Raw genomic sequence first — 57,671 nt, 5'->3', positions numbered from 1 at the left:
CGACCTCCAGCACGTGGGGTACTGGTGTTTTATCTTTCCGAGCTTTACAGATGCCCCAGCCTCCTTCATTGCCTGAACCACCTTGGGGTCAGCGTCGCGGACGAACATATTCTTGAAGGCCTCGCCGGCCTTTTCTGTAAACATGACCCTGTCGTCTATCGGCACAAAGATTGGGGCGCCCCTCTTTGTCGCAATCTCAAAGTCCTCTTCGCCGTTCGCCGGCGACAGGTGCACGAGACCACTTCCCGTCGCCGTATCCACAAACTCTTCCGCGACAACAAAGTGCACCGACCCCTTTTCCGCGAGCTCGGCCAAGCCGGGGATCATGTTCAAAAGCGGGTGAACGTAGTGCCTGCCGTCCAGCTCGCCCCCCTTGATTGTCCTTATGGCCTGATAGTCTTCCACTCGCAGCTCCTTCATCAGTTCCTGCAGCCGGTCAGAGCCTACAATCCATGTCTCCCCCAAACCCGGAATCCTCACGTAGCTGTACTCCGCCTCCGGGTTGACTCCCACCATCTCGTCCGTCACTATGGTAAATGGCATGGTGGTCCAGACAACGAGGTATGCGTCCTCGTCTGACAGCCTGACCTTGTAATAAAATGACGGATCCTCGACGGTCTCGTAGCCCTGGTTTACCTCGGCATTGCTGAGCGATGTCTGGCATGACGGGCAATACGCCACGACCCTGAACCACTCCTTGAGCACGCCGTTTTCCCATGCGCTTTTCAGGTACTTCCACTCTCGCTCGATGTAGCTGTCGCGAAAGGTCCAGTATGCCTTTTCGTAGTTAAATGACATCCCAAGAAGCCTGTCCATGCTGACCCACTTCTCGTTATTTGCCTGGATAAGGCGCTTGCATGTTTCGACGATTTTTTCTTCCCCGACCCTCGAAATATTCTCCGACTTGCTGCCGGCCAATCCAAGCTCCTTCTCTGCAGCCAGCTCGACGGGCAGGCCCTGGGTATCCCAGCCGGCCCTGAATACCACCCGGGCCTTTTGCAGCGTCCTGAATCTGTACCAGAGATCCTTGATAATCCGGCCGCGGAGGTGACCGGCGTGGGGCTCGCCGTTCATTGTAGGCGGCCCCTCGATAAACCCGACCGGCTTGCTTGATGCAAGCTCGTTTTCAAGAAGTGCCCTCAGTTCAAGTCCGCCAAGGTACGACCTTACCTCGGTCTCCATTGCCTTGGCATCAAACTTGGGGCTGAATTTAATCAACGCGGCTGAGACGATTTTTCCTGCGTTTATGTTTTTGGCTTGGAAATGCCGACCATTGGGGTGATGGATTTTTGATGTTTTGTGGCGAAGAGCAGGAGATTGTTTAATAAAATGTTCTAGAATATTCAGCTCCAATGATGGATTCGTCGCAGCTCGGGAGCGGGGCGGCCCACATTTGCGGGGGCAAATCTTGAGCGTCGCTGTTACCCACCTGCGCCACGAATCGTGCAGGGTCTGCGGCTCGGACGAGATTATCTTCAACATACGGATAGTCCAAGAAAAGGAGGTCAGGGTCAGGTTTTGCAATGCGTGCGGATCATACGACAGGCTATAGCGCTGCCCTGGCGAGACGCCCAATAGGCTTATATTTTAACCAGCGAGCAAATGCCGTAATATTTGACCTCGCTAGTACGCTCCCTCAAACCAGGCAAGAACCCGCCCGATGAGATTAATGTGGTAATAGAGATCCCAAAGGGCAGCAACATAAAGTACGAGATAGACGACTCGACAGGGGCACTTTTCGTTGACCGCAAACTATTCACCGCAATGTTTTACCCTTGCAACTATGGCTTTGTTCCCCAGACAAGGGAAAAGGACGGAGATCCGGTCGACGTCCTTGTGCTTGGCGAGGATCCCGTAGTCCCTTCAGCAGTTATTAGGGCAAATCCCGTGGGCGTTCTTCTTACGGCAGACGAGGAGGGAGAGGATGCCAAAGTGGTTGCAGTTCCGGTTTCAAAGGTGGATCCAGCTTTTTCCGGCGTCAAGGATATCGGCGACGTCCCGCAGCACATCCAGGACCGGATAAAGCACTTTTTTGAACACTACAAGGAACTTGAAAAGGACAAGTGGGTCAAGGTGACAGGCTGGTCTGGAAGCGCGACTGCCAAGAAGAAGATTAGCGAGGCAATAGAGCGCTATCGCAACGAAGAAGAATCAGGCAAGTAGATTTCTGACCGGCCCTAGAATCGCCTGATAGACCAAAGATCGACGAGGCTTAAAAGTCTCTCATGTGTTATGACTGGTGCCCAGAACGACCGACCACATCAACCCGTAACCTCTAACCGCCCTGCCAACCAACGTCTATCGCCAGAATCAGATTCCGCTTCTGGCAGGGCGATTTCACTAATCAGGCCTCGCGAGTCGGGATAAGAAATTTGGGCTCAGAGGGCCTTGAACTGGTCACTCCAGCGCATGTAACTCCGAAGCATTTCCACGCCGACGCTTGGCTTTCTCACCTTCATCGTTTCCTTAAAGTCAATCATGGTGATAGGCCGCGGGTTGGTACCGTTCTCCATCGCCTTGCCGCTCTCGAAAAGCTCGTTTACCACTCGGAGTTGCACAGACTGGCAGATGTCCTTGATGTCGCTTGCGCTGTAGCTCTCGCTAATCTTTGCAAGTTCCTCTACCTTGAGGGCCCCTTCGATATTGAGAGGTCGGGTATACTGGTTGAAGAGGTTGGTTCGCGATGCGCTGTCTGGAAGCGTGACATAGATGCGCTTCTGGAACCGGCGCAGAAAGCCTGCTTCAAGGCTCCATGGTTTGTTGGTCGCGCCGATCACGTACAGCTGCGATTCCTTTGACTTGCCGTTTATTCCGTCCATCTCGGTAAGGAACTGGTTCTTTACCCTCACCTCGCCTCCGACCTCGCTGTTTCTTGTCCCAAGAAGCGAATCAATCTCGTCGATAAACAAGAGCACCGGCGCGCTCTCGTTTTCGTTTAGTTTGCGCGCCATGCCAAACAGCTTTGAAATGTTCTTCTCTGCTTCGCCGAGCCACTTGCTCATCATTGATGCGGCGTCGACGTTGATAAAGTAGCCGTCAATTTCCGCCGCAGCCGCCGCTGCTAGCAGTGTCTTGCCGCATCCCGGCGGGCCGTAAAGGAGAATTCCGCGCGGCCATCCCAGCGGAAAGAGGTCCGCCCTCTTCATCGGGTATACGATAGACTCTCTTATTGCACGCTTGGCGTCTTCAAGGCCGATTACCTCGTCCCACGAAACCTTGGGCTTCTCCTTCATGACAAGCTCGTCAAAGTCGTTCTTCAGGGTTTCGACGCCTCCTGATTTTGCCTGGCCTGCCGCGGAGCCTGCAACCTTGCCGTTGCCGTTTGCGGGCTCGTGTCTCGCAGAGTCGATGGAGTTTATGGTTGGCCTTTCGTCCTCAATGCCGTGCGAAAGCTGCAGCGCCTTGATTCTTTCCTTGTAGGCGCTTGCTCGCTCCATGTAGACCTTGTTGAGTTTATAGTCAGGGTAAATCTGCACGAGTTTTACCAAGGCGTCGATTGCGCGCTGATAAGACTGTATTGCGTTTCCTCGAGAACCTTGTGAATCCAGCCGGATTGCCTCGGCTGCATACTTGCTAGCGCTATTTTCTAGTTCCTGCGGTGCGAGACTCATAATCAGAGACCATGCGTCAAGTCCGATTGACGTTTGAATTACCCGGGTGTAAACCTAACTTGCGTAACGGGCAAAATTAGTTGAACCATTTCTATGCCGGCAGCGGCTCCTCTTCCCTTCCGGCGTCCGGAGTCGGGTCATCGCGGGTTTCAGCCAAGCCTGCTTGGCCTTGTTTCTCCAGACTGGCAACCTGCTCGAGGCTATCAGAAGCACCCGCCGTCGCGGCCTCTTGCATTATGTTCTGCCGCTCTTTCTCCTGCTCAGCAGAATGAGGCTCGCCTATAGTGGTCTTGATAATTGCGTCGTGCATTTCCTGCAGAGCCTTTTCAGCCGTTGGCACCATCTTTTCCATGTCTACGGTGATTTCGCTGACCGACGCTGCGGCGGCGTCAAGGATTACCATAAACTCCTCAAGGACCCGCGCGGATTCTACCTTTGCAGCCATTTCATTGAGCAAGAGCTCGCCGCTTTTCACAAGCTCGAGCATCTTTGCCAGCTCGGGCGAGTCCGGACTTGCGCGGGTGCTTGAGGCCGCGTGGCTCAGCTTTGACTCCAGCCGGCCCCGAAGTACGCTCATGGCATAGCTGTTCCGCTGAAGGTTTGCAAGGGCCGTGTTAGCCCTTTCGCTAAAGGTGGCGTTCCTTCTGACGCCTGAACTGCTATTGCCGTGGCTACCAAAAAGCAAATCTAGTCTCTGACTTACAATGCAGTTTCGGGATAAAGCGACAAAAAGGTGAGCGGCTAAAAGTTGTTGGGTAGTTGGACTAGGCCGGCTAGCTTGGGTCCAACTGCTTTCAGGTCAGGCAAGCCCGGAGACAGAAGGCAGCCCGAGCCCCGGCACGTCAGGTATGCCCGAAAACTCCTCCTTCATTTGCTGGTCTACGATATGGGAAGCCTCGTCTATGAGCCTGACTCCCTCCTCGTTTGCACTTTCAAAATTGATTGTAAACCCGCCTACCTGTCCCGCGTCGACCAGTATGCCGCTCAGAAGTTCTGCGATTGCCCCAAAGTCCTGCTCCATTTCAGGCAAGTGTGAAATTAGCGACGAGCGGAGGTTCTTGACGACTGACATCGCAGGGCTGATTACCACGACCAGATCGCCAAAGTCGGAGACAGTCCCAAGCCGAGCCGCGAGCTTTTCAAGTGAAATTTTCGAAAGAGCGATCACCCTGCTTGCCTGCCGGCCTTTGGCCAGATCCGTCGAAAGGACGGCTGAACTTTGGACGTTATTTTCCTTGATTGACGACACGAGCCTCCTCACTGATTCGTCGTCCCGGGCCTTCATTCCCTTGTGAAGCTCGTCGAGGCGCTGGACCTGAAGCTCTATCTTGCGCTGGACGGCATCGAGCCGCGGCTTGAGCGGCCCGCCGGCCTTGCCTGCGGCCGGAATATCTATCCCATTTCCATCCGTTCTGCCACTGAGATTATCTTCACCGGTAAGCACATCGTCTGACTTGACCCACTTTGATGTTGTCATTTGCGTTTAATCCTCCTGCCAGACCTGCAAAAGTGCAGGATAATATCCGCGGCGTGCTTGGAATGCGGGTAACCGCGGTAACAGGGGGGCGCGGTGACAGCTTGATATTTTTTCAAACTTTGACGCAATCAATTTGACACACCGTTTTACCTTTGCTCCTCCGCGTGTCATAGGCTGTAGTAGTAAAATCATGCTCGCGCCAGTGCTAACAATGTCCCAGGAGGAAGGGAACGATTGACTAACAAGCCGATTAACACCGCAAGGGATGACCGGACGGTATCTCGCCGAGACGACTCGGGAGACCTGACAGGAAGCCTTGAGGAGTTTGGCCTCTCAAAATACGAGGCCAGGGCATACCTTACCATGATAGGCAAGGGCTCGCTTGCCGCAAGCGAGATAGCATACTATGCCAACCTTCCGCGCACCAAGATTTACCAGACTCTCAAAAAGCTCGAGAAAAAGAGGCTCGCTGTGGTTTCAAAGCAAAAGCCCCTCATTTGCAGTGCCATACCTCCCGAGGAGGCTTTTGGTGAGATTGTCGGACTGCACGAGCGCAGGCTAAAGAACATGCGCCAGCTGGTTGAGCAGCTTCAAAAGATAAACGACGAGGGCCAGAGGCCAAAGGGCTCCGAAGAGCGCAGGTACTTTATCCTCGACGCCCAGTCGGCGCTTGCCAAGATTGCGGAGCTGATTTCAGCTGCAAGGGATTCTGTTTCGGCAGCCCTTGACGACTGGGGGATCAGGCTGGTCTCCCAGTGCAGGCCTGCGCTAGTGCGGGCGCTTACGAATGGCGTGCACGTCAGGTTCATGCTCTCCTCGCAGTGCGTAGGCAGCGAGTACATATTCTCGCTCCCGGACAACATCGAGCTTCGCGGCGGCAACTTTAGCTCAAACCTGATTGCGATTGATTCGGTCCAGATGGTTTCCGTTGACAGCAGCAACGGCAAGGCCGCGTTGTTTTCCTCGACGGATTCGTACGGGCTTGGCCAGCTTAGAGGCTTTGAAGAGTCCTGGAATGCCGCGGCTGAGGTTGGGTTCTTGCTGGACACGCAGCCCGCGACGGCTGCCAGGGCGGTGGCGCTTGCACGGGCAGTGGAAAACGGCCTGTCGGCAACGATGCTCGAATATGCGATAGCCGGCAAGGAGATGCCCGACGAACTTGCCGACATTATGGAGCGCAAGTACGAGCTGAGGCTGTCTGAGATAAATCCGGCTGAAATGATCTCTGCGGTGGATTCCGCGCTAAAACTGACCTGCACCGGATGGCTCAAGCAGGACAAGACAAACAACACCCTGAGCCTTCAGCCGCGTGAGGACAGGAAGCACATGCTGCCGTGGGCACTCTTGCTTTCGGCGTATTTCAAGCGGCTCGGCTGCGAGCCGCGGCTCATGCAGCTGGCGGGCTCCCATGCCTCAGCATCCCAGGCAATCCACCTGAAGCTGGCAAAGGCGCCTCCTCTGGCTCCTCCAGCGCAGGTCTGAACGCTAAAATAGCAATTGCGCCCAAGGCATCTCCAGTAATTGCGTTCTACCACCATTGTGATCATTGCAGTTGCAGCCGCCTCTACGATAGCAGTGGTCTTTGCATCTATCTTCGCATTTGTTCCCGGCGAGCGGCACCTGCCTCCGATAGGTGCCAGCGCGATTTCAAAGACGGCCGGAAATGCCTCGGCGCCGGCAGACCCCACGGCAAACTACACCAAGGCCAACGTGACTGTCAACAACTTTACTCTAGTTGCGGCGATAGCAGAGACAGAATCGCAGAAGGAGACTGGGCTTGATGTCAGGAGCTCCATGGCTGAAAACCAGGGGATGCTCTTCCCGTTCCCCGAAGAGGGCGACCATGCATTCTGGATGAAGGGTATGAAGTTTCCAATCGATATAATCTGGCTTGACGCCAACAAGACGGTTATCCATATCGAGCACAGCCTGCCCCCCTGCACTGGAAGCGACCTTATGTGCCCTACCCACGACGCATCTCAAAAGTCAATGTACGTGCTAGAGACTACTGCTGGCTTTTCCGACAGGCACTCGGTAAGGGAGGGAACGCGTATCGCGTTCAACCTGACCCGCAGCTAGGATTGCAATGCAGCGCGTGGCACTGTAGACCTACAGGCTATATAGTAATCCGGCATGCCTTTGAAACGAATCTGATTTGGGCAGGCTAAACGGCGAGACAGTTGCAGGCGCGGCGTTTCTGTTTTTTTCATTTCTGTTCCTTGTGGCCGGTGCCGTAAACCCCATATTCGCTTCGATATATCCGGTCTCCCTGATGTTTACGGCCTTTGGAGTGGGACTTGTTGCCCTTGGATACAGGACTTATCGCTCAGAAAGCAGAGCGGAGAGCCACGTTGAGCACGAACGCGCTGAACAAAAGTCGTATTTCAGATAAAAAGCACTGCGCCCAAAAGGAAATGACGCACTGATTTCGTAAAAGCTGGCGGCTTTGGCCAAAGTACTGGCAGGCTAGTTCTCGGGACTATCCAGTTCGCCGGCGTCTTCGCCTTCCTGCTCCATCTCCGTCTGAGCAGAGGCATCGCTCTGCCCGGCAACGGGCCATCCATCCTTCTCATTTACCTTCCTCGCAAATACAAGATACGTCGTGTGGCCTATCATTCTCATCGAAGGCCGGGTCATGCCCTCCCTTGCCTCGATGTTTCGTATCATCAGTTCTATGCATTCAACGTCCGTGTACCCGCTTTTCTTGAGCTCGGTCGCGGTCTTTTCTATCTGGTTCATGGTGGGGCAAATGGCTACAAACGCTCCACTTCCCTTGAGCGCCACATGGACCTGATCGAGGACCGTCCAAGGGTCGCCGAGGTCGACGAGCGCAAGATCCGCCTCGCGGACTTGCACTCCTAGGTGGGGGTCGTGCAGGTGAAGCGTCACGAAATCTGCCATGCCTGCCTTGTCGATGTTCCTCCTTGCCATCTCCATAAAGTCGGGGTTGACGTCAAAGGTGTAAATGTGCCCCTGGGGCTTGACGATGCTGGCCATAAACGTGGCGGCCGCACCGCTGCCTGTTCCAATCTCCAGAACCTTCGATCCATTCTTGAGCCCTGCCCTAGCCGCAATGTATCCAAGGTCCTTCGGGTAGAGGATCTGCGTGCGTCTCTCTGATTTCATGATAAAGTCATGAACCGTCGGCTCTATGAGGAATATCCGCTTGCCCTCAGTCGTCTGGATTGCCGAGCCGTACTCCATCCCTATAGTTGAAGAAATGTCGATTATGCCAAGGTGAGTGTGCAGCCTCTTGTCCTGCGTTACCTTGGCAAGCCACTTTTTTCGAGCAGTGTGAAACAACAAGACATACGAGCCTTCCTCGATTTTCAAATGCGTTTGTGGTGTTCTGCCCGGCTTGCGTGATAAAAATCAATACCCCGGCTATGGCAAGGCTTACATCCGCTCAAGTGCGGAAACTCCAAGAAGCTCGAGTGCATTTTTCAGCGCGATGCCAAATGCCTTGACAAGTGCCAGGCGCGCCATCAAGAGCTCTTTGTCCGGCTCCCTGAGCACCTGCACGTGCTCGTAAAAGAGGTTAAATGCAGTCGCAAGAGAATAGGCATACCGGGCGATTGATTTTGGGCTCAGCGAGCGGGCGGCCTCCTCCACCACCATGTCAAGTTTTGAAATCTCTTTGACAAGCTCCGCCTCGCGCTCAAGGACAAGAAGTGAAAGTGACTTGTTTACCGTGACCTCGGCGCCAGACTTTTCGATTATTCGCTGGGCGCGGGCGTAAGCGTACTGCATGTAGGGCCCGGTGTCACCTTCAAGGCTCAGCGACTCTTTAATGTCAAAAGTGATAATCTTGTCCAAATCCTGCTTTGTCAGGTTGTACCTGACAGCAGAGACTGCAATCTGCTCCGCGATGTCGTGCAGCTGGCGGTCTGAAAACTCGGGGTTTCTCGCCCTGACTTCCTCGTAGGCCTTTGCGTGCAGCATGTCAAGTACAAAGTCGGCGTTTACATAGACACCCTTTCTGCCGGACATGTGCATGAACTGCCTGTCGCCTATCTCTATCCCAAGCGACCTTGCCGTGTCGGCAGAGAGCGTCACGGCCTCATACCCAAGGTGAAGGTACTCCCTTCCCTGTGCGCCCATCTTTGAGAGTACTTGGGAGATTATCCTCTGGAGCCGGGCCTGCCTTGAATCGATAAGCGTTATCACCTTATTGCCGCCGGAAAAGCGCGGATAATCCTCAACGCCATCAGCAAGCGTTGTCTGCATAAGCACCGAGCCATCCCACTGCCGCGCAAATTCGTTGTACGAAAATGGGTCGGCGACAAGCCCGATCTTCCATGCGGCGTAGGGTATGTCCTTTGCTATGTAGGTGGCAGTCCCGTCGCTTCGGACGACGACCTTGTCCTCCTCTCCCTCGGCCTCAATTACCCAGCAGCCCGCGTTCTTGCCTTCGGTTTCCAGTCTGACCAGCCCGTTTTCTTTCATGAGTTCAAACGACTGCTGCCACAGGCGCGAGTGCACGATCTGCGATTCAAAGTTGAGCAGGTCGTAGCGTGCCTTCATTCGCCAGCAGGTCTGCAGCTGGTCCCGGAGGACCTTTGTGGTGACGGACGCCGCAAACTGCGCCAGCTCCGACCTGCCCTCCTCGATTTCCCTGAGCACCACCTTGCGTTTTTCTGCTAACTCGGGATTTTTTGTATAGAGTTCGTTTACCTTTACGTAAACCTCGTCGCCGCAGTACTTGTCGAACTTGGTCGACGGGTCGGGCGGCTGGGTGGCAAAGCCTGCAAACCTGAACCCCACGACAATGTCTGCGACCTGAAGACCCGAGTCGTCGACGTAATTTAGCACCGTGACAGGATGGTTGGCGGCTTTCATTATCCTGTAGAGCGAATCGCCGAGGATGACGTTTCGCATGTGGCCGACATGGAGCGCCTTGTTCGGGTTGACGCTCGTGTGCTCGATTACAATCTGCGATTTGTCTCCAGAGTCGTACCTGCCGTAGGCAAGGCCTTCTGCCAGAACCTTTGAAACCGTTGTCTCTGACAGCTTGGCAAATTCTATGCGGAAATTGATGTAGCCTGCAGGGTGGGGCTCGATGGATTTTACGAAAGAATCAGGCTTCTGCCGCGCCCTTAACCTGTCGATTATCTGCGCCGCAATTTTTGGGGGCGCATTCTTTAGCTGCTTGCCGAGCAAAAAGGCGACGTTGCAGGTTATGTCGCCAAATTCCTTCCGTGGGGGCTCCGAGACGTCAAAAGGCACTGCAGGAAAGCCCAGCTCCGCAAGAGAATCTGACACGGCATCGCGGATTTCCGAAACGACAAGTCGAAAGGTCATGTCGGCGCCGCGTTTTCCTGTTTGAGTGTGCTTGCGCCGAGATATTTGAGCGCGACATAGTCGATGGCTTCTACAAGTCCGTGTCCGGCTCCGCCGCTCACTACATGAGTGGCCGCGTCCTTGACAGGTTTTTCGGAGTGTCCCAGTGCAATGCTGACGCCGCACTCTCGGAACATAGGGATATCCGTTTCACTGTCGCCTATGGCGATGGTCCGCTCCTGCTCTGCATCCAAAAGCTCCAAAGCGCTCTTTAGCCCGAACCCCTTGTCGACGCCCTTTTCGTTAATGTGAAATGCATACTTGCTGTCAGACATGTAAAGGTCCAGATGATTCTCGTCAAGAATTCTCTGCGCCTCGGCCAGGTCAAAGGTCCGCAGCAAGACCACCTCGGTCATTCTTGGAAAGACGGGCTTTATCTGGACGCCATCAAGCGACTTTTTCAAAAGCTGGTAGCCTGCCTCGCATTTTTCCTTGCTTGCAAGCAGCTTGTGGTCCTGCGGAGCGACCGTAATTGCGCCTCCGTTCTCGCCTACTGCGACTTTTGTGGTTCCGCCAAACACCGCAAGGACGTACGCTTCAATGGAAGACCTGCCGGTGACATAGACGACCTTGTGCCCGAGCCTCTCAAGATAGCGCAGTTTGGACAGCGCTCCCAGATGAATCGCGCCACCGCCGTTTTCGGTGAGCGTGCCGTCGATGTCGACGGCAAAAACCCGGAGCGCAGAGTCCAACTGCACCGCGAACTTGACGGCGGCTTAAAAGTGTATCAAGGAGCTTGTCTATCTGCATATTGATTTCCAGTGGAACCGTTTTTCCCTGAGGCGGTCGTGGCGGTTGAGGACACGTTGGTCAGGTTCCTTTGTGCAAACAAGTTCATGGCCGGGGCGCAGAGGATCTTTTCTGGCCGTCAAGGATTTTCTTGACCGATTCGACTGTCCTTACAGTGACATTCTCTCCGTATGGATGCCGGTCGAATCTTTTGCTTTTCATTTCCGAGACATAGTCCTTCAGCTGGCCGCGGCCGTTTTGCAACAGTGGGTACAGCTTGTTGGCTCCAATGAGAATTGTCTCCCACCTTTCGGTCGTGTGCCGTAGCGTGATGCAGGGCTTGCCCAGAATACATGCTTCCTCCTGCACTCCTCCGCTGTCAGTCAGTGCCAGCTTGCAACTCGTCAAGAGATCGAGAAAATCAAGGTAGCCCTGGGGAACTATCATGCTTACGTTTGGCGGCACGGAAATCCCGAAATGGTCCAGGTTCTTTTTTGTGCGCGGATGGATTGGAAACACAATGTTCTCGTCTATCGAGCCTAGTTCGCTCATTACAAGCGACAGCACATCTTTGTCATCGACCGTTTCGGCCCGGTGAAGTGTCAGCAGGATAAAGTCCCGGAGCTTTATGGCCGAACCTTTGCCTCTGCAGCGTGAGAACTTTTCGCTGACATCAACCACTAGGTTGCCCGTCACCTCGACGTTTCGCCTTATCCCTTCGAATTTTAGAAACTCTGCCGACAGACTGGTAGGGCACAAAAGATGGTCAGAGAGCCGGTCTACCTGCAGCCTGTTCCGCTCTTCCGGCATCCGGAGATCGAAACTGCGCAATCCCGCCTCTATGTGGACAAGTGTTATGTTGTTCTTCTTGGCCGCCATTGCGCCTGCAAGCGTAGAGTTTGTGTCTCCATATACTACTACAACCGAAGGCCTGGCCGTGCGGAACAGGTTATCAAGGCGCGAAGCAATTTGATCCACATCAGACGACCTGCAGTCAAGGTTGATGTCCGAGGACGAGCCGAGCTCTGAAAAGAATATGTCGCTCAGGTTCAAGGAAAAGTGCTGGCCGGTGTAGACGTAGCAGTGGTTTTCTTCGCCAAAGTGTTTTACAAACTCGGAGAGCTTTATGACTTCCGGGCGGGTGCCGGCGATTGTCATGATGTCGTACTGTTCGAGCTCTTGCCCGCTGCCCGCGCGATGGGGCCTGCTGGTTTCCTTTCTCGACTGCATTTAAGCTGCCTCCTTTTCCGAGCCGGTTTTGTCGACAATGATGCTCTGAAGGTCCTTTTCACTGACAAAACCGTGCGATGTCTTGGTCGTCGCCCACGACTTTACAAAGAACGACTTGACAAGCGAAACGTACCAGTAGTTGGAGTAGACTGCGAGCAGTGCAACGTAGCCAGCATACCTTAGCCCCCTGATTCCAAGCTCCTTGGTCAAGAGAAAGATCTGGAGCGCCATGCTGCTAAGCGTCAGCACTATCCAGGCGACTATTGGAAGGAATGAGAACTTGAAAGGCATCTGGCCGAGAAAGATGTAAGATAGTATTGCGGTCGACATGACGGCCAGAGACGCAAGCCCTGCAAGCATGAAGATGGGGTTGAGCCAGTAGATGTTGCCAAACAAGTCCCTTGACTCCGGGACCTTCTCCTTTAGCAGGTCAAAGTGCCCCTTTACCCACCGCGAGCGCTGCCTTATGATAAGGTCCAGCTTTGGGGGCTTCTCGTCATACACTATGCAGAGTGGGGCAAACGCTATCCGTTCGCCGAACCGAAAGAACCTGAATGAAAGCTCAAAGTCGTCTATGAGGGCGTTTTTGAATCCGCCCGCGCGCATCAGCGCATCCCTGCTTATCACAAGCCCCGTGCCTCCGAGGGGGGCGCGCTTTTCAATCAAACTTCTCACGGTCATAAACGGCGTCGAGTAGAGATCGCCCTCAAGCGCGAGCAGCTTTGTGTTCCGGTTGTACTCGCGGTTGCTTGCGACTATTTTGCCCTGAACGGCTGCAAACCCTTTGTCAAAGTACGGCAGTGCGTTTGTGGTAAAATCCGGGTTCATGATTCCATCCGAGTCTAGCACCAGAATGTATTCCCCCTTTGCTTTGGACACCCCGAAATTCAGCGCCAAGCCCTTGCCCGCCTCGTCAGTCCTGAAATCATAGGGAAAGACGCGAGGGTCCTGCGACTGAGCTTGCTGGAAGGTCCCGTCGCTGCAATTGTGGCATACTACAATCACCTCAAGGTTGCCGAAGGTTTGCGCAAGGCAGGATGCGATTGTTCTCTTGATAACCGCCTCCTCGTTTCGGGCAGGAATAATGATGCTGACAAGCGGCAGTTGGGTATAGCGCTTGTCCCTGATCATGGCCGCGTGCTCTTGGATTGAGCGGTTCTTCACAAACAAATAGGCGACCTGCATGAAGAACCACATCGCGGTTCCTGTCAGCGAGAGCGACACAAAGACCCACGTGAGTCCGGACAGGTCGATCGGGCTGTTGCTGGTAAGTGTCACGTGCAAGAGCCATGGGACAATTGTGTAATACACGATAATGACCCACAGCCCAGCGAGCGCGAAAAACGCTGGTTTTGATAGTCTATCAGAATTCAAAGATTACCGAGCTGAGAGTTAGACCCGCGCTGATAAATATTTCCATGATTTTGGCTAAAAACTTGCGAAAAATCTACGTATTCCTTTATCTGGTATGTTGTGTGCTAGGGCCACCTCTGCCTTTTACTGGACAGGACTTTCAGGTCGAGGCAGGCGCCGAGGACGAGATGTCCAGTCCAAGCGAGCCCTCGAGCAGCTCCTTGAATGCCGTCATGTCCTTGGCAGACATGTCCTTGTCAAACACCCGCGGCTTTATTGACTTCTGGGCCGGCGATACAATTTCGGGGATAACTTTTGGCTTTTGCGGCATTTTCTCATCCCTGACCTCTGCCTTTAGCTTGTGGGGGCCCCTTATCCGCCTGTCAGTAAGTGACTTTTGCTTTGTTATGTCAATCTTGATTTTAAATCCGTACTTGCCCCTGTCGCTCCACCTCTCAAATTCGGTAACGTTGCCAAAGCCGATAATCCTGTCTCCCTCCGGGGTAATGACGGTAAAATCGGTCCTCTCCCCTTTTTCGATTACGGAGAGCTTTTCATAAAAGTGCTGCCAGTCAAGAGGGTTTGTTATCAAAGCCTGTATCGTCAACAGGTCGCCGACGCTTACTTCCTGAATGTAACTGGGAAGAATTTCTACATTGCAGACCTTGGCGTACATGCATCTCTACTAGGCGTTCCAAAGATAAATAACTTTTGTATTAGCCTGCCATAAACTGACAATCCTAACAGCACTGAGCAATAGATTTGTGTGGATTTTGCCATTATTCGTAGTTATTCTGTAAATTGTATATCCGCATTTTTGGCTGGCGCCCCCGCTGACATGGCAACGGAGCTGAGAGCCTCGAGATTTTATATTACTCGAGCAAGACTTGCTAGGTGTCGCCTTGCTTCAGCCAGATAACGAGCAGACCGTGGTGCTTCACGGGGAGCAGGCGACCATTCAAGCCATAATCGGGCTCGCTTCCAATAGCCGGCACATGCTCCACGTGTGCGCTGACTCGCTTGCTCCTTCCGTCTCTATCGGCGTCAAGGAACTCAAAGACGCAATGGTTGCCATGCACGCAAGGGGCGTAAAGTACCAATACATTACAGAAGTTACGAAGGACAACATAGAATACTGCCAGGAGCTGCAAAAGTATGCCGAGCTGCGTCACCTTGACGGCATCAAGGGAAACTTTGCAGTAAACGAAGGCGAATACCTTGCGACTGCCGTTGTGCCGAGAGAGGCCGCCCCTGTGCCGGAAGTAATTCACAGCACCGTAAAATCAATCGTTGAACAGCACGAATACCTTTTCCAGACCCTCTGGCGCAAATCTATTCCTGCAGAACAGCGCATCAGCGAGATACAGCAGGGAGTCGAGCAGGAGCAGTTCGAGGTTATCTACGACACAGAGAAAGCCAGCGAGCTGATTCTTCAGCTTTCCCGGTCTGCCAAAAGGGAAGTCCTCTTCAGGCTGCCAAACTCAAAATCGCTGCTCAGGATGGAGAACCTGGGCGTGCTTGACACCCTGAAAGCAGCTGCCAGAAATGGGGCGGAGGTTCGGATCATAGTCCCGGTCAGCCAGCTCAATTCAGCAATAGTTGAGAATCTAGTTTCAGAACCAGGCGTAAAAGTGCTCGACGCAGCAGAAGCTCAATCGGGAATAATGATAATTGACCGTTCGCATTTTCTTAGTTCGGAACTCGTCCACCCGGCTTCTGAAATGTACTCGGACGCAATAGGAGTCAGCGTGTATTCCAACAGCAGGCGCAGTATCAGCAGCCTGGTGTCCTTTTTCGATTCCCTATGGAACCAGAGCGAGCTGTACAAGCAGCTTGAGGCCCAGCAGCAGGCCGAGAAGAAGTTTATCAATATAGCAGCGCATGAGCTGCGGACCCCCGTCCAGCCCATTATTGGAAGGGTCGAGCTGCTAAAGATGGAGCTTGATTCGGGCAAGCTTGACATTGACTCGGCCAAGAATGCGCTGGAAATGATAGCCAGAAACGCAGAGAGGCTGCAGAGGCTTACAGAAAACCTGCTAACAGTTTCCAGAGTTGAGCGCAGCCTGCTGCATCTGAACAGGACAGAATTCGAACTATCCTCTGTAATTGGCGATATTGTCAACGATAGCGTTCATCAGGTTGCGGCGTCGGCGAAAAGCCTCACGGTGGTTTACGAGCCAAAGGAAAAAATCGTGATTAACGCTGACAGGGACAAGATATCCCAGGTTCTCTACAACCTGCTTGGAAACGCGATCAAGTTTACCGATGAGGGCACCGTCGAGGTAACGGCGAGCCGCGCTGAAAATCCAAGTCGTGTTGTAGTTACCATCAGAGATACGGGGCCGGGGATAGACCCTTCCATGTTTCCGCAGCTTTTTGAGATATTTGCGTCAAAGGCAGTGGGGGAAACTTCGACTCAAAGCGGCACAGGGGTTGGCCTGTACGTTGCAAAGCACATAGTTGAGGCTCACGGCGGGACGCTGTCAGCCTCTAATAATGCTGACGGAAAGGGAGCGACTTTTAGTTTTACAATCCCGTATTGATAGTCAAAACTCATCATTATTTACAGAAGGATAGCATTAGACGTACCTCGACCTTGGGATGCTGTCAGCCCTCAAGCCCATGATAAGTACTACAGCGCCGACAGCGACAACCACCCAGCCAATTATCAACGTGAGAATCGGGTCTTGGCCGCACGAGACCAGCAGCTGGCCTGAAATCGTGCCCGGCGGTGAGTTGCCCGCGAGGCATTTCTCATATGCAGGCTGGTCAAAAAACAGGTATTTTACAATTAAAATCTTGGCGATGGCGACAATTGCAATCCCTGCAAGAACGATGGACCTTCTCAATTCCTATATGCAGCATCGCATTATAGGTTGATAATCGTTTTCTCTCGTGTTGCTCCATGCAGATTAGAATTCCAATATTTCATATACTGCTTTGATATTGTAACGGAAAGGGCCCGTCGCCTAGTCAGGACAGGGTGCTGATTCTTGAATAAAGAAGTACACGCCTCCGAAGCCAGTTGTCGTGGGACCGAAGCCCACCGGGCCCGCTTAACCTGCACTCTAAATTCTTAGCAGACATCGGTCTGTGTCGCGGGATACGAAATTACGTCATGTAGATTGGCGATACATGGCCAAACGCCAATTGACTGCCCCAGTACCAAGATCAAATTCTTTCAAAAGAAAATAGGGGGAGAAGTGGTCTACACTCACCTGTAAAAGGCAGCAATAACTCTGTCTCCACCAAACACTCCCGAAATTGTCTGTGATGTCGCGCCCGTTGACCAGTGATCAAACGTATAGCCAGAAACGTTCAGTGCGGTGATAGTATAGGTATCGCCAGACCTTATCTGAACTGCCTGCGGGTCGGAATAAGTGAGGGAATAGCCACTGCTGTTGACAATTCTGATTTGGGCCCCTGCAATCTGGTCGTACGTCCTCCGATTCTCGGCAAGGAAGGTTACCTGAGAATCTGATTGGCTAAAGCCGGTCTTGGCTGGAGCGCCCGATGTGTCCCAGTTCTGGTCCAGCGTTGTAAAGACAACATCAGCCCATGTAGGGATTTGGTCGTACGGATTGCTCGGACTTTTCGTGTATACCTTTCCATCCGTAATCCACATTGCAGAAACGTACTTTGCAGTTGCATTGATGGCGCTGACTGAAGGAGCGGTGGTGGAACTCTGGTTGTAAGCCACAAAGGCAAAGTTTGACTTGTTGTAGGTCGGATAGTAGGTTGCGCTCTTCAGCGTGCTCTCAGACGGTATGGTAGAGCCTTCGTACGCAAAGGTGGTATTCATTATCCCTTCCATGTTTCGCGGAACTGGATCGCCCGGATTTCCAAAAGAGTACTTCAATCCGAGTGACAGGTCGTAGGCAGTGAGGTTCCTGTAATAGTTCATTACCGCGGTGGTATTGTGATTGTTCATCTCGTCGTATACTATACCGTCGACGTTATACCATGTCTTGTAGTAATAGGTCTCGTTCTCCGCGGAAGCAAGCGACCTGTTTGCATAGTCTGTATAGACGTAGCCCAAGACCTTGACGCCGGCCTTGTGTTCAAGCGAGATATCGCTCACAAAGCCTGAAACCTTGTTTGCTCCTACCCCATTGGCAGGATTCATCGCGATAAACGTCGGGACCGTTGGATGGGCGAGTTTTTCGTTATAGATTTTGAGCCACATCCCTGATGCGGGATTCCAGTCAAATATCCATGCAAAGACTCCCACTGCGTTGCTCTTCTGGGTGCCGCCTACTGAGGCTGCCGCGTTCTGGCTGCCGCCGCTACCGGCGGCCGGAGCTAGCAAAAGCGACACGGCCAGCACGACCATTATTGACGGGGTGAGAATATTTTTCGTATCCATTGTTTGAACAAGTGTTATCGGGTATAAAACTATAGTAGGTTTTCATCTTTTTCCACGTTTTGTTGCAGGTATTTTCTATAATAGTACAGTTCTAGCAAATTTTTCGTTAACAAGACTCGGCAGAGCCTGACCAAAATCCGCAAAAACTCATTGCCCTGTTTTCTGATGCATGTCGAGAAAAAAAGACAGGGGGCTTCCTGCGCGGAAGCTCCCCGTTTCCTGTTACTTGCTGGCGGTTGTAGTCTGACTCGTGGACGGCAGCCCGAAGGCTACAATGTCTCCTCCCTTGTTAGCCTCGACTTCGGCCGGACTTCCGGTTGTCACCAGCAGCATCCCGTGTCCGAGAGATGGCCCGCCGACTCCGAGAGGCGCACCAACGTTGAACTCCCACAGCTCCTTGCCCGTATCCTTGTCAAGTGCTATCACGACACCTGACGGGTTCAGTGGCGTTTTGGAAGGCGCGCCAAAGTCGTTGTACGAATAGGGTGTTCCCGTGGCTGTAATGTGGCCGGAAAAGACAACTCCGTTGCTAACCGCGGGGGAAGCCCACGTCGGAAAGTCCGTCGGGTGCACCCACTTTATTTTGCCTGTGGCCATGTCCACGGCAGTTATTGTCCCGTTCCCCACCCCGTTCTTTATCGAGTCAAAGGCCGGTACGACGTTCCCGCTTGAGCCGTGGACAAAAAAGTTAAAGCCCATGTTGCTTACGGCCGCGTAAACCGTGCTGTTGTCATTTGCATGGTATGCTTCCACTCCGTACTGAGTCCCCGGCCAAACAGTTCCGCTGCCCTGCGCTGACGGCTTGGCATCGATATTGTACTTCACGCCCACCGTGTCATTCCACACAACCTTTCCATTGCTTGAGTCAAGTGCAAAGAGGTCGCCGCGCTTGGTCTGTCCCATGACCAGCTGCTCGCTCGAATTTAGCCCGCTCGTGCTGTTTAGTGCCGTTACATTGGCTATGCTCGTGCCCCAAGCCGTATCCCAGTCGTGAGTGTCGTCTGTTACAAACGGCGTTGCCCAGAGCATGTGTCCGCTCTTGACGTCGACTGCAATAATGGAGCTGGTATAGTTGTTCGGACGCGGCCTGCCAGTGTCGTTAAAGTCTGGAGAGGAATTGCCGGTTGGGATGTAGAGTATGCCGCTGTGCGGGTCAAGTGAACCGCCCGACCATACCATAGATCCTCCGTTCTTTGTGGAATTGTCGCCGTGGACCCATGCACCTGCGGTGGTCGACATGTTCCAGATCACGTCTCCATTGGTCCTGTTTAGCGCTACGATCCTGCCTTGTAGAGCGCCAAAGGGAGGCTCGTCTCCAAGTGCGGAACCAGCTATCACATAGTTCTTCCAGACTATAGGAGGCGCAGGCTCCCTGTAGCCCAAGGTAGGATCACCTATGGCCGCCGATTGCCACATGAGTTTGCCGTCTGTTGCGTTTAGCGCCACCACTGTGGCATTAGCTCCTGTCGGGGCGAAAATGACTCCGTTGTCGTAAGTTATGCCGTGGGCAAACGTACCCCGTGGAAGCTGCTGGCTCTGCTGGCCTGCCACGCCGGGGTCGAACATCCACAGGTTAGAGCCGTTGCTCATGTCGATTGCAAAGACGCGCATTGCATTGTCTATCGCATACGCCCTGTCACCGACAATCAGCGCGGGGCTTTCGATCGGGAAATCGCTGTGGAAAATCCACTTTGCCTGAAGCTGGTTGACGTTATCCTTTCCAATGATTGTCTGCTGACTCGACCTTGTGCCATAGATATCGTGGTAGGTTGTCACCCAGTCGTTCTTGTGCTCGGGTTCAGTACCAAACGAGGTAGATGCTGCCGGCGGGACCAGGGTGTAAACGGTTGCGGTTTTTCTCATTGTCTGGTTCTGCTGTCCGCCCGAGGCTGACGAAGTGGAGGTCTGATTATTGCTGCCCGAACCGTTCGTACCGCCTGCACCGAGCGTGAGCGTTGCCTTCATCCACGGATGGATGGTGCAGTGGTAGGATATGGATCCGCTGCCCGCAGCAGCCTTTATCGTTGCCGAGCCGGAGGCCCCGGGCTCTATTGTCCCGGTGTCAAACGAGTTGTCGTCGGCTGTCGCGGTGTGGGGAACGCTGTCCTTGTTGTCCCATGTCACCTTCCCGGCTGAGACCTTGGCGGAGGCAGGTGCGTAATAGCCGCCACTCTTTGCAGAGACAGCCCCCTGTGGTATCTCGATGGTGCTTGTACTGCCGCCTGACTGCTGCGAGCCTGCAGAACTCTGGTTACCCTGCGATGCTGCTGAAGTTGTAGACTGATTGGAAGAGGCGCCAGTTTGCGATGGCTGCTGGCTTGCGGAAGCTCCTCCGCTGCCCATCTGCTGGAGTGACAGCTGAAGTGCCTTGACAAGGGAGTCGTCTGTCTGCTTCAGAGCCTGGACGACTGAAGAGCCGGATCCCCCGGCTTGGACGCTGCCAGAAGTATTGCCTGACGTACTAGAAGATGACGAGTCTCCTTGCTGGGCTGCGGATGTGGTCGAACTGTTGTTGCCGCCGCTCCCGCCACCCTGGCCGGCTTGCAGTGTTCCATGCATAAACGGATGAATAGTGCAATGATAGGGAATCTTGCCCTGACTTTTTATCATGGCCTGACCTGTGGCTCCGGGCTGTATAGTGCCCGTATCAAACGAGTTATCATCGGCTGTCGCGGTGTGTGGGGCAGAATCCTTGTTCTGCCATGTCACCTTTGAACCGGGTTGAACATTTGCCGGATCTGGGTCGTAGGACTTTTGGCCCTGCTGCGAGGCCGCGCCCTGCACGATCGTTATCGTGGATGTCGCTCCGCTGCCTGAGCTCGACTGAGAAGAGTTGGAACTCGAGGAAGTCTGAGTCTGTCCCCCTGATCCGGATGATCGGGGCTGCTGCTGGCCGCCAGAATTCTGATTCTGTCCTGCAGCAGTGGTGACAAATATTGAAGCAATAGCTGCTGCGGCCAATGCAATGCCGATTCCAAGCATGACCTGTGAAGAAAGAGAAACCACAACAAAGCTCGTCTCTTAAAGTATTAACGCATAGCAAACCGTTGTTATTGTTAGTTTTCGTACGTTCTTGTTCTGTGTAAGTTTTCGGTATAATACTTTCCCTGACATGGCCATCCTTTAGGAGACGCTGAAAACCCGACACTTTCAGCGCGACAAGTACGGCTGTTTGGTAAGCAACCCATAGAATATTGGTTGCAAATTCGTTAATACAAAGGCGCACCGCGTTTTTTGAATTGGTCAGCGGTGGTTTGCTGAATGGTATTTGATCACCTTGTTTTCGCCGCTACAAGCTTGGCGCAAAATGCTTTTGCAAACGTTCGTCTTGCGGCAGACTGGGGGTACGGCGTTCCCTGGCTGGTTCAAGTTCTGACAACAGCGATTATTCTGGCAACCGGTTTCTTTGTCTATGTTGCGCTGTCTACAAAGCACGCCGCGCTGCAGGGAGAGAACTCGTTAAAGTACAAGCTCAACAAGTACCACGCGGAGAGGTACTGGGCCATATTCGTTGCAGGGATGCTCGTGTGGCTCTGGACTCTCGGGCTCCCATGGATGCCCCCGGCTGCATACTCGGAGGCAATGTCTGACCCTTCGCATGTCCACACAGTATACGTTACGGCAGGTCAGTGGTTCTGGATGCTAGAGGATGGAGGCTACGGCACCGGTCCGACTTGGTCGCAGCAGACGCCAGCTGCCGAGGCAAAACCGGCGCATGCCGGCGCAAGCGCCTTTGAACAGGCCACAGGCCCTAACGGAGCTGCAAAGCAGGTTCATGTCAAGGTAAATGAGACAGTCAAGTTCGTTGCAAGATCCATCGACGTCAACCATGGTTTTTCGGTGCTTGCAAGCAACAAGAGCATGGATAGCCCGCTGATGCAGATGCAAGTAGTTCCGGGATTTGACAATGTTGCCTACTACACTTTCACAAAGCCGGGCACATATACGATAAGATGTCTTGAGTACTGCGGCTGGAACCACCCCTTCATGGTCTCGCAGGTTACCATCTACGCTTCTTGAAAGTGGAGGAATAGCAATGGCGAGCCTTGACCGGAAAAGTGAAAAATACAAAGATGAAGAGAGTCCGATTCCGCGCTACGAGATCACAAAAGAGCTTTCCAATCTTGTCACGATGTTTATCGTCTCGGCGATTATTTACTTTGTCATCGCCGGTTCGCTTGCGATAGTAATGCGCGTGATCCAGTCAAAGGTCTTGCTTGCTTCGGGCAATGCGCAACAGACCGCCGGCGTTTTCTATGCCGCTCTTACCGTTCACGGTCAGCTCATGTTCTTTGGGTTTGCGTCGATGCTTGTCCTCGGGCTGAGCTACTATCTCCTCAGCAAGTTTGCGAAAAAGCCGCTAAGGAGCATGAAGGTGGCAGTCTGGTCGTTTATCACGATGAATTCCGGGGCGATATTGCTTATCCTGTCAGGAGTCATGCTCTTTGGAGGAGGATGGTATGACCTTATGCCCCTGCCCTTTCATCCGGGCAACGGAGGCTGGTCCACCCTAGCCGCTGCAATTTTTCTGGCAGCAGACACCCTCATTGGAATTTCCTTGACGCTGTTCTCGCTAGACGTAATTGCAACTGTGCTAACTGGCAAGATTGCGGCCGGCGTGCAGCGCAGCGAGGAGGACTACAGCTCTCGCCACAAGGCAACGACTACTGCTTCCAGTTCGCCTGCAGAACTGCGCCAGGCAGGACCTAGAGAAAGCGTCCCTCTTTCCGACACAGGCGCTGATCATGGCTCGCCGGACTATCTGGACTCGGTAAATATCCCGTCAGCTGTTCGCTGGGCGTCGGTTCTTGGAATTTCGGCGTGGCTCCCGATTCAAAAAAGGAGACACGTGCCCGCAGTATCAATTGTTGTCGTCGGAATTTTCGTAAACTCGCTTGTCCAGCTGCTAGGAAACATTGGCCTCTTTATCCAGCTTGCCAACGGGTATTCCTATCTCATGAATCCAAATTTTCAGATAAACTGGCTTCTCACAAAGGACGCATGGTGGTTTTTTGGTCACCCGATAGTATACTTTACGCTCTTTTCGTTCCTTGGAGCAGCCTACTATTTCATCCCCAGGTATGCAAGGAAAATAGTGCCGTATGACAGATGGGCGTACAGACCATGGCCGTTTTATTTTATGTTTACAATGGGAGTCTTTTCACACCACCTGTACCAGGACCTGCCAAATCCTGTGTGGCTCCAGACGCTTTCGCAGATATCGAGTTTTGGCATAGTGTTTCCGTCAGGATTGACCATCATGACAATAATGATGTACATCTTTAGGTCAAGAATAAGGTGGAACATCACCTCGGTGTTTATTGTGGCCGGAATAGCGGGCTGGGCTTTTGGGGGCTTTACGGGAGTGGAGACTGGGTGGTGGGGCACGAATGCGTACCTACATAACACGCTAAATGTCGTCGGGCACATCCACCTTGTGCTCCTGATGGGAAGCGTGCTACTTGGCCTTGGAATAATCTACTCCGTCGTTCCTGCCCTTACAAAGAGGCGTCTAAGCCCAGGACTCGGTTATATACATCTCGGACTGACCGTCTTTGGAGGGTTTGGCCTTGCCCTGATGTTTACCTATCTTGGGTTTGCAGGCTTTATCCGAAGGGAGGCAGTAGTCCCTGACGAGTTCTCATGGGCGCTGCCATGGTTGCTGTTCTTTGCGTTAACAGTAGGCTTTGCGCAGCTAGTATTTGTTTACAATTTCTTTGGAACGCTTGCAAGGTCAAGAAAGAGCGCGTTAGGCGAGACGACAATCGGAGAACCTTCATCACCGCTGGATGCCAGACAACAAAACTCTTACCCATCAGGAACGGCTGGGAGCGCAGCGCAGAACTGGATTGGTCAGGCTGAATCTTCGGAAGTTTCTACCCGGCAAAAAACAAACTCTGAAGCGGCATAAAGCCGCTGGCAGAATAAGCATTCTGGCCTTGGCTGGTTATCAGAACCTGCAGGATCGACCATTCTCGGCTATTTGGGCTGGTCTTCAGCCTTTAGAAGCGAATACGTCAGGGCCGCGGCCGACACGGCAAGCGTAAGAATGAATGCTGCTATTATTTCTGAATCCAACAATATCACTTCTGCGTGCTGTTCAGGAATTCCCCATACTGCTGTGGGTACTGGTCCATCAGGTCAAGGTTGAGCTGGAGCACGTTAACGTAGTCAGGCGCAAAGGCCGCCAGGTTTTGCGACTTGTTCTCCTCGATGTTCAATCTTATCAGCGTCTTTATCGGATTGACAGGGATTCCCGTGGCCTGGCTTACATTCTGAACTTGTGAGTATGCGTCATTAGGAGTAATGTCTGGGTCCACTCCTGACGCCGAATCCGAAGGCGCTCTTGAATGGAAGAATTTTGGCGAGGTAAAGTTCTCCCCAATTAGCGACGAACCGATAGGCTTGCCGTTTAGGTTGATAATGTTCCCGTTTGCCATTGTAGGCATCGCCTCCTGCCCGATGACAAGTAGACTGAGCGGATATGCAATGCCGGTCAGAACCAGCATGAGAATCACGACCTTGATCGCGGGGGCAAAAATTTCCCAGTACTTGTTTTGTTTTGCCAGCTATTATCACCTCATAAATGCCGAGAGCACAAGGTCTATGCCCTTTATCGCAACAAAAGGCAGCACTATTCCGCCGAGCCCGTAAATTACCATGTTCTTGACAAAGGTCTTTTGAGGTGGTTCCGGCTTGAACTTGACGCCCCGGAGTGAAAGCGGGATAAGCGCGGGGATGATTATTGCGTTAAAGATTAGCGTTGACAGTATTGCGGTCTCGGGACTATGAAGCTGCATTATGTTTAAAGCCTGCATCTTTGGGTTTGATGCGCTGAACATTGCAGGAAGGACTGCAAAATATTTGGCAACGTCATTGGCGATGCTAAAAGTGGTGATAGCGCCGCGCGTCATGAGCAGCTGTTTTCCCAGCTTTACTACTTTGAGGATCTTTGACGGGTCGGAGTCCAAGTCCACCATGTTTGCTGCTTCTTTTGCGGCCGAGGTTCCGCTGTTCATTGCAAGTCCCACGTCGGCCTTTGCGAGCGCGGGCGCGTCGTTGGTGCCATCGCCAACCATCCCAATGACATGGCCCTTTACCTGCTCTTCTTGGACTCGCCTGAGTTTGTCGGTTGGCTTTGCCTCGGCCATCACCTCGTCCACACCCGCCTCCTTGGCGATGACCTGCGCCGCAAGCCTGTTGTCGCCGGTAATCATTACAGTTGCAATGCCAGTGGCCCGCACCTCGTCAAGTTTCTTCTTGATGTTCTCCTTGAGCTGGTCTTTCAGCGAGACCAGGCCAATTGCCTCCTGTCCCACGGCTACCAGCAATGGAGTCCCGCCAAACTTGGAGATTTCTTGCGCCTTCCACCTCACTTCCGCTTCGTTGACGTTCTTGACGAGCGGCAAAACGGAATCAACAGATCCCTTGAGAATTCTTCCACCAGCATTTAGGTCTGCGAGCTGCTGGATCATCCCGTTGACCTTGCATGCTGAATCCTGGTTTGTATTGACTCCATTTCCAATAGCTCTATTGACGGATGCTACCGCTTCGCTGTGCTCCTTGCTTAGCATTGCCCCCTTTCTGACAGGGATAATCTCAATCCCGCTGTAGCCAGTTTCTGCCGTAAACTCGATTGACTTTGCGGTTAACAGATTTTCCATCGCGTTTATAGGAACAAACTTTTTCTGCTCCGCAAGATCAACGGTCGTTTTACCCTCATGGGTCGTGTCATGGATTGAGGCAGCAAAGGCGGCCTGTCCCACATCTTCTTCTGAGTACTTTTCCAGCGGCACAAAGGCAATTGCACCCCTGCTCCCTTCGGTGATAGTGCCCGTTTTGTCCAGTATCAGCACGTCGCAGTCTCCCGCGGCTTCAATGCCTTTGCCGGATTTTGCAACGATGTTGTCTTTTCCAAGCCGCGTTATTCCAGCGACCCCTATTGCGGGAAGCAACCCACCGATGGTTGTAGGCATGAGCGCAACTAATAGCGTGACTAGCATCGCGACGTCCATGGTGTAGCCAAGGTAGTTGGCCATGAATGGCAGACTGCCAATGACCATAATGAATATCAGCGAGAGGCCGGAGAGAAGGATAGTAAGCGCGATTTCATTTTGTGTCTTGGGCCTTGTTGCGCTCTCGATAAGTCTTACCATATCGTCGAGAAAACTTCGCCCTGCCTCGGCAGTAATCTCGACGATAATGCTGTCGCTTGCTACCCTTGTGCCGCCAAGCACATGGTCGCCCTTTTCCTTGAAGACAGGATTTGATTCTCCAGTCATCATGGATTCGTCAATGAACGCCTTGCCTTCAGCAACAAGACCATCTCGGGGAATTATTTCTCCAGCAAACACCTTTACCTCGTCGCCTGGTTTGAGCGTAGTTGATGTCACCATAACCTCCTTGCCGTTTACCAGCTTTCGCGTCGTCACCTCTTTTTCCAGGCTTCTGAGCGAGTCGACCCTTGCCCTTGCCTGAGCTTCAGAAAGTGATTCTGAAAATGTCGCAAACCAGACAGTCAGAATTAGTATTACAGCCACTTCAGCATACAGAGTCTGGCTCTCAGTGACAAACTTGGGAGAGACGTCTGGGAAAGCGGTGATTCCAAGAATAAGAAAGAATACCATCTCTACTGCAAACATTACCGGGTTGTTCTTTGCCAGATACCTCGGGTCCAGCTTTAGAATTGAATCAATTAGAACCGACGGGTCTATGACAGATCTTCTCTGGGCTGTCATGCCATTTTTTTCCTGTTTTTGCTGATCCATATTCCTGCTCACTCCCAACCCCTCACAGCGAAAACGGCCCTATCACGATGAATGGGAAGAAGGTAAGTGCTGTCAGAAGAAACGTCATGATTAGCAGGACGGTTATGAACAGCGGCCCCTGTGTCTTGATTGGCTCGGGGGCTTCTTTCCTTTCCTTTGTTGTAAATGATCCGGCAAGTGCCATCATTAGTCCCAGCGGCGCAAATCTGCCTATGAACATCACCAGCCCCGTGGACCAGTTGAAGAACAGAGTGTTCGCGCTTGTTCCAAGGTAGTCGGAGCCATTATTTGCAGCAGACGATGTAAATTCGTAAAGCACTTCGGTGTACGCAATTGCCGAGACTTTGTTGTTGGGCGAGCTTGTGACTGCCTGCGCGTTTCCTGTAGTAAACGCAAGCGCCGTCGGAATCAGGATGAGCGCGGGATGTAATAGAAAGATAAAGACCGCGAGTTTAACGTCCTTTGAGCTAATCTTCATGCTCATGAATTCAGGAGTCTTGCCAACCATCAGGCCAACAATGAAGAGACTCAGGATTACGTACATCATCATGGTCATCATCCCGACGCCAGCAGCACCCGGTATTGCCTGAACGAACATACCAAGGAACAGCGAAGTTACGGCAGCGGGAGACATTCCTGTTAGGGCTGATGCGACTGCCCCGGTATTCGTCGCAACCGATGCCACGTTGAAAAGGACACTTCCGAAATTGCCAAACCGCGTGTCAAGTCCTGTGGGGCCACTGGGTTGGTAGAATGCGATGCCCAGCATCAAGCCGAAGCCAATAAGCATGGTGATGAGAATTGAGATCCCTCTACCCCAGCCGACGAGTTTTCCATATGCTATGGGGAATGCCAGTGGAATGACAAGAATCAGCATAATCTCGTACACGTTTGTAAGGCCGTTAGGATTCTCGAATGGATGTGCAGAATTTGCGCCAAAATAACCGCCGCCGTTATGGCCAAGTTCCTTTATCGATTCCAGCGACCCGACTGGACCCATCGTAATTGTTTGCGGCTTTCCCTCAAGGTCATTAAACGAAAGTGAGGGCTGCAGCGTCTGCGGAACTCCAGCATAAATCAGTATGAGAGACGAGATGAACGAAACCGGAAGCAGAAGGGTGACTGTCACCCTTATCATATCCACGTAAAAGTTTCCGAGGCCGAAATTCCTTCGAATAAACGCGCGGATAAAAGCAAATCCGGAGGAAATTGCAGTTGCGGGCGCGATAAACATCAGAAAGGTGAGCCCCACCATCTGCGAAAATACGGTGAGCTGTTGATCTCCATTGTAATGCTGCAGGTCGGTGTTTGTCATAAACGAGACAGCGGTGTGAAACGCCAGATCGGGGGCCAGTCCTGCGATTCCCGGCGTCGCAGTTGGCAAATAATTTTGAAAAGTTAGGATCAGAAACAGTATGACGCCGGCGGAAACATCCGTAACCAATATTGCAATGAAGTAGCGCTTCCAGGTCATTCCTTTGGTCGCATCAATTCCAATCAGCCTGTAAAAGCCGCTCTCGACCTTGGCAAGGGTTCTTTCAATAGGCCTAGATTCGTACGAGATCATTCTTGCCATGTACAGGCCGAAGAGCACAGACAGTCCGAGCGTCCCGCCGATTGCGGCGATCAACTGGATTATAGGTTCCACATACGGTCACTCTACACCGAATCGCGGCATTGCATCACCCACTATAGATTTAAATCATCGCTTTTCCGAAAAACGCAATTAATTTACTATATTACACCGTTTGCATTCATATTTACAACATGCATTAATTTCTCTTCTCGTTTTGCATCAGTCAAAAAGAAGTGATAGTAAACTTGCTTTTGATTTTGACTGACAGTTCGCCTTCTTGACGAAAATCACGCTCAACTTCGTCAGTCCGATGGCAGGGTTGGCTGTTTTGAAGAATTTCGACGATTGTGGCATTTTTTCTGTACCAATTTGAATGCCCGGTTTTGCTCATCAAAGTCGAATGCGGCAGGTATTCGACTAATGCAAAAAATACATAAAAACTGACATCTTGGGCGTTTTATCACTTGGATTGAAACTATCTTTGACAAGACGTCAGTCCGGACGAGGAGCTTGTGGAATTCGGCAGGAATTGCACAATGTTAGCCTGGCCGCCAGCCTTTTCACTGGTGCTGGAAGCAGATTGATAAAAGCCTCAGCCTTTGCATCTAATTATACTGATTTACGCATCCTAATTTTGAGCCACGAGCCTGCGCGGATGAAAAGATCCGACATTATACTCTTTACCGAGAGCTTTATTTCTGCCGTGAATTTATTTTGCGATAATGAGCGCAGTCAGCGAAATTATGTCGCCTAAAGGCGTCATCACGTTGCGTGGAAATTTTACGCCCACAGCTCTTGACGCGGTCAAGGTCATGCTCAAGAACAAAGTGGGCTCCGTGGTTGTCGTAGACAGCGGCGGCAGACCCGAGGGAATAGTCACTGAACGTGACATACTCAGGCTTGTGGCGAAATCAAAAAAGCGCGCCGACGAGACTCCTGCAGGAGAAATAATGACCTCGCCCGTGATAACGGCCAAAACATACGATTCAGTTGACACTGTTGCCAATATGATGGTAAAGAACAAAGTAAAGCGGATTGTGCTTGTCGAAGACGACGGAACAATGGCGGGCGTCATTTCGGTTACCGACATAGCAAAGAACCTTTCAAAGATATTATCCGACGACTACAAGCGATATCGCTCGCTTGGGACTGCGATAAGTTTCAGATAGAGGTGGGAAAGTGTCCTGCAATAGCAGCTCGCAGTTGTGGATAGACGCCTTTCGCAGGCTTACGAGCTTTCCTTCGTCCACTCGGCCGCAAGTCTGTTGTCATGAATCTCTTCGTTTGCCTGTCTGATGGTCCTGGCGCGCTCTTCCGTCACCATTGGGCTAATCCTTGCTGGCGGGTTGGATGTGGCCATTTTGGTAGCTTCCACACCGGTATTGCTGACCATCCGAGGATCGACGGTCTGAGAAGAGCTCCTGAGAATTGGCGCGTCTGCCAGGTCGATGGTTGAACCTTCGGTCAAATCCCTCATGGCATCGTATTTCGACGAATCAAAGACTTCGCCGGGATAGACATCGTCCGGGCCTGCATCGACATACTGGGGGTTTGCCCTTGTTTCGTTCATTAGGTTCTTGCAATCATTGTTTCCCGCATTCTTTCGGTCGTTCATTGACCAAACACATCGCCGGCACCAATCAGGTTTAGTGGTTTGAGTACTAGTTTCGCGCAAAACCCAGGGCTTTGCGTAAAACATTCTTTCGTCACCTTGCAAAAACATTTGGAAGGGTACATCCAGAGCAATGCCGTGGTAGCTAGGCAGGCCTTTCCTTCTTACCTATTGAAGCCAGTCTTGCCTGCCGCCGCGCTGGTTCTTATCACGATCTCGTTTTTGGCATGCCCTACAAACGCATTCGCAGATGATTCGACACAAACCGGCGCTTCCCCGAACATTTCGACTCTTGTCTTTGATTCCATTGCCTCGGTCTACAGGATGTTTGCAGCTCTCGGCCTTTCCTTTATTGTCGCCCTGGCAATCGGTATCACCGCTGGTACGAGGCCTCGTGCAGCAAAGATTATCATCCCCATTATCGACATATTTCAGTCCATCCCGATACTGGGATTCTTCCCGGTCGCAATTGCATTTTTCATTGCAATCTTTAACGGAAGTCAAGCGGGAATAGAGTTTGCCGCGATATTTCTCATATTTTCCAGCATGGTGTGGAACATGATTTTTTCGGTGTATGAATCAGTGCTGCTGATACCGGCTGACTTGAAGGAAACATCGAGGGCCTTCCGTGCAAACCCCGCACTCTTGTTGCGCCGGCTATACATCCCTGCTGCCACCTCCAAATTGATTTACAACAGCATCCTGTCATGGTCGGCGGGCTGGTATTTTCTTACCGCTGCGGAGATAATTTCACTCGGCTCAAAGACCTACACTTTGCCGGGCCTCGGGAGCCTGCTCGGTTCCGCCGTATCAGAGGGCCAGTACTTGCTAGCCTTTGCCGGGCTTGGCACGCTTATTGCGATAATCCTGATGATAGACGTAGTGTTCTGGCGGCCGCTCGAGGCATTTGCCAACAGGTTTAGGTACGAGTACTCTTCTTCGTCAGAAACCGCTACTCACACCCAAGCGCTCCACCTCAACCTTTCCCTTTCTTCTGCAGGCAGGCATACTATCAGCAGGGTCTTCTTTCCGGTTGCAAGCCTTGCGGATGTCCTCGTGAAAAACCCGCGGCAGGTAGTGCTGCGAGATAGGTCGCTTGCGTTCGTTGAGAAGACCTCATCCTCTATTTATCGATTTGAGCAAAAGCTGTTCAGCAGGATGCATCGCTCCCTAGACTTTGTTGGTGCCGGCCGCCTCCGGCATTATAGAAAGGCCGTGGTTGCCGTAGTCACGGCTGGTGTCGCCCTTTTGGTACTTACAGAGATTGACAAGATTGCCCAATCGCTGGCGGGATTATACAAAATGTACGCATCCCTGTTTGAAGATCCGGCCACTGCGAAGGCGGTTTCCGAAATCCCGACGGCTCTCCTCTTCTCGTACCTCCGGCTCGCGGCTGCCTACCTAATTACGCTCGCATGGACGATTCCTGTGGCAATCAAGATTGCGAGGGGCAAGAATTTCCCGCGGACCATGTCAGTCATTCAGACGTTCGCGTCCATTCCGGCGACTGCCTTCTTTCCCTTCATGGCGGTACTTGTCAACGTAATTCCAGGCGGTCTGGAGTTTCCGTCGATACTTCTGATACTTACCGGAATGCAGTGGTACATGCTCTTCAACCTGATAGGAGGCGTCCGCTCGATATCCGGCGACCTTGAGGAGGCTGCAGCTGCCTTTAGGTGTTCAAAATCGCAGTACAGGCGGCGGGTATTGTTTCCCTCAATCTTCCCCTCGCTTGTGACCGGGAGCATTACTGCGTGGGGAGGGGGATGGAATGCCCTGATTGTTTCGGAATACCTTGTTTATGGCAGCAAGACATACTCTGTTCTGGGCTTGGGGTCGCTCCTGGATACTGCAGCCTACAGCCTCGGCAACACCGTACTCATTCTCATGATAGTGTCAGTCATGGTAACAGTAATTGTACTTGTCAACAACCTAGTATGGAGGAGAATCTACCGCAAAGTTATCCAGAAGTACAGCATGAGCGGTTAATCACTACAACAGCTAGATTTATGCAGGGGATGCCGTCGGGATGATTTTCAGGGGCGCGTCTTTTCTTGGCAAGTCGGAGGGAAAATGGTTTCGATAATGTGCCTTCAGACAATGCCATTGACAGAAAGTCGCTTGACCCGTTTGCGAATCCTTCGCTTCCAGCGTCGGCAAGCCCAATACTTGAGGTGCGCAACGTCTCAAAGCAGTACGTCTCCGGGAGCTCGCAGCACGCCAAGACACTGACCATCCTCAAAGACATCAACCTATCAGTCAACACGAACGAGTTCATGTCGATCGTCGGTCCTTCCGGCTCGGGCAAGTCCTCGCTATTGCGCATAATCATGGGGCTTGACTCGCCAAGCAGCGGAGACGTGATATTTAAGGGCGAAAAGATGTCAGGCAAGGTCAACCCGTTCATGGCCATGGTATTCCAGTCCTTCGGCCTGTTCCCCTGGCTCACGGTTATGGAAAATGTCGAGTTTGGCCTAGAATCACTCCATATTACAAAGGAGCAGCGGCATGAAAAAAGCCTTAGAATAATTCAGGAAGTTGGGCTGGACGGTTTTGAGGACGCGTATCCAAGAGAGCTGTCCGGCGGCATGAAGCAGCGGGTGGGGATCGCAAGAGCCCTTGTCACCGACCCGGAGATACTGCTGATGGACGAGCCGTTTTCCGCGCTTGACCCTCTGACCGCGGAGTCTTTGCGGGAAGAAATTCTAAAGCTGTGGAGCAACAAGTTCACGACGCCTGAAGTAGTAATACTGGTCACGCACAACATTGAGGAGGCCGTGTACATGTCAGACAGGGTCATCATAATGAGCCCCCGGCCCGGCATGATAATGCATGACCTTCACATTGACCTACCCCGGCCACGGGAGAAGCGTGACAAGTCGCTCTACGAGTACGTGGACAGGATAACCACGATGATAACCTGACGCCAGTTGGATATTGGAAAACTTAAATGGTCTGCTGGCGCTCATGATGCCTGCAAAGCAAAAAACAGACATGAACATACCGAAAACTCATTATGGAAAGCTGCAGGGCTTCCTTGAAAAGCTGGACGACGCGGGCAGCAAATCAGATCTCGCGGGCATCGCGCTCAAGCAGGGGCTTGAGCTTGACGACCTTTTGCCAATCGTCGAAGCCGGCGAGATGCTTGGATTGTTGCGGGTCGAGTCAGGAGACGTTTCGCTTACCGACAAGGGGCACCTCTTTATCGCCGCAAGTCCGCGGGTGAAAAAGAAGATGCTCCGTGAAATGGTGCTTGGTCTGGACGCTTTCAAGAAATTTACCGACGCAGTAAAGAAATCCGGCAAGCGTGACCTGTCAAAGGACGAGCTCTTGGACTTTGTGGCAAGCGAAAATTCAACCGCGGGTTCTAGCAGTGATGGAGACGCCATGAACGATTTTGGCTGGTTCATAGAGTGGGGCAGGCATGGATTGGTGCTAAAATACGACGCAAACAACGAGACCATCAGCCTACGGGAAAAGCTGTAGTCGGCGGAATAAGTACAACACTTCAGGGATTAAACAGTCGAATCGTTGCCTGATTATAGAAGCACCGCAGTGTAGCCATGGAAAGCCATTGCCGAACACTAAAGGCGTCAGATAGTTGTAATGCCAAACATCGGCGAAGGAACGCCGGGTGGAATCGCACGCAGTTTTGATTTCTTAATCCTTGGCAAATATCCGTTTTTTAGCTAGATTAGGCAGCAACAGAAAGGACAAGAAAAAAGCCGGGGAGACTAACGCTAGCGGCTCTTGCTCCGGCTGCTCTTTTTTCGTCTGGTCTTGGACTTGCCGCTCATTGTGGCATTGCAGACTGCGTATGCGTTCTTTGCAGAGCCTTTGCTCTTTACCTTTGAGACGCATCTATCGAACTTTTGCGTCGATAGCCCTTTTTTTACTCCTCTAGGCATGAGCTGACTTTGTGGAAAATATCGCATATTAGCCCAGACCAACATTATTCAAGAGAAAAGGTCGGGGGTTCGGTCAGGAGGAGCTGTTTACAAAGGTCTTGTAGATGCTGACAGCATCTTCCTCGTCCTTTGCGCCCACAATGGTGGCCGCGCCGCTTGATAGAAAGCTCACGGAAAGGAGCTTGCCCGAGTTGGTTGCCGTTATGCCCAGGCTGCCGCGCGTCCTGACCTGATAGCCGAGCGACTCGGCATTTTTGATAATTCCCACAAGGTTAACAGGAACTGGATCAGTGGGCGTAACGGTCCAGGTGCGCTTGCCCCTGTCTCTGCCGCACAGCTCCTCTATTATCAGCTCCTTGGCCGCGACCTGCGGCGTCTTTGCACCGCTGCCGCACGCTGGACAATCCTCCTCCTGTCGGAACATCTGCACGCGCTCAAAGGAAAGCTCGTTCAGGTCGATGTAAAGCAGTTTGTTTACGAGCGAAGGCTGCTGGCCGGTGATTATCTTGACTGCCTCGGACACCTGGACGCCGGATACGATGTAGAGTATCGACGGGTGGACGCCCTCGGTGCTGCAGGCAGGCATGTCGTCCTCGTTTAGCGCAGGAAATATGCAGCGCAGGCATGCGGACTTGTTTGGCAGAATGGTTGTCGCGGAGCCCAGCATCCCGAGCGCGCCGGCATAAATCAGCGGGATGTTGAACTTGATGCACGCGTCGTTGAGCGCATACCTTGCGTCCACGCTGTCAAGCGCGTCGATAACAATGTCAAATCCCTTGACTATGCCCTCGGCGGTATATTTTGTGACCGAAGTAGGCACGGGTTCTATCTCCACAGTAGGGTTGAGCTTGCGCAGTCTTTCAGCCGCCGCCTCGACCTTGACCCGGCCAATGTCGTCGTCGGTGTAAAGGTGCTGCCTGTGCAGGTTTGTGACTTCAATGACGTCCCTGTCCACGACGCGGATCTTGCCAACGCCCATTGCGGCAAGTTGCGTTATCACGGGGTTGCCGATGCCGCCTGCCCCCACAACGCAGACCTTGGCAGACCTTATCTTTTCCATTCCATCAAAGCCTATTTCTTCAAGCATGACCTGCCGCGAATACCGCTGCAATTCATCGCTTGTCAGCTCTGCGCCGCCCGCGACGGCGGGCAGGATGTAGACTGTGTCTCCGTCCTTTAGCTGCGCCGCCATGCCGCCGCCAAAGCGCATGTTCTTGCCGTTGATGTATATGTTGATAAGCGACCGCGGCTTGCCGTTTAGGTCAAAGACCCGGCGCTTAAAGTCCTCACCCATCTGGTCCGAGACCTTGGTGAATGCCTCCTGAAGGTCAGCCGCCTCAAGTGACAGCTTTTTTTCTCCCTGGCCCTTGTTTAGAACAGACGGGACTGTAAATTCCACTTTGGCCAATATCTCCCACTCTCCTATCGAATCATTGCCGACACTTGCGCCACGTCAGGCTTGACTGCTGTTAGCTTGGGCAGCATTCCAACTATTGCCTCGGTGGCCTTGAGCCCGTTGCCGGTGACATAGCAGACAACTTTTTCATCTCTGTCGATTTTGCCCTCCTCGGCCAGCTTGCGAAGCACGGCAATCGAAACCCCTCCAGCCGGCTCGGTGAAAATTCCCTCGGTCTTGGAAAGCAGCAATATGCCATCGACTATCTCTGCGTCCACCGCTTCCTCTGCGATTCCGTTATACTGCTTGAGCCTGCGCAATACATAGATGCCGTCTCCTGGATCGCCTATTGCCAGACTCTTTGCAATTGTTTCCGGGCGCTCGACTGGCACTATCTCGTCGCTGTGGCGCTTGAAGGCGTCGACCACCGGCGCGCAGCCGTGGGGCTGCGCCGCTACTATCCTCAGGTCCTTGACGCCCTGCACGAGCCCAAGCGACTCGAGCTCTTCAAAGCCCTTGCAGATCGCATTGAGCATGGCGCCGCTTCCGACCGGCACTATCAGCGTATCGGGGATCTCCCAGCCAAGCTGCTCTGCCACCTCGTAGGCAAGCGTCTTTGAGCCCTCCACATAGTAGGGCCTCATGTTTATGTTGACGACGCCTATGCCCTTTGAATCGCCTATTATCGACGCGATGCGGTTGGCGTCGTCGTAAGTTCCTTCGACAGCGACAAATTCTGCTCCGTATGAAAGAGCCTGAGCAATCTTGACGTGCTCGATGTCTGAAGGCGCAAAGATATAGCAGGGTAGTCCGGCTTTGGCGGCATGCGCAGCAGTAGCTGCTGCGAGGTTGCCTGTTGACGCGCAGCCGACCGACTTGAGTCCAGTCTCCTTTGCGCGAGACACCGCTACTCCCGCCGGCCTGTCCTTGAACGAGAAAGTCGGGTTCACAGAATCGTTCTTTACATAGAGAGAGCCGAGCCCGAGCTCCTTTCCTAGCCTGTCCGCCGTTTGCAGCGGGGTAAGGCCTGCGTTGAGGCTCACTATGTTTGACCTGTCCGCGATGGGCAGGAGCTCAAAATATCGCCAGTACGTCTTTTCTCTTAAATCAAAGGAGTGTCGGGTCAGGGGCGGGGCGTCGTACATTACGTCAAGAGGACCAAAGCAGTCCTCGCAGACATATCGAAATTGAGGCCCGTACTCCTTGCCACATTCTCTGCATTTCAGCGTCCTGATACTTCCCATGACTTTTTTCCACTCAACAGCTAATAGTAGGTAATTAAAACATCACTGATAGCAATTTTAGTATTACTAAATTTTTCAGGCACGTTATTTTGCAGTACTAAACTCCAAAAACTATATGGAAATTACAACTTTGCCTTCCAAGTTAGCTTCTTCGACACATAATCGAGTCATTCCTGCAATATATTATGGAAGCATGATCGGTTGCCAGTGTGGCACACAGGCTTCTCCGATTCTACGACATAAAGCAGCGCGTCGGAATCGCAGTCAACGAGGATCTCCCTGACCGGCTGGACATTGCCCGACTCCTCCCCCTTCATCCAGAGTTTGTTTCTTGAAGTGCTCCAGAACCACGCATTGCCCGACTTGACGGTGTTGTGAAGTGCCTCCTTGTTTGCGTATCCAAGCATCAGGACGTCCTTGGTCTGCCTGTCCTGTACTATGACTGGGATTATCCCATTTCTCTTTGAAAAGTCTATTTCACCCAAAGCCTTCGTGTTCATGAGAATCGCCGGTACCAGCACGTTATGGTCAAAGGGGTATTTGTATGCGTTGCCCGTAACAAGTTAGCTTGAGCTGTGACAATTAGCTGGAGCTATACCCCTTTCTTTCCACTGCAAGCAATCAGCCCGCCGGCTTTCCGCCCTTCTCGATCCTGTCCTTCACGGCCTGGAGCTCCTTTGATCGCTGGTGCTCTGCCAGCGCCTTCTCCGCGTCCTGTTCGCCCTGCATTATCAACTTCTTTATCGTTGCGACCGAGAAATCCGCGTCTTCGAAAATAAAGTGGACGTCCTCGGAGCGCTCTATCTTGACAATGTCCGAGATGATGGCGCCCCGCTCGTCAGCAATCTTGTGGTACTTTGGCTCTACAGCCAGAAACCTCTTCTCAAGCTCACCTTCAAGCTTGGCATTTGCCAAAATGTCATGCATTTCTTTTAGCAGAAGCAGATATTTCGTGACTGCCTTTGACATCTTGACGTCCTGGTCAGTCCTGTCTGTATGCATGATGTCACGGGCCCTGTGCCAGCTGTCGGCGATGTTTTCCGGCAGCCGCTCCTGAATGTGCGGGAAAAGGCTAACAATGTAGACCTTTTTATCGCGCTTTGGCGAGGCGTCGATGACTTCGCGCAGGGGAGTGTTTGACAGCAGGCTTCCGTCCCATAGATACTTGCCGTCCTTTTCTGTCCATGCGATGCCGTAGAATGGAAAGCCTGCGCACGCAACAAGGTGGTCGGCGTCGATTTTAGTGTAGAGGCTGTCAAACACTATTGCCTCGCTTGTCTTGATGTCAGTGGATGTGACAATCAGCCTGGGCCGGGCGTGGTTTCCACCACCGAAGGAAAACTTTTCAAAGTCAATGTACTCGCGGAGCGTTTTTTTTAGCGGGTCAATGCTGTAAAGGTACGGCGACTTTATGGCCGCGGGGTCCTGGTATAGCGCCGCCGGGTCAAAGACAGTTGAAAAAACCCTGCCGCCACCGTTCGATGTTCTGCTGCCGTTGGACTTTGGGTCGAGCCACCATGGGGCGAAAACTTTAGAATTTCCATACATGGCAGAGCGCCCCGCGGCAAAGAGCGCGCGATAATAATCTGAGGCAAACGACGGAGTGACGGTGTCGGCAACCTCAAGCCAAAAGTTCTCAAGCGCGGCGGCCGGCTCGACTCCCTTTTTTGCGCCGACAATAATCCCGGCGTTGATGGCCCCGATCGAGGTTCCGGCGACAATGTCAAATGTGAGGCCGTGGTTGCATAGCGTTTTGTACACTCCGCACTCGTATGCGCCAAGCGATCCCCCGCCTTGCATCACAAGCACTGTCTCCGATGGATGTGTGTCCGCGTGCCGAATCTTGAGATCCGTATAAGTGGTAACAGGCATAGTGGCCATCAGCTTTGGAAGAGACTCCGGAGGATATTTGTGTTGGTACCTTTCCCACGGCAATTCTCACGACAGGTTTTTATTAGAACAGGCGTCCCCTGATAGAACGGGAAATGCAACTGCCTTTTGTGGCTGTGTTTCTTGCGGAGGCAACGGGCTAATGGCTCCAAAGGAAGAACAGCCTTCAGGCTATGGTCCGGCGATGAAAACCGTAGCACTTTCAATTCTCGTGATGGGCATCAGCTTGTCTATCGTTATAGTCCTCTACATCTGGTTTGGGCATATCGGTCCGACCTTTTCTTCGGAGCGGCTGGTTCAGCAACAGGCACAGCTTAGGGACCAGTATGGCCTTCCAAAGCAGCCGCCGGTTCCAACCTCTCTTCTAAACGTCCCTCCCTCACTCAGGAATATCACGCAGGCCGGAAATACGACCAAATAATAGCGATTCTAGAACCCGGTTGGGCGCCTACTGGATGGTGATCTCGCCCTTCATTTCGGGGTGAATCTGGCAGTAGTAGTTGAAGGTGCCGGTCTTGTCTGCAAGGAATGTTATAGTCTGGCTCTGTGAGCCAAATGACGTGAGGTTGGCCGTATGCACGTTAAACTCATTAATGTTGAAATTGTGCAGCGAATGCGTCGTCTGATCATCGTTTGTGATGTGGAGCGACTCTAGCTCCCCCTTGTTGAAAATGTAGGTGGGGTTTTCCACTCCGGCGCCGTTGCTTCCTCTCATGCCCTTTACGCTGCCAGACGACGCGCTGACCCAGACGTAGCCGGATGTCTGGCTATATGAAGCCCTGATAAAGTGGTTGTTGGCAAACCCAAAGACAGGGTAGTTGACGTTAACTGGGACTGATGAAGAGTACGCGGAAACTGCAATTGCAGCAATTATCGCGCCGATAGTCCCGTAGATTATAACGCGCTTTTTGGTAACCTTTGCCGTGGACTGGCGCGACTGCTGCTTCTTTTTCATGGTATTGCCAAGTACCGCTCGCTTCTCCGCCGTATTTAGGTTTTGATACTTCTGAGTTTTTAGCACGCTGACTCGGCGAAATGAGAATTCTTCAATTTTCTCACCTGCTGCCAAGCAAATGTCCAACAGCCTCTTGCATGCAAGAGACCCGACAGGGTACCGTAGCAGACCCACGGACAGTTCTGCCTCGCAAGCATGGTCTGCGAAATAACATAGCCATCAGCAGGGGACTTCAGATAAAGAGTTTAGTGAGCTTGCTAGAATTTGTCCCAGCTTGTTGTCACATAGCCGAGAATGCCAGCCTGCGCCGCAGCTATGCGCGGAAATCTATTCGACAATAGCCTATCTTTCGGTGATTCTTGCAGGAGCGGGTAACTTTGTTAATCAAAGGATTATAAGCATATTTGGCAATATCTATTACCAGATATGCACAATCAGCAGACAAAAATAGGCACTATATCGGAGACAAAAAGTCACCACATAAGAGGAGTGACCCTATAGTATGAACAAGGCAATCCCAGTAGCAGCAGCCATTGTTATTGTAGCTGTCGCCGTTTTTGCCGCCGCACAGTACTATGTGCCGGGCACTACCAGCCTCCTGAAGCGCATCAATCCGCAGGTACCCCAGCTTCTCACGCGCCAAGAGAATTCTAGCACGGACAACTCATCCGCTTCAACAGGCACTCAGTTATCGGTCCCGAGCACGGCGCCTTCCAACACGCCTGCATCCAGTCAGCCAACGCCTTCGGGGACCGATAGCAGCGCGTTAAATCCTAAGGCTAATTCGGATCTCATTTCGCTTTTCAAGCATGTGAACAACTCTGTCGTCCAGATTACCAGCAAGGTCACAAGTTCTAATCCAAATATCATTATCAATGGAAACCCGCTCCAGGGCCAGTCTGAAAGACTCGGGTCAGGATTTGTTTATGATTCTGCCGGCCACATTGTTACAAACAATCACGTGGTCGATGGAACAAACAGCGTTGACATAACCTTTGTTGACGGCAACACTTACACCGCCAAGGTGATAGGCACAGACAAGTACAGCGACATTGCGGTCCTTCAGATAGACGACACTGCATACAACAGCAGCTCAGAGAACTCTCCCGCCCTGCCAATAGGCAACTCCTCCGCGCTTGAGGTCGGCCAGCAAGTCATCGCAATAGGCAACCCGTTCGGCCTTAGTGACACCATGACTACAGGCATCGTGAGCCAGGTAGGCAGGCTGCTTCCAAACCAGGACATCGGATTTTCAATTCCAAACGTCATTCAGACAGACGCTGCAATTAACCCCGGAAACTCTGGCGGCCCTCTTCTTAACACGAACGGCGAGGTAGTAGGCATGAACACCGCTATCCAGTCGAACACCGGCGACTTTTCTGGAATTGGATTTGCAATACCCTCGAATAGCATTCAAAGAATAGTCGCGGTCCTGATAAAGGACGGGACTTACAACCACCCGTGGGTGGGGATCGCTGGTACCAACATGACGCCCGAGATCGCAAACAGCCTGGGCCTCCCACATAACACCAAGGGCGCGGTAGTAGCACAAGTGGTTCCAAACGGTCCCGCGGCAAAGGCAGGCATTCGCAGCGCGACGACAAGCAGCGACGACACCCAGAAGATCAAAAATGCAGACATAATCACCGCAGTTGACGGCCAGCAGGTGAAAAGGATAGAGGACGTGATATTTTACATTGAGGAGCACAAGGTGGTCGGAGACACTGCGCACTTTACTATCCTCCGCGACGGCAAGAGTATCGAAATCCCGGTAACGCTGGGTACGAGACCGCAGGCCAACACAACTGGCTAGCCGCCCTTTTCTTCTTTTTTTAAGAGATTTTTGCAGACGCATGTTTTGCTCCGTCTGAATTAAAAGGTGGAAGACTAAACTGGTGTCTCGTTATGGACGGAAGACGGATGGCAATAGTTGTCGGAGTTCTCGTCGCCATTGGAATTATGGCATTCCTGTCTGCCAGCAGTCAGCATCTTACCAGAACTTATGTTCCGGCGCCATCGCAACAAGCCTCCAACCAGCCCGCTGGTCCGTCTAACGTAACGTACTCGTTTGGCCAGTGCCACTGGGTTAATGCGTCGCTCCCTGATGCCAGGTGCACTCCCGGTGTGGCTGACCCGCGGATATCCCAGGCAAACATACACCAGACCATTTGCGTTTCTGGATATACCGAAACGGTCCGGCCGCCTGCTAGCGTCACAAATCCGATGAAACTGGCTTCCATGAAGGCATACGGGTTGACAGACTCGCCAAGCAACTATGAATATGACCACCTAATACCGCTGGAGCTTGGCGGCGCGCCAAAAGACGTGCGCAACTTCTGGCCCGAGTCGGGCTTTGGAACGGACAATTTCAAGGAAAAGGACAAGCTTGAAAACTTGCTGCATGAACGCGTTTGCGCAGGCGAAATTTCCCTTTCGCAGGCGCAGCAGGAAATTGCCCAGAACTGGCTTGCGGCGGTTCACAAAGAGGGGCTTTCGTGAGGCAGCTTAAAGTCTGAAGGCGTCCTCCATCACAATTTCAGAAAGAGGCTTTCTGCCGCTTGGAACATCCCGCTCCTGAAGCTTTTGAGGGAGTTTTTCCTTTGGTCCGAGCCTGCCAATTGCGACCATCGCCATCACGTCAAAAACGTCAGGCACCCCGAGCTCTTTTCTCGCCCTCTCGTAATCAAAACCGGCCATGCCGTGGGCCACGAGTCGTCTGCCTGACGCTTCCAAGGCAAGGTTTTCCCAGGCGGCCCCTGCATCAAATTGGTACGTCCTTGACGGCTGGCCTGTTGCCTCGTTTAGCCTGCGCGAGACCACAGCCACGAGAACAGCCGCGTCCTGGGCCCAGACCTTGTTTCCATCGTTTAACAGCCCTAGAAAGGTGCCCCACCTTGGGGAGCTTTTTTTTGCATAGATAAACCGCCAAGGCTGGGCGTTTCCCGAAGAAGGCGCCCATCTAGCAGCTTCAAAAAGGGACATCAGCTCGCTCTCGGTCAGTTCCTCCCCGGTCATTGACCTCGGCGACCACCTGTTCAGAATCAGGTTGTTTATCGCAAAGTCCGTCTTGCGCTCGCCTGCAGTGGACAATTTCAGGCCCTCCAGCTTGCAATCAATGCAGCGGTATGTGATGGCATTTTAAGGCTGAATGATGTCAGTCTTGTATAAAAATGCCGTCAGTCGGCTTACGGATGCAGCCCAGCCGGCACTGCAAGGAGTTCTATAACATTATAGCCTACATCTTTATTTGCCCGCTGCGAGGCGTTTAACAGCAGACATTGCCGAGGATGCAGAATTATCCTGGCCGCAACCTTGCAATTCTAATAGTTGTTGCTGGAGCCGCAGTCGCGCTCGGTATTACCAGCTACGAGTACTCTGTCTCCACGACCAATGAGATAAGACAGGTCGCGGCTGACAACATCCGCAACTATTCGGCAATCCAGGCCCACGACTTGTCAAGGGTGCTTGCGAACAAGGTCGAAGCCATAACCAACAACCTCAAGGTCATTGCTTCAAGCACCGCATTTGACAATCCTGCCGACATTTCTAGAGCAAAGACCGTGCTGAGGGGAGCGCAGAATACCACGCAGGACATTACCGACTTTTACCAGTGGCTTGACCAGAACGGAACGCTGGTATGGCTGAGCAACCTGACACCTGATCAGTATTCCCAGTACAAAGGCACGGACCTAAGCCAGCGAGCATATTTTCTGCAGCCGAAGGCGACGCATGACATTTACTTTAGTACGGCGATAGTATCAAATGACAACATCCCCAGGGTATTCATATCGTATCCGCTGCTCGACCAGAGTGGAAATTTCAAGGGCGTGGTAGCCGCGGCCATACGGCTTGAGGTGCTCGGAAAGTACCTCGAAAGTCAGATCTCGCCTAACCTGAAAAGCTCCGTAGGAATGATGGACCGGGCCGGCGTTGTGCTTTATTCCACCGACCAGTCATTAATTGGCAAGAACTTTTTTGCTTCCGAGGTTCAGTCCAAGATCCCCGACGACCTAAAGCCGGCCTTTAACTCATTTCTGCACAACTCGCTGCAGGGTGGCTCTGGAGCCGAGGATATATCATACCAAGGCCAGACGGGCACAATAGCATACGAGCCGGTTCACATTGAAGGCAAGGACTTGGGCATTATTTACGTCACGTCTGTACACAACTTTGCCGGCAGCGTCCAGACGCTGATCGACCAGCAGAGAACTTTTGGCAATCTAGTTACAATCGTAATAGGGGCGCTTGCAGTAGGCGTGGTTGTTGTTATACTTTCATGGAACAATCACCTGAAGGGCCTGGTAGAGCGCAAGACAAAGGAGCTGGAGCAGACTAACTCCAACCTAAAGGCTGCAGTTGAGGAGCTGCAGACGCACGACAGGCTGCAAACAGAATTTATCAATATCGCTGCGCATGAGCTCCGCACGCCGGTTCAGCCGCTTCTGGGGGCCGCGGAACTCCTCGAGTCCGAGCTGGAGGGCGGAAACGAGCAGACGACCGTGACGCGCGCCGAGCTTGAAATGATTATCCGCAATGCAAAGCGGCTTGGCAGGCTCACCTCTGACCTCCTCGAAGCGGCCAGAATAGAGAGCAGGTCCATGAAGCTGTCCAAGGAGCTCGTTGAGATGAACAGCAAGATCGAGAACGTAATTGCGGATGTCAAGGCCTTTATCGACAAGGAGCAGAACGTCAAGATCGTATTTGAGAAGAAATCGGCGGAACCTCTGTATGTCCAAGCAGACAAGTCCAGAATGTTCGAGGTGCTTTCAAACCTTCTCAGAAATGCAATCAAGTTCACGCGCGACGGGAATATAACCGTGAGCGCTGAAATTGTCAACGAGGGGGCTGACGACCAGATTCTGGTGAAGGTCAGAGACACAGGGACCGGCATTAACCCTGAAATCCTCCCCAAGCTCTTTACGCGCTTTTCGACAAAGTCAGACTCTGGTACGGGCCTCGGGCTCTACATATCAAAGAACATAGTGGAAGCGCACGGCGGCAAGATATGGGGGGAGAACAATCCAGACGGCAGGGGGGCAACTTTTTGCTTTACAATCCCGATGGCGACGAACATTAAGGAGCAAGAGAGCCCCAAATAGGCCTGCTTTATCTCCGCTTGCGAGGCCAGAGGGGCGAACTGTTAAGGTAATTTCCAAAACCAGCCGAGTTCCGCCAGCCGTGCATAACAAGTAAGATAAAATCGCCTGGTGGGCTCCCAAAGACGGGCTGCGGTGAACTTTCAGGCGGAATTATGCAAAGTATATTCAGAATTTTGTTAACGAGTGCTGTACCACAGGCATTTTATAGTAAAGCCCAGTTTAAGCATGATAATTGCATAACTTGAAAAATCCCACACAAGTAGAGAAACTAGACAAGATCTATTTTTGCACATCGTGTAGGACGTCTTTTCTTTTCCGCTCCGATGTCGACGACCACAAGCAGGAAATGGGCCATTCCGAGTTCGGCACAATTCCGCTATAGCATAGCTATCGCCGTCACTGCGTTCGCGACGTGTCATTGGCTCCGGAAAAATACACCAGAAAGCCGGGGCAGGCATTCGCGATGCGTATATAGCAGATCAACTTTAAAGAGTGCGTGCCAAGGACTTCCCAAGTCAGGTCTGCAGAAAAAACAGTATTAGTGTGCGAGTTAGAGTCGCTTGGCTTTTCTTCAATTCTTCTTAACGACCTAAACGACATAGCAGAGCTCAAGGGTCTGGTAGAACTAATCAAACAGTCATTTCTTCAAGAATACCGGAAGCATTGGGGCTTTGCAAAGCTGGACGGTAGAGGTGCTCCCGGTGGAAAAGAGTCCAGGATAACACAAGCATGGCAGGCAGGCGGCCTCGCCCACTAGCCGGACGTAACTGGATAGCTTGAACCATCACGGCAATCCTGCAAAGGCCGGTAATCGAACTATCGTAGGCTGCTCGGGCTGGAATTACGGCGATCGCTTTGAGAGGGGAGGATGGGTCGGGACGTTTTATCCCAGCGCTTCGACGAAGAGGCTTGTGTACTATTCACAGCATTTTGATACCGCTGAGTTTGACGCGATATTCTACGAGAAATTCTATGCCAAGATGGGAAGAGGGACGTTTGAGGGAATGGCAACTGGAACGCCCGCCGGCTTTCAGTTTTCAGTCAAGGTCCCCGAGATAGTTACGCACAAGATGCGGCTTGACATCAAGCAGGGGGCCATCCAGGCCTTTGGAGAATTTCTCCAGAGAATCGCGCCGCTGAAGGATTCAGGGAAGATTGGCGCCATCCTGTTCCAGCTTCCGCCTAGCTTTTCCGTCGACAACTTTCGCCAGGTTGAAGATTTTTTTGAGAGGCTGCCGGCCTCAGATATTGACCTTGCCGTTGAATTCCGGCACCCCTCTTGGCACACAGAAGGGCCCTGGGAGATGCTAAAGCAATACAATGTTGCAGCTGTAGCGGCAGACTCTCCCGACCCCGCGCTGGGCTACCTGTCAGAGCCCGTGGTTACTTCGGACCACGCGTTTATTCGACTGCACGGAAGAAACAAGGGCTTTTGGTACAACTACAGGTATACGGAGCAAGAGCTCAGGCCTTGGGCGCAAAAAGTGCTGTCGCTCGCTGATAACCAGGAAATCAGAATAGTCAGGGTTTACTTTAACAACCACTACGGAGGAGCCGCTGCAGAGAACGCCCTGGAATTCAGACAAATGATAGGCGAGAGCCTAAAGCCGGATAGCCTGCAGGCAATGGAGCGTGTCAGGCAGGCGTTCACAGCAGCACAAAGCCAGATGAAGCTCGTTTGAAAATAAGCGCAAATGCAGAGGATGTTCATTCTCGGCTGGACGAGCCGGAAAAAAACATTGTCTCGCATTCGCCTGAGCAAAAGCTGTGGAGAGCGCCGCGCTTGTCACGGACCATTATCGGCTCTGTGCAAGGCTGCCCGCAGAGGTGGCAGGTGTCGTGGCGCGCCAACTGCCAACGCTAAGAATTATTCGTGATATATGATTAACTTCTAGATGCCCGGTGGGACGAGATAGTCGCTTTCCGAGTACAGGTAGATTTTACTGCATTTCGGGCATTTGACCCTGCTCCGCCGCAAGAGCTTGTCGAGATCTGCACCCTTATCCGATACGTTGATAGACGACGGGTAAACGTGGCCACAGTTCTTGCACTTTATCTGGTAGCGCGCGACCATTTTGCTTTATTAATAAATCGGCCTCTTCTAGAAGAATGTTGTGTAACTACTCTCCCGATCGCTTCAGGCACTCTAGTGGAAAAACCAATAACATATGTTTCTGTGAAAGATTATCGCAGATTTCCTGAAGGCTGGCGCGCTTGTACAAGCTTTCGGTAAATGTGGCCGCAGCGAAGGCAGGTGATCCTGATAGCCTTGACGCGGGTGCGGCCTATACGCACCCTTGAAGTTCTGCCCGGCACTATGAGCCTCTTGCATTTTTTGCAAAAGAGCTGCCTATGCTCGTAAGGAATCCTGATTCTGACGCGCATTGCTATTTTCCTAGCCGTAGCAGCCTGCCTCTCGGCAAGCTCGGTGTCCTGCTCCCTGCGGGCATGGTTGACAAGTATCTCGACGCGCTCCTGTGCGATGCGCCTCGCCCTGCTGCTTTTCTTCTTCAAAGCGGTTTTGATCCCTAGAATCACTGCGGCTCATAAAATTAGCGATGATACGTGCGAATGGTTATCTAGCATGCGGCTGGTTATCAGGTAAGAAATGGCCGGTCCGTCTTGGTTTGCAGGCCTGGAAGAGCGTTCAAGAGAGTATGCAAGTGCCAAGGCGTCGAGAGATCCAAATCGCGGACGCCTAGCGGATCAGCTGATAGACATGATATCATCGCAGGATTTTGTCCTGCCTTTGAAACCTCAGGCGCTGTCGAACATGGGCACGACTACGTACGTCTACGAGCAGGAGGCCGGCTATCCAGCGACGTTTGCCTTTATAGCTGAGGTCTTGAACAGCAAAGTCCCGGTTCATGTTGGCGCAACAAAGTTTGGGCCCGGCGAAGTCATTGTTGCAAGCGGGCAAAAGGAGGATGCTGACGGTGAGCTTGCGAGAGATGTCAACCACCTCAGGGAACTTGTGCACGCAAGAAAGTCAAGGGCAAGTTCCCAATCTGCCGAACCTTCTTGACCACGTTGGCATGCAAAAAAGTACCTGCAATATATAGGCGCCTGCGCAGATCCACGGCACGACTATTTCACTTGTACTGGCCGAGTCAGCGCTGGAAGTAGTCCCGGCCAGCATTACTCGCCACCCGTCTGTAAGGAGCCATGCCGAGCGCCTCGGCGTGCGTCCTGCCGAAACGCTGCTTGACCGGAGCTACCACCATGCTGCAATGAAAGGCCTGGAAGGGGCGGAAAAACGCGGCCGTCCGGACATCGTCCACTTTGCACTCATGGAGGCCCTGTCAACGCCCCTGTACCTTTCGGGCATGTTGAACGTCTATGTGCACACGGCAACTGACAAGGTCGTCAGCATCGGCCCTGACCTGAGGCTTCCGAAATCCTACTTTCGCTTTGAGGGCCTCATGATGGACCTTTTCCGTCACAAGGTTGTCGAGGCAGACGGTAATGTGCTTTTGAAATTACACGACATGCCGCTTGTGAGCCTCATTAATTCAATCGGCGCGGTGCAGGTTCTCGGCCTTTCAACTGCCGGCACCAGGACCACCGCGGAGGACGTGGCGGGACGCCTCGCTGCAGGGGAGGAAGAGGACAGCGCAGGAAAATCGGGCTGCGCAGTAGTAGTCGGCGGCTTTCCACGTGGCCACTTTTCAGAGAAGACTAGCTCCAAGTTTAATTTTACATTCTCGATAAGCGATTACGGCCTTGAGGCTCACGTCGTCATTGCAAGGGTAATCTACGAATGCGAGAAGGCGCTTGAAGTTGACGAAGCAGAGTAAATTCGCTATTTGAAAAACGCGTCAACCATGAAGGCGATAAACAGCGCCGTGAGATACGGGCTTGAAAATTTAAAGACGGTCCATGATGCGCGTTCGCTTGGACGGACTAGCAGCCAGACGGAGAGGGCTATCATTACAGCTCCAAACACCCCCGCGGTGAGCAGGTAGATGAGGCCGAACTGGTTGAAGAAGAAGGGCAGAATGCTAAAGACGACCATCATTAGCGTAGTGCCCGCAATCACCCTGACGGAGCTTTTTTCGGATGAGACTACTGGGAGCATCGGAACGCCGGCCTTAGTGTAATCCTTCTTTACGTGAAGGGCAAGGCTCCAGATGTGCGTTGGGATCCAGAGAAAGACCAGTCCTGCCATGACTAGCCCGATTTCCGGATGCTGTGTCGTGACGGCCACGTAGCCTATCATTGCCGGTGCGCCCCCTGAAAAGCCGCCTAGAATGATGTTTGTCTGGCTCCTGCGCTTGAGCCACTTGCTGTATACGATGATGTTGTCAAACAGCCCAAAGGCCATCAGCGCAAAGGCCCAGATGTTGATAAACCACGCGAACACCAGCGAGATTCCGGCCAGGACCAGGCCAAACGCCAGAGCGTTTTGGGGAGATATTCTCCCGGACGGTATCGGCCTGTCCCGCGTCCGGTCCATAATAGCGTCAATGTCCCGGTCGTTGTAACCGGTAAGCGTATCAGCGGCAGCCGAACCGGCGGCTACTCCACCGATAAGCAGAGCCCAGGTGACCGGGCTGATAGGGGCATGAAAGAGAAATGATGCGGTCAGGGCGGAGCCAAAGGCAGTAAAGACCAATAGATACCAGATCTTGGGCTTTGTGAGCTCGTAGTAGTTCTTGACCCTGTTACCCGAACTGAGCTCGTGCCTAGGTATCGTCAAATCGCTGCAGTCAAGATTTGCAGCGCGTGATTGTTATATATATCTCACACCCCCGTGCTTTCGAAGGCCGTCAGGCGCACGCTAGAAAGTGTACAAAGCTTCAGCCTTGGCCACCGCATCGATCAAAGGCCTGCACTGCAATGATCCTGCCGACAACGGACTCGCATGGCAATACAATCCTGTGTCTCGCATCTCAAACAGGCCCATCGTTCAAACTGAGCGTATCTGGCCGGACTATCACCCAGCAACTCGGAAACTATGACGTGCCACTCACCAATGCAGACGCCGGCGCATCGTTCGTGCTTTTTGGAAACTCAGACTGCCACTAGGCAGAGGTTCCTCTTAACGGCGTTCCAGCTGCTCTGAACGTGCAGGTAATCGCGCCGGCCCAATAAAAGAAATAGCAGGAAAGGTTCTGGCCTGCTCTTTTTTTCTTTTTTTTTCAGCCTAATAGGCTGCACGGTCACTTTGAAATCGAGGCAGGATATGCCAGCTCGCGCGCAGTCTTTCTCATTTCGATAAAGGTCTCGGTTTTCTGCACTCCCTCTATGCGCCCTATCTTTTCTGATATTAGCTGATGCATCTCCTCGAGAGACCTGGCGTTCATTGTGACCAGAACGTCGAACCGGCCGGTAACTTCTGCAACCTCCCTTACCTCCGGAATCTTGAACAGCTCGCTCAGCACGTTGTCGCGGAGCTTTGAGTCCATGTTTATGCCCGTCAGGGCCTTGACGTTAAAGCCAAGCGCTTCGTCGTTTATGATGATCGTAAACTTTTTGATAAGCCCCCTCTTTACAAGGCGCTTTATCCTGCTGTAGACGACTGAAGAGTTGACGTTTATCTTTTTTGAGAGCTTGGGAACTGAAATACTGGCGTCCCTTGCAAGTTCGCCCAGAATTCTGATGTCCAAATCATCAATTTTTCCCAATCTTACGACCAGACATAATTTGTTTTTAGGGGTTAATAAAGATTAATTACAAAAATGTGCAGACATAATAAAAGGAATTAGAGAACGCCCTTTTCCTTGAGCATTTCTGCCAAAAGCACGGCGCCCCTTGCAGATCCCATCTTCTCGTTGTGCGAGAGCAGGACGTACTTGATGCCGCTGTCAAAAGCGGTGTCCTTTCTCAGCCTGCCTACCACAGTAGTCATGCCGTCGTTAATCTCGCGGTCTATCCTCGGCTGGGGCCTTGTCGGGTCATCGTGCACAATGATATAGTCTTTCGGGGCAGCCGGCAGGTTCTTTATAGAGACGTTCTTTGAGAACCTCAGCATTTCCTTCTTTACGTCCTCCGGTTCGGCTGTCTTGACTGTCTCGACAAACACGGACTCGGTGTGGCCGTCGATTACCGGCACCCGGGTGCAGGTGCAGCTGACCTTAAAGTCCGCCGGAGTTATTTCCGTAGAGTCCATTCCGCCAAGGATCTTCTTTGTCTCCCTTTGCACCTTCTCTTCCTCTTTAGGAATGTACGGAATAACGTTGTCCATTATGTCAAGAGCGATCACGCCGGGGGACCGGCCTGCACCGGACAGCGCCTGCATGGATGTCATGAACACCCTCTTGATTCCAAACTTGTCAAGTATAGGCTTGAGTGTTATTGCCATCCCGGTGGTGGTGCAGTTTGGAAGCGGGGCGATAAACCCCTTCCAGCTCCGGTTCTTGCGCTGGATGTTCAAGAGCTCGGCGTGGCTGTCGTTTATGCCGGGTATCAGGATTGGCACGTCGCTTTCATACCTAAATGCAGCTGCGGTGCTAATTACCGGCGTGGTCTTGGCAATCTTGGGCTCGATTGCCTGAGCATCGTCAGACTCGATTGCGGTGAAGACAAGGTCGAACTTTTCCGGGTTTATCTCGCTTGCCTTGCTGACGACCATGTCCCGGGCATAATCCGGCACGTCTTCGCGGTTGTGCCACCGCAGGATGCCCGAGTTGGGATCCCTGATTGCGTCGATGTATTTTTTGCCTGCAGACTTTTCCGAGGCGGCTATCTGAGCTAGCTGAAACCACTTGTGCTTGTTCAGGGCCACAATGAACTCCTGGCCCACGGCGCCGGTTGCGCCGATAACTGCAACCTTGAGCATTCTTTATTCCCTCGCAGCAGAGTCCCCGTCGAGGTAATAATCCTTTTTGCCCCCCGACACTGACGCGCGATAATCCTGAGCAAAGAGAAATGGCCATTTCTTTGGACAAATTCTAAATACCGTGCCAAGTACCCAGTGCGCGAGGAGATGCTTGCGGTCCAAAAGCGGCACGAAGATGCCCAGTGCGTGCACGGCGGGGCATACTCTGTCGACAGGGACCTTGTCAGGCTGGATTTCAGCTCGAGCGTCAGCCCACTGGGTGCACCTCCGGCAGCCATTGAGGCAATCCGCAAAAGGGCCGGCGAACTTGCGTCAGAGTACCCTGACCCGCAGTGCAAGCAGCTACGTGCAAGCCTCTGCAAATACCTTGGCGGCGTAAATGAAGACCAGCTGTGTATCGGCAACGGCGCGATAGAACTTATCCACTGGTTCGCCCAGACATTCGTACGGGGGAAGGTGCTGGTTCCCGCGCCCACTTTTTGCGAGTACGAACTGGCATCAAGGAGGACAGGAGCCGTAGTTGTACCAGTGCCCTTGGAGCGGACTTCCGATGGCTCATTTGAGCTTGACCCAGAGGCCATACTTTCAGCAGCCAGGGGAGCAAGTGCACTGTTTCTGTGTAACCCGAACAACCCTACAGGCCAGACCTTACCCCCAAAGGATATCGAGCGAATCCTTTCTGAACTGCCGGGTACGATGGTCCTGCTCGACGAATGCTTTATCGAACTATCCAGCAGGCCACAGGTCAGTTTTTCTGGCAGGACTGGAGAGTTTGCAAACCTAGTCGTCCTCAGGTCCATGACAAAGTCTTTCGCCCTCGCCGGACTCCGGCTTGGGTACAGCATATCAAATGTGAAAACCGCGGAGAGGCTTGATGCAAAGCGGATTCACTGGAATGTAAACGGGCTCGCGCAGGCTGCCGGAGTAGCCGCGCTTCAGTCCGCCAGAAAATACCTTGCGAGTGCACGCGCATTAATATCAAGGGAAAGAAGTTACATGAGAAAAATCTTCGAATCTGGCGGCTTGGGGAGCTATCATCCCATGCCGTCTGAGGCAAATTTCTTCCTCGTTGGTCTGTCGCCGGTGCATTCTAGTGGATCAAAATTCAGGGACAGACTGCTCAAGAAGACAGGAGTCCTGGTAAGGGATTGCAGCACCTTTGCTGGCATGGGAGACGGCTACATCAGGGTTGCTGTCAAGAGCCATGAGCAAAACGTCGAACTGCTAAAGTCCCTGCGCAAGATGGAGCACGGCGCCGATGGTTAAGCTGGCTCGTACTTTGATGGTTCAGGGCACCTCTTCTGCCGCAGGCAAGAGCACGCTTGTCACAGCGCTCTGCAGGATATTTGCAGACCGCGGCCTGAGGGTTGCACCGTTCAAGGCGCAAAACATGTCATCGAATTTATTCACCACCTCGTCTGGTCGCAAAATCGCGCTTGCGCAGGCGATACAGGCAGAGGCGGCAAAGAAAGAGCCGGATTCGAGAATGAACCCCATTCTGCTAAAGCCCCTCGGAGAGTATAGGAGCTCGGTCATACTTGACGGCAAGTTCTACTCCGAGATGCATGCCAAGGAATACTATGAAAAGTTTGCACTTCAGACCGGCCTCAAGACAGCCCTGCGGGCGCTTGAGAGCTTGCGCAGGGAAAACGACCTTGTCGTTATAGAGGGCGCCGGCTCGCCTGCAGAAGTCAACATTGCAAGATACGACATTGCCAACATGCTCCTTGCACACAAGGCCGGTGAAATTCCTGTCATAATAGTCGCAGACATTGAGCGGGGCGGCTGCTTTGCCAGCATTGCCGGCACCATGCAGCTTCTGGGACCGGCTGACAGAAAGCTCGTAAAGGGCTTTTTGATTAACAAATTCCGAGGCGACGCATCGCTTCTGGAGCCTGCCATAAAGCATATCGAGAAATTAACAAGAAAGCGGGTTCTTGGCGTGATCCCCTGGGCGACCATCAACCTTCCAGACGAGGACTCGCTTGGCTCAAGCAGGAGTAGAGAATCCGAGGGCAATACTCCGCGCGAATTCTGGGCATGGCAGATACAACTTGTCGCCAAGCTGGTCCAGGACAATGCTCGCATTGACAAGATTACGGAGGCTGCCGGGCTCTGACGCCGGACGGCAACATGTTTGTCCTGGCAGGCGCTTCGCTCTTTGGAGCGCTTGGTCTGGACTGGGCGTTTGGCGACCCGCCAAACAAGTTCCATCCGGTCGCTTGGATTGGCGCGCTGGTTGGGCGTCTTGTGCCGCGGCTCAAGGCAAAACACCGTGAACGGCTACGCGGGGCATTGTTTGCTGTACTGGTAGTTGGGCTCGTCAGTACGGGAACGTATTTTGTTCTGGAAGGCGTCTACATTTATGCAGGGGGCATTGCATTTGTCGTTTCTTCGGCCCTAGTGCTGAAAGTCGCAATTGCCGTGCGCGGAATGGAAAGGCACGCCGGGGCGATAATGGAGGCTCTGAAAAATGGCGATCTCGCCGGCGCGCGGAATAACCTTTCGATGATTGTGCGAAGGGATACTCGCAATCTCGACGAAGGCCACATACTTTCCGCAACAATAGAGTGCATCGGGGAAAGCACCGTGGACGGGATTTGCGGGCCAATCTTTTACTTTACCCTGTTTGGAGGGGCCGGCGCTCTGGCATACAGGACAATCAATACGCTAGATTCGATGGTCGGCTACAAGGACGAGTATTATTCAAGAATCGGCTGGTTGTCTGCGTGGCTTGACACCGCGGCAAATTATGTGCCGGCAAGGATAACTGCGCTGTTGATGGTAGTCTCTGCGAGGATTCTTGGCGCGGACTGGAAGAACTCGCTGTACGTAATGGCAAGGGATCATAGGAACACTGCGAGTCCAAATGCTGGCTTTCCAATGGCATCCATGGCCGGCGCGCTCCGGATAAGGCTTGAAAAGATAGATCACTATTCGCTGGGCGATGGCCAAGAACCCGCGACGCTTGAAAAATGCAATGCAGCCATCGCCATCATGAAGCTGACGACCGTGTTGTTTTGCTTTGCCTTCTCGCTTCCGTTAATGTTCGTGCTTTATTACGCGGGCTGGTGGGGCGTACTCTTCTCCTGAGATGCGAATGAGTATTTTAAAGCCGGTCCAGTCAGTCGTTGCTTTTCTGACAATCCTGCCGGTGGCCCGGGCGGGGCAGGCGATCGAAGGCTCTGCGCACGACATCTACTATGTTGCCCGGAACATGCACCTGTTTCCTGTCGCAGGGGCGGTCATCGGCTTACTGGTCGGTGCTGCGGGCTTTGAGGCAGCGCTGTTCTTGCATCCGCTCATAGTCGGCCTTCTCGTGACCGCACTGCTTGTTATCCTGACGGGGGTTCATCACACCGACGCGCTAGCAGACTTTGCCGACGGGCTGATGGCAAAAGGCGGCAAGGATGTCAAAAGAAAGGCAATGCTCGACCCTGCAGTGGGTTCGGCAGGTGTAGCGGCGCTTGTACTGTATTTTGCGGGCATGATCTCCGTGTTCTATTCGAGCGGCAGCGCAAACCCCTCCTGGCCCGCGGGTTTTAGGATTTTTACTGCCATCGTCGCGGCAGAGGTGATAGCGAAGTACGTCATGGTCGTCCTTGCCGGCAGGGGTCTTTCGGCCTGGCAGGGATTTAGCTCTCCTTTTACCGCTGCCATGAAGGACGCGCGCAAGGTCGTGGCTGCGACAGCGATAACAATTCCGATCGTCTGGTTTGCGGCCGGGGCGGGAGGACTTGCGGCGGTCCTCGTCTCTCTTGCGGTCGCCGCTGTGGTCAAGTACGCGTCCGACAGGAGCTTTGGCGGGATTTCCGGTGACGTGCTTGGAGCGTCAAACGAACTGGCCAGGCTTTCTTCGCTCATTGTAATTTTCTCGTGGGTTCCGATTGGGATTTGATAGGCGCAGTGATGTGTGGCGGCCTTGGCACCAGAGTGAGGTCTGCAGATCTTGCATCCTGCGAAAAGCCGCTGCTAGAGCTTGAGGGCATCGCGATGGTCGACAGGGTTCTTGCGGCGATGAAGAGCTCAGGCAGGTTTGAGCGGCTGGTTGCAATAGTCTCTCCAAATACCCCCGCGACAAGACGGCACGTAGAGAGCATAGGACAAGAATACTTTGAAACTGCTGGCAAAGGATACTCGAGAGATCTCGCAGAGTTCCTGAGAACGTGCAGGGACCAGCTTGTTATGGTTGTCCCTGCTGACATTTGCCTTCTGGACGGCAAACTTGTAGACTCTCTAGTCAGCAGGCTCTCCGAAAAAAAGTCTCCTGCAACCTCGGCGGTTTGCAGCCTGGATTATGTGCAAAAGCTTGGGCTGACCCCAAGCGTTATTTTGAAGAGATTTGAAGATGGGGAGGAGAATACTTGCTGCCACTCTGGAATAACGCTCTTTGATACGTCGCTCATTCCGGCCGAAGTAGGCAAAATGATAGGTGAGACCTACGTTCTAATTGACGAGGTCGGAGTGGCGGTGAACGTGAATACAATAGCTGAACTGGATTTGGCCGGAAGGCTCCTAGTCGAGAGACCCGAGAACCTTGCCGAAAATGAGAGCCTTTGAGCCAGATCGCTGTGCAAGTGGTTCGCCGCACTTTTTGCACGGAATGTCCTGCGTGGTGTGGGTGAATATGATCGCCTGTTCTCCGCACTTTTCACACTGGACGTTTACAAAGTTGCTGCGAGGCTTTGGTATTGAGATAATCTCCCGCCTCAAGTTCTAGGCACCAATCTCCAGCTTGCGTATTCTTTGGCCCTGCTTCATTGTCTTTCTCTGGCACGTCTTGCAAGTATACCTCAAGGTCATCTTTTTTGTGGTCTTGGCAGTCCTCTTGAGCTCCGGAAATTTCTGACCACCGTATCCTTTCTTGTCCTCGGCGTGCCTGCGCGCACCTTCTGCCACAGTCCGGTCCTTTCCCTTTTTGTACAGGGCGACAGACTGCACAGTGTGGGTCTTGCATTTCGGGCAGAACTTGCGCATTTCCTTCTGCATTTTCATTGGTAGTAAAGCCACTTGACCGCTCAGGGTAATTTAATGTATATCTGGCATCAACTCGAGATGCCCTGCAGAAAATCTAATATAGCAGCTTGCAGTGATTCTGGTAATGCCGTTTGGTAATCTGATTCAGCAAACCATCGAGCCGGCTGCGTTTGGCGTATGGATCCCCTTAACATTTGGTCTGAGCGTCGGACTGATCTACGCCATCATCTCAGGATTGAGACGCAGTCGCTGAGAACGGCTCTTATCCTTTCTTTTTAATTTTGCAATCCTCAATCCTTTTTGTGTAATTCTTACACAGTGCGGGCAGGCTGGCAATCATCTTTATAGCCAACTCTTGGCTTTTGTGGTTTCATAATGGGTCTATTCCACCGCGAGCAGACCGAATGCGATTACTGCCACAAGAACTTTGGAAGCTATGACGAGCTGGTCCTGCACGAGAGAGACTCGCACAAGCACCATGTAGTCAAGTGCAGGATGTGTGGCAAGCTTTTCATTCATGAAAAAGACCGGCTTCACCACGAGCGAGAGGAGAAGGAAAAGAAGGTCGATGCCAGGAGGCACAAGTTCTGACCTTCCGAAATGCTAGCGGGCCGGCGCCTGGATTATTTAAATAAACAGCATATTTCATAAAATGTGATGGAGTTTTCGTCTGAAGCCGCTGCGGCTAAAATCGGTGCACTGAAGGAAAGAACCATTACGGTTGACTCTAACCAGACTACAAGCTTTTTGTGGGAAGGCGAAAATGTCCTTTCAACCCCTTCAATGATATCAGAGATGGAAGAGACTTGCAGACTGCTCCTCAAGGAGCAGGTCATTCCCGACCGCGATTGGGATTCCGTTGGGACTATTGTTAACATTGTTCACCTTGCCGCTACGCCGGTTGGAGCCAAGGTGCACTTGGCTGCAAGAATAGTCTCTGTAGACGGCAGGCGTGTCATGTTCGAGGTCTCTGCGCGGGACAATATCGAAAAAGTGGGCGAGGGCAAGCATGAGCGCTTTATAATCAACGTCCCGCGCTTCAGGGCCAAGTTCGCCGAAAAGCAAAAACAGCTAGAGGGCTAGTTCGGAAATACGACAAAATATAAAAGACTGTATTAGATTCATGTAATTATTCTATAGGTGACAGATGAGTGGCATCAATTCAAACAACCGCTGGCGGAATGCCAGTTTTGATTCTGAAGGAAGGGACCAAAGAGAACAAGGGTCGAGACGCGCAAAAGAATAACATAACAGCCGCAAAGCTGGTTGCCGAGATAGTCAAGACAAGCCTTGGACCAAGAGGAATGGACAAGATGCTTGTGGATACTCTGGGCGACGTGACAATAACAAACGACGGAG

At 52.6% G+C, this 57,671-nt stretch carries 60 protein-coding genes and 1 tRNA gene (1 of these 61 running past the window's edge); 30 read left to right on the top strand and 31 right to left on the bottom strand.

The window, feature by feature from the left end; all coding sequences use genetic code 11:
* Nucleotides 1-1,215, bottom strand: the 5' portion of a protein-coding gene (gene ileS / locus ABI361_10530; protein MEO9321099.1) for an isoleucine--tRNA ligase. It extends 2,043 nt beyond the left edge of the window; 1,215 of the gene's 3,258 nt are visible here — the first part of the coding sequence; its start codon is at nt 1,213-1,215; the stop codon falls past the left edge of the window.
* 193 nt (nt 1,216-1,408) lie between these two features.
* Between ileS and ABI361_10525 the strand changes: the two genes are divergently transcribed.
* Together ABI361_10525 and ppa are read left to right on the top strand one after the other, a co-directional pair.
* Complete coding sequence (locus tag ABI361_10525; GenBank protein MEO9321098.1) at nt 1,409-1,552, top strand: hypothetical protein; 144 nt, start codon at nt 1,409-1,411, stop codon at nt 1,550-1,552.
* Between the two features lie 62 nt (nt 1,553-1,614).
* On the top strand, nt 1,615-2,163 hold the full coding sequence (ppa, locus tag ABI361_10520; GenBank protein MEO9321097.1) for an inorganic diphosphatase: 549 nt from the start codon (nt 1,615-1,617) through the stop codon (nt 2,161-2,163).
* 215 nt (nt 2,164-2,378) lie between these two features.
* Here the strand turns inward: ppa and ABI361_10515 are convergent, their stop codons facing one another.
* The 3 genes from ABI361_10515 to ABI361_10505 all read right to left on the bottom strand — a co-directional run bounded on the left by ABI361_10515 (nt 2,379) and on the right by ABI361_10505 (nt 5,088).
* Entirely contained in the window at nt 2,379-3,611 is a 1,233-nt protein-coding gene (locus tag ABI361_10515; protein ID MEO9321096.1) for an AAA family ATPase, read from the bottom strand.
* Nucleotides 3,612-3,702: 91 nt separating this feature from the next.
* The gene (locus ABI361_10510) at nt 3,703-4,296 is read right to left on the bottom strand and encodes a hypothetical protein (GenBank protein ID MEO9321095.1); all 594 of its coding nucleotides are present in this window, start codon (nt 4,294-4,296) and stop codon (nt 3,703-3,705) included.
* 114 nt (nt 4,297-4,410) lie between these two features.
* Complete coding sequence (locus ABI361_10505) at nt 4,411-5,088, bottom strand: hypothetical protein (protein ID MEO9321094.1); 678 nt, start codon at nt 5,086-5,088, stop codon at nt 4,411-4,413.
* Between the two features lie 234 nt (nt 5,089-5,322).
* Here ABI361_10505 and ABI361_10500 point away from each other — a divergent pair, with 234 nt between their 5' ends.
* The 3 genes from ABI361_10500 to ABI361_10490 all read left to right on the top strand — a co-directional run bounded on the left by ABI361_10500 (nt 5,323) and on the right by ABI361_10490 (nt 7,480).
* Complete coding sequence (locus ABI361_10500; GenBank protein ID MEO9321093.1) at nt 5,323-6,570, top strand: helix-turn-helix domain-containing protein; 1,248 nt, start codon at nt 5,323-5,325, stop codon at nt 6,568-6,570.
* A gap of 39 nt (nt 6,571-6,609) precedes the next feature.
* A complete protein-coding gene (locus tag ABI361_10495; GenBank protein ID MEO9321092.1) occupies nt 6,610-7,167 on the top strand; it encodes a DUF192 domain-containing protein in 558 nt (185 codons plus the stop codon).
* Between the two features lie 76 nt (nt 7,168-7,243).
* Nucleotides 7,244-7,480: a hypothetical protein gene (locus tag ABI361_10490; GenBank protein MEO9321091.1), complete on the top strand. Its 237-nt coding sequence runs from the start codon at nt 7,244-7,246 to the stop codon at nt 7,478-7,480.
* Nucleotides 7,481-7,554: 74 nt separating this feature from the next.
* Here the strand turns inward: ABI361_10490 and ABI361_10485 are convergent, their stop codons facing one another.
* The 6 genes from ABI361_10485 to ABI361_10460 form a co-directional block, all read right to left on the bottom strand.
* On the bottom strand, nt 7,555-8,421 hold the full coding sequence (locus ABI361_10485) for a tRNA (adenine-N1)-methyltransferase (protein MEO9321090.1): 867 nt from the start codon (nt 8,419-8,421) through the stop codon (nt 7,555-7,557).
* Between the two features lie 63 nt (nt 8,422-8,484).
* Nucleotides 8,485-10,389 carry an arginine--tRNA ligase gene (locus ABI361_10480; protein ID MEO9321089.1) on the bottom strand — a complete coding sequence of 635 codons (1,905 nt, stop codon included), beginning with the start codon at nt 10,387-10,389 and terminating at the stop codon, nt 8,485-8,487.
* Nucleotides 10,386-11,120, bottom strand: a complete 735-nt coding sequence (locus tag ABI361_10475; GenBank protein ID MEO9321088.1) for a phosphoglycolate phosphatase — start codon at nt 11,118-11,120, stop codon at nt 10,386-10,388. The genes ABI361_10480 and ABI361_10475 overlap by 4 nt, the downstream gene beginning before the upstream one ends.
* 142 nt (nt 11,121-11,262) lie before the next feature.
* Complete coding sequence (gene wecB, locus ABI361_10470) at nt 11,263-12,387, bottom strand: UDP-N-acetylglucosamine 2-epimerase (non-hydrolyzing) (GenBank protein MEO9321087.1); 1,125 nt, start codon at nt 12,385-12,387, stop codon at nt 11,263-11,265.
* The gene (locus tag ABI361_10465; GenBank protein ID MEO9321086.1) at nt 12,388-13,761 is read right to left on the bottom strand and encodes a glycosyltransferase; all 1,374 of its coding nucleotides are present in this window, start codon (nt 13,759-13,761) and stop codon (nt 12,388-12,390) included.
* A gap of 139 nt (nt 13,762-13,900) precedes the next feature.
* The gene (locus tag ABI361_10460; GenBank protein MEO9321085.1) at nt 13,901-14,416 is read right to left on the bottom strand and encodes a hypothetical protein; all 516 of its coding nucleotides are present in this window, start codon (nt 14,414-14,416) and stop codon (nt 13,901-13,903) included.
* Between the two features lie 226 nt (nt 14,417-14,642).
* On the opposite strand from ABI361_10460, the gene ABI361_10455 reads away from it, so the two are divergent.
* Complete coding sequence (locus ABI361_10455; GenBank protein MEO9321084.1) at nt 14,643-16,283, top strand: HAMP domain-containing sensor histidine kinase; 1,641 nt, start codon at nt 14,643-14,645, stop codon at nt 16,281-16,283.
* Nucleotides 16,284-16,319: 36 nt separating this feature from the next.
* On the opposite strand, the gene ABI361_10450 is transcribed toward ABI361_10455, so the two are convergent.
* Nucleotides 16,320-16,589 (bottom strand): hypothetical protein, encoded by a 270-nt coding sequence (locus ABI361_10450; GenBank protein ID MEO9321083.1) that lies wholly within the window; start codon nt 16,587-16,589, stop codon nt 16,320-16,322.
* A gap of 109 nt (nt 16,590-16,698) precedes the next feature.
* Between ABI361_10450 and ABI361_10445 the strand changes: the two genes are divergently transcribed.
* Nucleotides 16,699-16,795: transfer RNA gene (locus ABI361_10445), tRNA-Arg, on the top strand.
* Between the two features lie 159 nt (nt 16,796-16,954).
* On the opposite strand, the gene ABI361_10440 is transcribed toward ABI361_10445, so the two are convergent.
* Nucleotides 16,955-18,106 (bottom strand): spherulation-specific family 4 protein, encoded by a 1,152-nt coding sequence (locus ABI361_10440; protein MEO9321082.1) that lies wholly within the window; start codon nt 18,104-18,106, stop codon nt 16,955-16,957.
* Between the two features lie 222 nt (nt 18,107-18,328).
* The gene (locus tag ABI361_10435; protein MEO9321081.1) at nt 18,329-21,112 is read right to left on the bottom strand and encodes a PQQ-binding-like beta-propeller repeat protein; all 2,784 of its coding nucleotides are present in this window, start codon (nt 21,110-21,112) and stop codon (nt 18,329-18,331) included.
* A gap of 255 nt (nt 21,113-21,367) precedes the next feature.
* Here ABI361_10435 and ABI361_10430 point away from each other — a divergent pair, with 255 nt between their 5' ends.
* Together ABI361_10430 and ABI361_10425 are read left to right on the top strand one after the other, a co-directional pair.
* On the top strand, nt 21,368-22,126 hold the full coding sequence (locus tag ABI361_10430) for a hypothetical protein (GenBank protein ID MEO9321080.1): 759 nt from the start codon (nt 21,368-21,370) through the stop codon (nt 22,124-22,126).
* A 16-nt stretch (nt 22,127-22,142) separates the two neighbouring features.
* Nucleotides 22,143-24,017: a cbb3-type cytochrome c oxidase subunit I gene (locus ABI361_10425; protein ID MEO9321079.1), complete on the top strand. Its 1,875-nt coding sequence runs from the start codon at nt 22,143-22,145 to the stop codon at nt 24,015-24,017.
* 172 nt (nt 24,018-24,189) lie between these two features.
* Here ABI361_10425 and ABI361_10420 read toward each other — a convergent pair whose 3' ends face one another.
* Genes ABI361_10420 through kdpA form a run of 3 tightly spaced genes read right to left on the bottom strand, consistent with a single transcriptional unit; the run spans nt 24,190 to nt 28,522 of the window.
* Nucleotides 24,190-24,633, bottom strand: a complete 444-nt coding sequence (locus ABI361_10420; GenBank protein ID MEO9321078.1) for a potassium-transporting ATPase subunit C — start codon at nt 24,631-24,633, stop codon at nt 24,190-24,192.
* A 48-nt stretch (nt 24,634-24,681) separates the two neighbouring features.
* Complete coding sequence (locus ABI361_10415; protein ID MEO9321077.1) at nt 24,682-26,874, bottom strand: HAD-IC family P-type ATPase; 2,193 nt, start codon at nt 26,872-26,874, stop codon at nt 24,682-24,684.
* Nucleotides 26,875-26,896: 22 nt separating this feature from the next.
* Nucleotides 26,897-28,522 carry a potassium-transporting ATPase subunit KdpA gene (gene kdpA / locus ABI361_10410; GenBank protein ID MEO9321076.1) on the bottom strand — a complete coding sequence of 542 codons (1,626 nt, stop codon included), beginning with the start codon at nt 28,520-28,522 and terminating at the stop codon, nt 26,897-26,899.
* Nucleotides 28,523-29,172: 650 nt separating this feature from the next.
* Between kdpA and ABI361_10405 the strand changes: the two genes are divergently transcribed.
* Nucleotides 29,173-29,619, top strand: coding sequence for a CBS domain-containing protein (locus ABI361_10405; GenBank protein MEO9321075.1), 447 nt, complete (start codon nt 29,173-29,175; stop codon nt 29,617-29,619).
* Nucleotides 29,620-29,678: 59 nt separating this feature from the next.
* Here the strand turns inward: ABI361_10405 and ABI361_10400 are convergent, their stop codons facing one another.
* Nucleotides 29,679-30,065 (bottom strand): hypothetical protein, encoded by a 387-nt coding sequence (locus ABI361_10400; protein ID MEO9321074.1) that lies wholly within the window; start codon nt 30,063-30,065, stop codon nt 29,679-29,681.
* A 135-nt stretch (nt 30,066-30,200) separates the two neighbouring features.
* On the opposite strand from ABI361_10400, the gene ABI361_10395 reads away from it, so the two are divergent.
* From ABI361_10395 to ABI361_10385, 3 genes are all read left to right on the top strand, one after another.
* Nucleotides 30,201-32,051 (top strand): ABC transporter permease subunit, encoded by a 1,851-nt coding sequence (locus ABI361_10395; protein ID MEO9321073.1) that lies wholly within the window; start codon nt 30,201-30,203, stop codon nt 32,049-32,051.
* A 65-nt stretch (nt 32,052-32,116) separates the two neighbouring features.
* Nucleotides 32,117-32,986, top strand: coding sequence for an ABC transporter ATP-binding protein (locus tag ABI361_10390; protein MEO9321072.1), 870 nt, complete (start codon nt 32,117-32,119; stop codon nt 32,984-32,986).
* Nucleotides 32,987-32,999: 13 nt separating this feature from the next.
* On the top strand, nt 33,000-33,548 hold the full coding sequence (locus ABI361_10385) for an AAA-associated domain-containing protein (protein ID MEO9321071.1): 549 nt from the start codon (nt 33,000-33,002) through the stop codon (nt 33,546-33,548).
* A gap of 254 nt (nt 33,549-33,802) precedes the next feature.
* On the opposite strand, the gene ABI361_10380 is transcribed toward ABI361_10385, so the two are convergent.
* The 5 genes from ABI361_10380 to ABI361_10360 all read right to left on the bottom strand — a co-directional run bounded on the left by ABI361_10380 (nt 33,803) and on the right by ABI361_10360 (nt 38,491).
* A complete protein-coding gene (locus ABI361_10380) occupies nt 33,803-33,970 on the bottom strand; it encodes a hypothetical protein (protein ID MEO9321070.1) in 168 nt (55 codons plus the stop codon).
* Between the two features lie 73 nt (nt 33,971-34,043).
* Nucleotides 34,044-35,378, bottom strand: coding sequence for a ThiF family adenylyltransferase (locus ABI361_10375; GenBank protein ID MEO9321069.1), 1,335 nt, complete (start codon nt 35,376-35,378; stop codon nt 34,044-34,046).
* 14 nt (nt 35,379-35,392) lie between these two features.
* Nucleotides 35,393-36,610 carry a threonine synthase gene (locus tag ABI361_10370; protein ID MEO9321068.1) on the bottom strand — a complete coding sequence of 406 codons (1,218 nt, stop codon included), beginning with the start codon at nt 36,608-36,610 and terminating at the stop codon, nt 35,393-35,395.
* 167 nt (nt 36,611-36,777) lie between these two features.
* Nucleotides 36,778-37,110, bottom strand: coding sequence for a phosphoribosyl-AMP cyclohydrolase (hisI, locus tag ABI361_10365; GenBank protein MEO9321067.1), 333 nt, complete (start codon nt 37,108-37,110; stop codon nt 36,778-36,780).
* Nucleotides 37,111-37,231: 121 nt separating this feature from the next.
* The gene (locus tag ABI361_10360) at nt 37,232-38,491 is read right to left on the bottom strand and encodes a patatin-like phospholipase family protein (GenBank protein MEO9321066.1); all 1,260 of its coding nucleotides are present in this window, start codon (nt 38,489-38,491) and stop codon (nt 37,232-37,234) included.
* A 151-nt stretch (nt 38,492-38,642) separates the two neighbouring features.
* On the opposite strand from ABI361_10360, the gene ABI361_10355 reads away from it, so the two are divergent.
* Entirely contained in the window at nt 38,643-38,921 is a 279-nt protein-coding gene (locus ABI361_10355; GenBank protein ID MEO9321065.1) for a hypothetical protein, read from the top strand.
* Between the two features lie 27 nt (nt 38,922-38,948).
* On the opposite strand, the gene ABI361_10350 is transcribed toward ABI361_10355, so the two are convergent.
* Nucleotides 38,949-39,629 carry a cupredoxin domain-containing protein gene (locus tag ABI361_10350; GenBank protein ID MEO9321064.1) on the bottom strand — a complete coding sequence of 227 codons (681 nt, stop codon included), beginning with the start codon at nt 39,627-39,629 and terminating at the stop codon, nt 38,949-38,951.
* Between the two features lie 328 nt (nt 39,630-39,957).
* On the opposite strand from ABI361_10350, the gene ABI361_10345 reads away from it, so the two are divergent.
* Both ABI361_10345 and ABI361_10340 read left to right on the top strand, forming a co-directional pair.
* Nucleotides 39,958-41,268, top strand: a complete 1,311-nt coding sequence (locus tag ABI361_10345; GenBank protein MEO9321063.1) for a trypsin-like peptidase domain-containing protein — start codon at nt 39,958-39,960, stop codon at nt 41,266-41,268.
* Nucleotides 41,269-41,360: 92 nt separating this feature from the next.
* Nucleotides 41,361-41,954, top strand: coding sequence for a hypothetical protein (locus tag ABI361_10340; GenBank protein ID MEO9321062.1), 594 nt, complete (start codon nt 41,361-41,363; stop codon nt 41,952-41,954).
* A gap of 6 nt (nt 41,955-41,960) precedes the next feature.
* Here the strand turns inward: ABI361_10340 and ABI361_10335 are convergent, their stop codons facing one another.
* Nucleotides 41,961-42,545: a nitroreductase family protein gene (locus ABI361_10335; GenBank protein ID MEO9321061.1), complete on the bottom strand. Its 585-nt coding sequence runs from the start codon at nt 42,543-42,545 to the stop codon at nt 41,961-41,963.
* A gap of 197 nt (nt 42,546-42,742) precedes the next feature.
* Between ABI361_10335 and ABI361_10330 the strand changes: the two genes are divergently transcribed.
* From ABI361_10330 to ABI361_10320, 3 genes are all read left to right on the top strand, one after another.
* The gene (locus tag ABI361_10330; GenBank protein MEO9321060.1) at nt 42,743-44,554 is read left to right on the top strand and encodes a sensor histidine kinase; all 1,812 of its coding nucleotides are present in this window, start codon (nt 42,743-42,745) and stop codon (nt 44,552-44,554) included.
* A gap of 496 nt (nt 44,555-45,050) precedes the next feature.
* Nucleotides 45,051-45,311: a hypothetical protein gene (locus tag ABI361_10325; GenBank protein ID MEO9321059.1), complete on the top strand. Its 261-nt coding sequence runs from the start codon at nt 45,051-45,053 to the stop codon at nt 45,309-45,311.
* Nucleotides 45,312-45,330: 19 nt separating this feature from the next.
* Entirely contained in the window at nt 45,331-46,236 is a 906-nt protein-coding gene (locus ABI361_10320; protein ID MEO9321058.1) for a DUF72 domain-containing protein, read from the top strand.
* A gap of 209 nt (nt 46,237-46,445) precedes the next feature.
* Here ABI361_10320 and ABI361_10315 read toward each other — a convergent pair whose 3' ends face one another.
* Entirely contained in the window at nt 46,446-46,628 is a 183-nt protein-coding gene (locus tag ABI361_10315; GenBank protein MEO9321057.1) for a hypothetical protein, read from the bottom strand.
* Nucleotides 46,629-46,738: 110 nt separating this feature from the next.
* Complete coding sequence (locus ABI361_10310; GenBank protein ID MEO9321056.1) at nt 46,739-47,068, bottom strand: RNase P subunit; 330 nt, start codon at nt 47,066-47,068, stop codon at nt 46,739-46,741.
* Between the two features lie 94 nt (nt 47,069-47,162).
* On the opposite strand from ABI361_10310, the gene ABI361_10305 reads away from it, so the two are divergent.
* The gene (locus ABI361_10305) at nt 47,163-47,579 is read left to right on the top strand and encodes a hypothetical protein (GenBank protein MEO9321055.1); all 417 of its coding nucleotides are present in this window, start codon (nt 47,163-47,165) and stop codon (nt 47,577-47,579) included.
* A gap of 49 nt (nt 47,580-47,628) precedes the next feature.
* Nucleotides 47,629-48,351 carry a ribosome biogenesis protein gene (locus tag ABI361_10300; GenBank protein ID MEO9321054.1) on the top strand — a complete coding sequence of 241 codons (723 nt, stop codon included), beginning with the start codon at nt 47,629-47,631 and terminating at the stop codon, nt 48,349-48,351.
* A 5-nt stretch (nt 48,352-48,356) separates the two neighbouring features.
* Here the strand turns inward: ABI361_10300 and ABI361_10295 are convergent, their stop codons facing one another.
* Complete coding sequence (locus tag ABI361_10295; protein ID MEO9321053.1) at nt 48,357-49,247, bottom strand: heme o synthase; 891 nt, start codon at nt 49,245-49,247, stop codon at nt 48,357-48,359.
* Nucleotides 49,248-49,393: 146 nt separating this feature from the next.
* On the opposite strand from ABI361_10295, the gene ABI361_10290 reads away from it, so the two are divergent.
* Nucleotides 49,394-49,582, top strand: a complete 189-nt coding sequence (locus ABI361_10290) for a hypothetical protein (protein MEO9321052.1) — start codon at nt 49,394-49,396, stop codon at nt 49,580-49,582.
* 134 nt (nt 49,583-49,716) lie between these two features.
* Here the strand turns inward: ABI361_10290 and ABI361_10285 are convergent, their stop codons facing one another.
* Complete coding sequence (locus ABI361_10285) at nt 49,717-50,181, bottom strand: Lrp/AsnC family transcriptional regulator (GenBank protein MEO9321051.1); 465 nt, start codon at nt 50,179-50,181, stop codon at nt 49,717-49,719.
* 77 nt (nt 50,182-50,258) lie between these two features.
* A complete protein-coding gene (asd, locus tag ABI361_10280; protein ID MEO9321050.1) occupies nt 50,259-51,335 on the bottom strand; it encodes an aspartate-semialdehyde dehydrogenase in 1,077 nt (358 codons plus the stop codon).
* Between the two features lie 135 nt (nt 51,336-51,470).
* Here asd and ABI361_10275 point away from each other — a divergent pair, with 135 nt between their 5' ends.
* From ABI361_10275 to ABI361_10255, 5 genes are read left to right on the top strand one after another with little or no spacing between them, the layout of a single operon-like run.
* Nucleotides 51,471-52,601, top strand: coding sequence for a histidinol-phosphate transaminase (locus tag ABI361_10275; GenBank protein ID MEO9321049.1), 1,131 nt, complete (start codon nt 51,471-51,473; stop codon nt 52,599-52,601).
* Nucleotides 52,594-53,454 (top strand): cobyric acid synthase, encoded by an 861-nt coding sequence (locus tag ABI361_10270; protein ID MEO9321048.1) that lies wholly within the window; start codon nt 52,594-52,596, stop codon nt 53,452-53,454. Before ABI361_10275 ends, ABI361_10270 begins: the two co-directional genes overlap by 8 nt.
* Nucleotides 53,455-53,468: 14 nt before the next feature.
* A complete protein-coding gene (locus ABI361_10265) occupies nt 53,469-54,428 on the top strand; it encodes a cobalamin biosynthesis protein (GenBank protein MEO9321047.1) in 960 nt (319 codons plus the stop codon).
* A gap of 7 nt (nt 54,429-54,435) precedes the next feature.
* Nucleotides 54,436-55,233: an adenosylcobinamide-GDP ribazoletransferase gene (gene cobS / locus ABI361_10260; GenBank protein MEO9321046.1), complete on the top strand. Its 798-nt coding sequence runs from the start codon at nt 54,436-54,438 to the stop codon at nt 55,231-55,233.
* On the top strand, nt 55,230-55,895 hold the full coding sequence (locus ABI361_10255) for an NTP transferase domain-containing protein (GenBank protein ID MEO9321045.1): 666 nt from the start codon (nt 55,230-55,232) through the stop codon (nt 55,893-55,895). Before cobS ends, ABI361_10255 begins: the two co-directional genes overlap by 4 nt.
* Here the strand turns inward: ABI361_10255 and ABI361_10250 are convergent.
* Nucleotides 55,851-56,048, bottom strand: a complete 198-nt coding sequence (locus ABI361_10250) for a 30S ribosomal protein S27e (GenBank protein ID MEO9321044.1) — start codon at nt 56,046-56,048, stop codon at nt 55,851-55,853. The genes ABI361_10255 and ABI361_10250 overlap by 45 nt on opposite strands.
* A gap of 3 nt (nt 56,049-56,051) precedes the next feature.
* Nucleotides 56,052-56,330 carry a 50S ribosomal protein L44e gene (locus ABI361_10245; GenBank protein MEO9321043.1) on the bottom strand — a complete coding sequence of 93 codons (279 nt, stop codon included), beginning with the start codon at nt 56,328-56,330 and terminating at the stop codon, nt 56,052-56,054.
* A 357-nt stretch (nt 56,331-56,687) separates the two neighbouring features.
* Here ABI361_10245 and ABI361_10240 point away from each other — a divergent pair, with 357 nt between their 5' ends.
* From ABI361_10240 to ABI361_10230, 3 genes are all read left to right on the top strand, one after another.
* Complete coding sequence (locus ABI361_10240; GenBank protein ID MEO9321042.1) at nt 56,688-56,903, top strand: hypothetical protein; 216 nt, start codon at nt 56,688-56,690, stop codon at nt 56,901-56,903.
* 66 nt (nt 56,904-56,969) lie between these two features.
* Nucleotides 56,970-57,395, top strand: a complete 426-nt coding sequence (locus ABI361_10235; GenBank protein MEO9321041.1) for a thioesterase family protein — start codon at nt 56,970-56,972, stop codon at nt 57,393-57,395.
* 98 nt (nt 57,396-57,493) lie between these two features.
* Nucleotides 57,494-57,671: TCP-1/cpn60 chaperonin family protein (locus ABI361_10230; protein ID MEO9321040.1), on the top strand; the 178-nt coding region annotated here is incomplete at its 3' end.

This window comes from Nitrososphaera sp. (assembly GCA_039938515.1).
Taxonomy (GTDB): domain Archaea; phylum Thermoproteota; class Nitrososphaeria; order Nitrososphaerales; family Nitrososphaeraceae; genus Nitrososphaera.
The sequence above is the reverse complement of the archived record's forward strand: the minus strand, read 5'-3'. Positions and strand labels throughout refer to the sequence as shown.

Coding starts and splice junctions, on each gene's coding strand:
- ABI361_10515 (MEO9321096.1), bottom strand. CDS start 3,611: ATGAGTCTCGCACCGCAGGAACTAGAAAATAGCGCTAGCAAGTATGCA.
- ABI361_10505 (MEO9321094.1), bottom strand. CDS start 5,088: ATGACAACATCAAAGTGGGTCAAGTCAGACGATGTGCTTACCGGTGAA.
- ABI361_10480 (MEO9321089.1), bottom strand. CDS start 10,389: ATGACCTTTCGACTTGTCGTTTCGGAAATCCGCGATGCCGTGTCAGAT.
- wecB (MEO9321087.1), bottom strand. CDS start 12,387: ATGCAGTCGAGAAAGGAAACCAGCAGGCCCCATCGCGCGGGCAGCGGG.
- ABI361_10460 (MEO9321085.1), bottom strand. CDS start 14,416: ATGTACGCCAAGGTCTGCAATGTAGAAATTCTTCCCAGTTACATTCAG.
- ABI361_10440 (MEO9321082.1), bottom strand. CDS start 18,106: ATGGATACGAAAAATATTCTCACCCCGTCAATAATGGTCGTGCTGGCC.
- ABI361_10430 (MEO9321080.1), top strand. CDS start 21,368: ATGGTATTTGATCACCTTGTTTTCGCCGCTACAAGCTTGGCGCAAAAT.
- ABI361_10425 (MEO9321079.1), top strand. CDS start 22,143: ATGGCGAGCCTTGACCGGAAAAGTGAAAAATACAAAGATGAAGAGAGT.
- ABI361_10415 (MEO9321077.1), bottom strand. CDS start 26,874: ATGGATCAGCAAAAACAGGAAAAAAATGGCATGACAGCCCAGAGAAGA.
- ABI361_10405 (MEO9321075.1), top strand. CDS start 29,173: ATGAGCGCAGTCAGCGAAATTATGTCGCCTAAAGGCGTCATCACGTTG.
- ABI361_10400 (MEO9321074.1), bottom strand. CDS start 30,065: ATGAACGACCGAAAGAATGCGGGAAACAATGATTGCAAGAACCTAATG.
- ABI361_10380 (MEO9321070.1), bottom strand. CDS start 33,970: ATGCCTAGAGGAGTAAAAAAAGGGCTATCGACGCAAAAGTTCGATAGA.
- ABI361_10370 (MEO9321068.1), bottom strand. CDS start 36,610: ATGGGAAGTATCAGGACGCTGAAATGCAGAGAATGTGGCAAGGAGTAC.
- hisI (MEO9321067.1), bottom strand. CDS start 37,110: ATGAACACGAAGGCTTTGGGTGAAATAGACTTTTCAAAGAGAAATGGG.
- ABI361_10360 (MEO9321066.1), bottom strand. CDS start 38,491: ATGGCCACTATGCCTGTTACCACTTATACGGATCTCAAGATTCGGCAC.
- ABI361_10355 (MEO9321065.1), top strand. CDS start 38,643: ATGGCTCCAAAGGAAGAACAGCCTTCAGGCTATGGTCCGGCGATGAAA.
- ABI361_10345 (MEO9321063.1), top strand. CDS start 39,958: ATGAACAAGGCAATCCCAGTAGCAGCAGCCATTGTTATTGTAGCTGTC.
- ABI361_10340 (MEO9321062.1), top strand. CDS start 41,361: ATGGACGGAAGACGGATGGCAATAGTTGTCGGAGTTCTCGTCGCCATT.
- ABI361_10330 (MEO9321060.1), top strand. CDS start 42,743: ATGCAGAATTATCCTGGCCGCAACCTTGCAATTCTAATAGTTGTTGCT.
- ABI361_10315 (MEO9321057.1), bottom strand. CDS start 46,628: ATGGTCGCGCGCTACCAGATAAAGTGCAAGAACTGTGGCCACGTTTAC.
- ABI361_10305 (MEO9321055.1), top strand. CDS start 47,163: ATGGCCGGTCCGTCTTGGTTTGCAGGCCTGGAAGAGCGTTCAAGAGAG.
- ABI361_10290 (MEO9321052.1), top strand. CDS start 49,394: ATGATCCTGCCGACAACGGACTCGCATGGCAATACAATCCTGTGTCTC.
- asd (MEO9321050.1), bottom strand. CDS start 51,335: ATGCTCAAGGTTGCAGTTATCGGCGCAACCGGCGCCGTGGGCCAGGAG.
- ABI361_10270 (MEO9321048.1), top strand. CDS start 52,594: ATGGTTAAGCTGGCTCGTACTTTGATGGTTCAGGGCACCTCTTCTGCC.
- ABI361_10265 (MEO9321047.1), top strand. CDS start 53,469: ATGTTTGTCCTGGCAGGCGCTTCGCTCTTTGGAGCGCTTGGTCTGGAC.
- cobS (MEO9321046.1), top strand. CDS start 54,436: ATGAGTATTTTAAAGCCGGTCCAGTCAGTCGTTGCTTTTCTGACAATC.
- ABI361_10245 (MEO9321043.1), bottom strand. CDS start 56,330: ATGAAAATGCAGAAGGAAATGCGCAAGTTCTGCCCGAAATGCAAGACC.
- ABI361_10240 (MEO9321042.1), top strand. CDS start 56,688: ATGGGTCTATTCCACCGCGAGCAGACCGAATGCGATTACTGCCACAAG.
- ABI361_10235 (MEO9321041.1), top strand. CDS start 56,970: ATGGAGTTTTCGTCTGAAGCCGCTGCGGCTAAAATCGGTGCACTGAAG.